This window comes from Mycobacterium sp., assembly GCF_035274705.1.
In the GTDB taxonomy this organism is placed as follows: Bacteria; Actinomycetota; Actinomycetes; order Mycobacteriales; family Mycobacteriaceae; genus Mycobacterium.
In genome coordinates this window covers 1-57,671 of the sequence record NZ_DATENY010000029.1, presented here as the reverse complement: position 1 = coordinate 57,671, position 57,671 = coordinate 1, and the positions used below count along the sequence as shown (strand labels likewise).

Sequence of the window (57,671 nt, the reverse complement as noted above, 5' to 3'; positions counted from 1 at the left end):
GACGGCCGCCCGACCGCCACCATCACCAGTGAAATCGACGTGCTGGGCTGGCCGCTGTGGACGGCATACGTCATCGTGTTCGCCCTGACCGTGGTCATCGGCGCACGACTGACCTACGCCATCGTTCAGGTGGCCATCGCCACGCGCCGCCGCCGCGCCCATCACCGAATGGTCGTCGACCTGGTCGGCAAGTCGCAGGGCAGCCACCTGCGAATCCTCGACGTGGCCCAACCACTGGCCTACTGCCTGCCCGGCGTCCGCAGCCGCGTGGTCGTCAGCGAGGGTGCGCTGAACACGTTGGCCGACAACGAGATGGCCGCGATCCTCACCCATGAGCGCGCACACCTGCGGGCGCGCCACGACCTGGTGCTCGAGATGTTCACCGCGGTGCACGCCGCCTTCCCCCGATTCGTCCGCAGCGCCAACGCACTCGACGCTGTGCGCCTGTTGATCGAACTGCTTGCCGACGATGCCGCGGTCCGCGCGGCCGGGCCCACTCCCCTTGCCCGGGCACTGGTCGCATGCGCGTCGGGGCACACCCCGTCCGGCGCCTTGGCCGCGGGCGGGCCGACGACCGTGCTGCGGGTGCGCCGCCTCGGTGGGCGGCCAAACAGCCTGACGCTCGCTGTGACCGCCTATCTGGCCGCGGCCGCCGTGCTCGTCGTGCCGACCGTCGCACTCGCGGTGCCGTGGCTGACGGAATTACATCGGCTCTTCATGGCGTAGTCACTCATAGCCGATAAACACAACAGCGACAACAAAAAATGAAAGGCGTCCCGAATGAGCTCGTCTGAAAACTCCGACACCACCGGCACCGCTCAGATCGGGGTCACCGGCCTGGCCGTGATGGGGTCGAACATCGCGCGCAACTTCGCCAGGCACGGCTACACCGTCGCCCTGCACAACCGCTCGATCGCCAAAACGGACGCGCTCCTCGACGAACACGGCTCCGAGGGCAAGTTCGTCCGCAGCGAGACCATCCCGGAATTCCTTGCCGCCCTTGAGAAGCCGCGCCGGGTACTGATCATGGTCAAGGCCGGCGATCCGACCGATGCTGTGATCAACGAGCTCGCCGACGCGATGGAGGAGGGCGACATCATCATCGACGGCGGCAACGCGCTCTACACCGATACCATCCGCCGCGAGAAGGCGATGCGCGAGCGTGGTCTGCACTTCGTCGGCGCGGGTATCTCGGGCGGCGAGGAGGGCGCGCTCAACGGCCCGTCGATCATGCCCGGCGGCCCGGCCGAGTCGTACAAGTCGCTCGGCCCGCTGCTGGAAGAGATCTCCGCACACGTCGACGGAGTTCCGTGCTGCACCCACATCGGTCCCGACGGCGCAGGACATTTCGTCAAGATGGTGCACAACGGCATCGAGTATTCCGACATGCAGCTGATCGGAGAGGCCTATCAGCTTCTGCGCGACGGCCTAGGCAAGACGGCACCCGAGATCGCCGACGTATTCGACGAGTGGAACAAGGGCGACCTGGACAGCTTCCTGGTGGAGATCACCGCGCAGGTGCTGCGCGAGACCGACGCCAAGACCGGCAAGCCGTTGGTCGACGTGATCCTCGACGAGGCCGAGCAGAAGGGCACCGGCCGGTGGACGGTCAAGTCGGCGCTGGATCTCGGCGTGCCCGTCACCGGCATCGCCGAGGCGGTGTTCGCCCGCGCCCTGTCGGGTTCGGTCGCCCAGCGCAAGGCCACCACCGGCCTAGCCTCCGGAGACCTCGGCGAAAAGCCCAGTGACGCAGAGAAATTCATCGAAGACGTGCGGCAGGCGCTGTACGCGTCGAAGATCATCGCCTACGCGCAGGGCTTCAATCAGATACAGGCAGGCAGCGCCGAGTACGACTGGGGCATCACTCCCGGCGATCTGGCCACCATCTGGCGTGGCGGCTGCATCATCCGCGCGAAGTTCCTCAACCGGATCAAGGAGGCGTTCGACGAGGATCCGGAGCTGCCGACGCTGATCACCGCTCCGTACTTCCGCAGCGCGATCGAGTCGGCCATCGACAGCTGGCGGCGCGTCGTCACCACGGCCACCACACTCGGCATCCCGATTCCCGGCTTCGCCTCGGCGCTGTCCTACTACGACGCGCTGCGCACCGAGCGGCTCCCGGCGGCGCTGATCCAAGGCCTTCGCGACTTCTTCGGCGCGCACACCTACGCCCGCATCGATGACGACCGTGACAAGAAGTTCCACACGCTCTGGAGCGGCGACCACAGCGAGGTCGAAGCCTAGGTCCCGTCGGCTGGGGGTACCCCCGCTTGCGGGGGAGAGCGAAGCGACTCGGGGATCTACTCTGGTTTCATGCGGTTCCTGGAAGGCCACCCGCCGCCCTACGACCTGACGTATACCGACGTCTTCATCGTTCCGGGACGATCGGATGTGCAGTCGCGGTTCGACGTCGACCTGTCGACGTCGGACGGGTCGGGGACCACCATCCCCGTGGTGGTGGCCAACATGACGGCGGTGGCCGGACGACGGATGGCCGAGACCGTGGCCCGCCGCGGCGGCATTGTCGTTCTGCCGCAGGACCTCCCGATCTCGGTGGTCACCCAGACCGTCGACTTCGTCAAGAGCCGCGACCTGGTCGTCGACACCCCGGTCGTACTGTCCCCCGACGACTCGGTGTCGGACGCCATGGCGCTGATCCACAAGCGTGCGCATGGCGCGGCCGTCGTGGTGTTCGAGGGCCGCCCGATCGGCCTGGTCACCGAATCCAGCTGCGTCGGCGTGGACCGGTTCACGCGAGTCCGCGACGTCGCGGTGTCCGACTTCGTCACCGCACCCGTCGGCACTGACCCGCGCAAAGTATTCGACCTGCTCGAACACGCGCCGATCGACGTCGCGGTGCTCACTGAGCCGGACGGCACGCTGTCCGGCGTGCTCACCCGCACCGGCGCCATCCGGGCCGGCATCTACACCGCGAACGTCGACGACAAGGGCCGCCTGCGGATCGCGGCCGCGGTCGGCATCAACGGCGACGTCGGCGCCAAGGCCCGCAGCCTCGCCGAGGCCGGTGTCGACCTTCTCGTGATCGACACCGCGCATGGCCATCAGCTCAAGATGCTCGACGCGATCAAGTCGGTGTCCTCACTCGACCTCGGTGTGCCCATCGCCGCGGGCAACGTGGTCTCCGCTGAGGGCACTCGCGACCTGATCAGCGCGGGCGCGTCGATCGTCAAGGTCGGCGTGGGACCGGGCGCGATGTGCACCACCCGCATGATGACCGGCGTCGGCAGGCCGCAATTCTCAGCAGTCGTCGAATGTGCCACGGCGGCAAGGCAACTCGGCGGACATGTGTGGGCCGACGGGGGCGTCCGCCATCCCCGCGACGTGGCGCTGGCGCTGGCGGCCGGGGCGTCGAACGTGATGATCGGCTCGTGGTTCGCAGGCACGTACGAATCGCCGGGCGACCTGATGCGCGATCGCGAGGACCAGCCGTACAAGGAGAGCTACGGCATGGCCTCCAAACGCGCGGTGGCCGCGCGTACAGCGGCCGACAGCCAGTTCGACCGGGAGCGCAAGGCGTTGTTCGAGGAGGGCATCTCCACCTCGCGGATGGGCCTTGACCCGTCCCGTGGCGGCGTGGAGGACCTGCTCGACCACATCACCTCGGGCGTGCGCAGCACATGCACCTACGTCGGCGCCGCCAACATCGCCGAACTACACGAGAAGGTTGTCCTCGGCGTTCAGTCGGCGGCCGGCTTCGCCGAAGGCCACCCGCTGCCCACCGGTTGGTGAGGTCGGCGACGAGCTCCGACCGCTAACATGGGGCTTTCATTGCCGACCAAGCGAAAGGGATCCCGTGCCGCAGGCACCCGTCGATGCCGCGGGTTCTGGACAGGCCGCCAAGGCCGATCAGCCGTCCCACGAGCCATCCGACGCAGAGCCTTCCTCTAGTCGGCCGGGCATACGGCCCGGCGCAGTTTCGATGAGGCCGCGATGAACGTCGTCATGAGCGTGCTCGCGGTGCTGGGCTTTCTGGTGCTCACCGCCGGCACTGCGGTGTTCGTATCGGCCGAGTTCTCGTTGACGGCGTTGGAGCGCAGCACGGTCGATGCCAATGCCCGCACCGGTGGCCGCCGCGACAAGATGGTGCAGAAGGCGCATCGCACGCTGTCGTTTCAACTGTCCGGCGCCCAGGTGGGCATTTCGATCACCACGTTGATCACCGGCTACCTCGCCGAGCCGCTGATCGCTCGGCTCCTACGGCCGGCGTTTCTTGCGATGTCGCTGTCCGAGCCGGTGGCCGACGGCGTCGCGCTGGCGTTGTCGCTGTTGATCGCCACGTCGGTGTCGATGGTCTTCGGTGAATTGGTCGCGCAGTACCTCGCCGTCGCCAAACCACTGGCCACCGCACGGGTGGTCGCCGGGCCTCAGGTGCTCTTCTCGGCGCTGTTCACGCCCCTCATCCATCTGACGAACGGCACGGCGAACTGGATACTGCGCCGACTCGGCATCGAACCCGCGGAGGAACTGCGCTCGGCCCGCTCGCCGCAGGAGCTGGGCTCGCTCGTCCGCAATTCAGCGCGCCGCGGATCGCTGGATCCGCTGACGGCGACGCTGGTCGACCGCTCGCTTCAGTTCGGGGCGCGCACGGCCGAGGAGCTGATGACGCCGCGATCCAAGATCGAGGTACTGCAGGCCGACGACACGGTCGCGGACCTGGTCGTCAAAGCGATGGAGACTGGTTACTCCCGCTTCCCCATCGTCGAGGGCGATCTCGACGAGACGATCGGCATGGTCCACGTCAAACAAGTCTTCGAGATCGCGCATGGCGACCGAGCCCGCACTCGGCTGGCGGGTTTGGCCCGGCTTGTTCCTGTGGTGCCGTCGACGCTCGACGGCGACGCGGTGATGGCACAGATCCGCGGCGACGATATGCAGACCGCGCTGGTGGCCGACGAGTACGGCGGCACCGCGGGCATGGTCACCGTCGAGGACCTGATAGAGGAGATCGTGGGCGACGTCCGCGACGAGCACGACGAGAAAACCCCCGATGTGGTGCCCGCCGGCCGCGGCTGGCACGTGTCCGGGTTGCTGCGGATCGACGAAGTGGCGGCCGAAACCGGATTCCGTGCGCCAGAGGGCGAATACGAAACCATCGGCGGTCTGGTGCTGCAGCAGCTCGGCCACATCCCCGAGCCGGGTGAGACGGTCGAGCTGACGGCGTTCGATCCCGACGGTCCTATCGAAGACCCGGTTCGCTGGCTGGCCACCGTCGTCCAGATGGACGGCCGCCGCATCGATCTTCTCGAGCTCACCGAGCTGGGCCGCCGCGGCGATTCCAGCGAGGAGCGCTGATGGGCGACTTCCTCGGCGTGGTGCTCACCGTGCTGCTACTCGCGGCCAACGCGTTTTTCGTCGGCGCGGAGTTCGCCTTGATCTCGGCGCGCCGAGATCGGCTCGAAGCCCTTGCCGAACAGGGCAAGCGCAGTGCGGTCACTGTGATCCGGGCCGGCGAGAACCTGTCGGTGATGCTGGCCGGCGCGCAACTCGGGATCACGGTCTGCTCGATCCTGCTGGGCCGCATCGGCGAACCGGCGATTGCTCACCTGCTGGAAAAGCCGTTCGACCTGGTCGGTGTGCCCGATGCGGTGCTGCACACCGTCTCGTTCGTCGTCGCGATCACGATCGTCGTGGTGCTGCACGTGCTGCTCGGCGAGATGGTGCCGAAGAACATTGCGATCGCCGGACCGGAGGCGGCGGCCATGCTGCTGGTGCCGCCCTATCTGTTGTGGGTACGAGCGGCCCGCCCGGTCATCGCGTTCTACGACTGGTGTGCGATCAAGTCGCTGCGTGTGGTGGGCGTGCAGGCCAAGACCGAACTCGAGAACACCGTCTCCCTCGTCGAGCTGTCGGAGATGATCGCCGAGTCACGGTCGGAGGGTTTGCTCGATCCCGAAGAGCACAACCGGCTGTCGCGGGCCCTGCAGATCCGCAACCGCGTCGTTTCCGACGTGGCGGTGCCGCTGCGCGATATTCACGCGGTGTCCGTGGCCGCCGACGGTGCAGGCCCGAGCGTGCGGGCCATCGAGCGGGCGCTGGCCGAGACCGGGTACTCCCGCTTCCCCGTGGTCGACAGTGCGGAGCGATTCGTCGGATATGTCCACATCAAGGATGTGCTCCCGCTGGTCGAGGATCCCGACGCCGTCGTCGACTTGGCGATGGTGCGCCGGTTGCCCGAGGTGGCCGAATCTCTGCCGCTGCCGGACGCGTTGAGTCGGCTGCGCCGCAATAACAGTCATCTCGCGCTCGTCACGGCGGCAGATGGCAGCGTCGCTGCCATGGTGGCGCTGGAGGACCTGGTGGAAGACCTCGTCGGGACCATGCGCGACGGGACCCGTCGTGACTGAGCTGGTGCTCGACGAGGCCGACTGGACCGAGCGTGAGCGCGGCTACCGGCAACGGGCCGACGAGTTCCTCGAGCCGCACCTGCGGCGCATCCGCGCCGGCGAGAAGCATCCGGTGTGGGACTTCCTGTTCACGTACTACAGCCTGCGGCCGCGCCAGTTGCGGGTCTGGCATCCGGGGTTCGGTGTGGTGCTCGGCGGTGACTCGGCGCGCCGATACCTTGGCCGTAGCGGGTACCAAGCGCGCGACGCCGGCGTCACCGTCAGCCCGTCGCATTTGGCGGCCCGCGCCGACACCGTGCGGTTCATCGCCGAGCTGCTGCGTGCGACAGCTTCGCGCCCTGCGCGGCTGAACTGCTTCGGGCTGCACGAGTGGGCGATGGTTTATCGGGCGCCGACGGTGCGGCATTCGCGCGTTCCGCTGCGGCTCGGTGCCGCGGGTACCGACACCGTCGTCGAATCAATGCCGTTGCGCTGCAGCCACTTTGACGCTTACCGCTTCTTCACCGAGCCTGCGACAAGGCGCAACGCCGAGGCGCTCACCAGGGACAGCCAGGTCGCAACCGAACAACCGGGCTGCGTCCACGCCGCGATGGATTGCTACAAGTGGGCGTTCAAGCTCGGGCCACTCGTGGAATCGGAACTTGTCCTAGGTTGTCTACAGCTGGCCGCGGATGCCCGCGAACTGGACATGCGGGCGAGCCCCTATGATCTCGGCGACTACGGATTCGAACCGATCGCCATCGAAACGCCTGGCGGTCGCGCCGAATATGTTCGGACCCAGCAGAACATCGCTGAGCGGGCCGCGCCGTTGCGGGCCACGCTGGCCCACAGGTGTGACCTGCTGCTCAGCGCGGTGCACGGCGAATAGCCGCCATTGCCCGTGGGTAAGCTGGGTCGACGGCTCGAGGGAGGAAAGAATGACGGATCGTGTGACGGTCGGGAACTTGCGCGTCGCCCAGGTGTTGTACGACTTCATCAACAACGAGGCGCTGCCCGGTACCGACGTCGACCCCGACAGCTTCTGGGCGGGCGTGGACAAGGTCGTCACCGATCTCGGCCCGCAGAACCAGGACCTGCTCGCACGCCGCGATGAGCTGCAGGCCCAGATCGACAAGTACCACCGCCAGCACGTCATCGAGCCGATCGATCCCGACGGCTACCGGCAGTTCCTCAGCGAGATCGGCTACCTGCAGCCAGAACCCGCCGACTTCACCATCACCACCGCCAACGTCGACCCGGAGATCACCACGACCGCGGGGCCGCAGCTGGTGGTGCCGGTCACCAACGCCCGGTTCGCGCTGAACGCCGCCAACGCACGCTGGGGGTCGCTGTACGACGCGCTCTACGGCACCGACGTCATCCCCGAAACCGACGGCGCCGAGCAGGGCACCAGCTACAACAAGGTGCGCGGCGACAAGGTCATCGCGTATGCCCGCAATTTCCTCGACGGGGCCGCCCCGCTCGCGTCGGGGTCGTGGAGCGAGGCGACCGGGCTCAAGATCAGCCAGGAGGAGGGGGGCGGCCAGCTGCTGATCACCTTGGGTGACGGCCTGTCGACGGGCCTGGCAGAGCCCGATCAGTTCTCCGGCTACACCGGCGAGCTCGGTTCGCCCCAGTGGTCCGTGCTGCTGCGCAACCACGGCCTGCACATCGAGATCCTGATCGACCCCGACTCGCCCGTCGGCTCCACCGACGCGGCCGGCATCAAAGATGTCGTTCTCGAGTCGGCCGTCACGACGATCATCGACTTCGAGGACGCGGTGGCCGCCGTCGACGCCGACGACAAGACGGCCGCCTACCGCAACTGGCTGGGCCTGATGAAGGGCGATCTGTCGGCGGATGTCGACAAGGACGGTAAGACGTTCACCCGCGTGCTCAACGAGGACCGGACCTACACCACTCCGGACGGCGGTGAGCTGACCCTGCCAGGTCGCAGCCTGCTGTTCGTTCGCAACGTCGGCCACTTGATGACCAACGACGCGATCGTCAGGGCCGAGGCCGACGGCGAAGAAACAGAGGTGTTCGAGGGCATCCAGGACGCCCTGTTCACCAGCCTCGCCGCAATACACGGCCTGCGCTCGGGCGACGGCAACGGCCCATTGGTCAACAGCCGCACCGGCTCGATCTACATCGTCAAGCCCAAGATGCACGGGCCCGACGAGGTCGCCTACACCGTCGAGTTGTTCAGCCGCGTCGAGGACGTGCTCGGCCTGCCGCAGAACACGCTCAAGGTCGGCATCATGGACGAGGAGCGGCGCACCACCGTCAACCTCAAGGCGTGCATCAAGGCCGCGGCCGAGCGTGTGGCGTTCATCAACACGGGGTTCCTGGACCGCACCGGCGACGAGATCCACACGTCGATGGAGGCCGGCCCGATGATCCGTAAGGGCCAGATGAAGACCCAGCCGTGGATCCTGGCGTACGAGGACAACAACGTCGATACCGGACTGGCCACCGGTTTCGTGGGACATGCCCAGATCGGCAAGGGCATGTGGGCGATGACCGACCTGATGGCCGACATGGTTGAGCAGAAGATCGGCCAGCCCAAGGCCGGCGCGACCACTGCGTGGGTGCCGTCGCCGACGGCGGCCACTCTGCATGCGATGCACTACCACCAGGTCGACGTATCCGAGGTGCAGAAGGAACTCGCCGGCAAGCGGCGCGCGACGATCGAGGACCTGCTGACCATCCCGCTGGCCAAGGAGCTGGCGTGGGCGCCGGAGGAGATCCGCGAGGAGGTCGACAACAACTGCCAGTCGATCCTCGGATACGTGGTGCGCTGGATCGACCAGGGCGTTGGCTCGTCGAAGGTCCCCGACATCCATAACGTTGCCCTGATGGAAGACCGCGCCACCCTGCGCATCTCCAGCCAGTTGCTGGCGAACTGGTTGCGCCACGGCGTGATCACCGAAGAGGACGTCAAGGCCAGCCTTCGGCGGATGGCTGCGGTGGTCGATGAGCAGAACAAGAACGACTCCAAGTACCGCCCGATGGCACCCGACCCTGACGCCAGCATTGCCTTCCTGGCCGCGCAGGAGCTGATCCTGTCCGGCACCAAGCAGCCCAACGGCTACACCGAGCCGATCCTGCACCGGCGTCGACGAGAATTGAAGGAGAAGGTTGCCGGCAACGGTGGCTGAATCCACCCGATACGACGAGCACAAGGTCCGCAATGGGTAGGCACAGCATTCCCGATCCCGAGGATTCGGCCGACGAGGGGCAGCCCGAGGAGCCTCAGACCGAGCGGTTCGGCTCCGTCGGCGAAGAGCCGGACTACGGACCAGGTTTCGACGACACCGACTATGGCCAACCCGATTACGGCAGGCCTGGTTACCGAGAGCCCGAGTACGGCCCGCCCGCGTACGACCAGCCCGAGTACCGCCAGCCCGGCTACGGCGAGTCCAGGTTCCACGAGCCGGGGTTCGACGAGTCACGTTACGACGACACCGATTACGACGAACCGGCGTACGCGGAACCTGAGCCGCGACGGCGTGCCTCGACTCCCCCTTCCGCGCCGCCGCGGTCGGGGTCGCAGCACAGCGGCGAGTGGGAAGGCGGCGAATGGACGGGCAGCCACCGGGCGGTGACGACCGGCCGGCGCGGGGTCAGCTTCGGTGTCATCGCGGCGTTGGTGACTGTTGTTGTGGTGGTCGGCGGAATCATCTTGTGGCGCTTCTTCGGTGATGCGCTGTCGCACCGCACCGATGCCGCCGCCGCCCGTTGCGTGGACGGCGACCTCGCCGTCGCCGTCGTCGTGGATGCGTCCATTGCCGACCGGATCCAGACCCTGGCCAACACCTACAACCAGTCGGCCGCTCCTGTCGGCGACAAATGCGTGAAGGTGGGCGTCAAACCCGCCGACTCCGACCAGGTCGTCAACGGGTTCATCGGCAAGTGGCCGGCGGAACTCGGTGAGCGGCCGGCGCTGTGGATTCCGGCGAGTTCGGTGTCGGAGGCGCGACTGGAGGCGGCAGCCGGAGTACAGACCGTCAGCGACAGCCGCTCGCTGGTCACGTCACCGGTGCTGCTGGCAATTCGCCCGCAGCTCACAGCTGCTCTGTCCCAACAAAACTGGGGCACTCTGCCTTCATTGCAGACCAACCCGGCGGCGCTGGACGGGCTGAACCTGCCCGGTTGGGGATCGCTACGGCTGGCGCTGCCGATCAGCGGTGATGCCGACGCGTCCTATCTTGCCGCCGAAGCCGTCGCAGCGGCGTCGGCACCGGCCGGCTCTCCGCCCAGCGCGGGAACGGGCGCCGTCAACACCTTGGTCGGTGGCCAGCCCAAGCTCGCCGACAACAAGGCATCCACGGCCATGGATGCGCTGCTGAATGCCACCGATCCGGCGACGTCGCAGGTCCACGCCGTGGTGACGACCGAACAGCAGCTGTTCCAGCGTGGCACGTCGCTGCCGGATGCCAAGAATGTCGTCGCATCGTGGCTCCCGCCCGGCCCGACGGCCATGGCCGACTATCCGACCGTGCTGCTGTCCGGCAATTGGCTGTCTCAAGAACAGGTCAGTGCGGCAAGCGAATTTGCTCGATTCATGCGTAAACCCGAGCAGCTCGCCGAGCTGGCCAAGGCCGGCTTCCGCACCGAAGGCGGCACGCCGCCCAAGAGTGATGTCACCAGCTTCGCCCCGGTGTCGGCGCCGTTGTCCGTGGGCGACAACGCGATGCGGGCGACACTGGCCAACGCGCTGACCGCGCCGGCCGAAAGCCCTGCGGTGACAATCATGCTCGACCAGTCGATGCCGACCAACGAGGGCGGTAAATCGCGATTGGCCAACGTGGTGGCCGCGCTCAATGCCCGGCTGCAGGCGTTGCCGGCGACGTCGACCGTGGGGCTGTGGACGTTTGACGGCACCGAGGGCCGGTCGGAGGTCAGCACCGGCCCGCTGTCGGATCCAGTGAGCGGCCAGGCGCGTTCGGCGGCGCTCACGTCGGCGCTGAATTCGCAGACCGCGTCGGCGGGCGGGGCGGTGTCGTTCACGACCCTGCGCATGATCTTCACCGACATGATGGCCAATTACCGTCAGGGCCAAAACAATTCGATCTTGGTGATCACCGCCGGCCCGCATACTGACCAATCATTGGACGGTCCAGGTCTGCAGCAGTACATCCGCGGCGCCTTCGACCCGGCCCGGCCGCTCGCCGTCAACGTGATCGACTTCGGCAACGACTCTGACCGCGCGACATGGGAGGCGGTTGCGCAGGCCAGCGGCGGCAACTACCAGAACCTGACCAGCTCGGCAGGCCCCGAGCTGACGTCGGCGATCGCAACGATGTTGGGCTAGCGATGGGGCGAAGTCGCAGTTATCGTGGCTGTCACTCGGACTTTTTCTCAATAACTGCGGTCTCGGTGCGCGGTGCCTAGGACGCCATTGACAGCAGGCTAAGCGCAGCGCGGGTGAACACGTCGGGCACCTCCACCTGCGGGTAGTGACCAACTCCGGGAAGCTCGACAACGTCTGCCGCGGGCCGCAATTCACGCAAACCGTCGAGCACATTGGTGGTCGCAACCGGATCGTCGAGCGCCCACAGGAAGCTCAGCGGTTTCGGCCAGTCGCGCACCGCGCCGTGCCATCGGTCCGCATAGCGCACCCGTTCGTCGAGATATGAGATCAGCAGGTGTGCGATGCGGGTGCCATCGTCTTGCGACATCAGCGCCCACTGCGCCTCGGCCTCCTCATCCGACAACGGATGGTTGGGACTGAACAGCCGGCCGAACTCCCTGACGAACGTGGCGCGGTTCGAGAAGCGGGCGACGATCGGGCCGAGTCGACTACGGAGCACCTTCTGCACTGGCCGAAGGCTGGCGCGGTGCAGAATCACGCTGCCATTGGTGAGCACCACGCGTTGCAGCTCAAACGGCAACCGGCCCTGTAAATCCCGGGCCAGCAGCTCCGTTGTCACCGACGTGCCCATGTCATGGGCGATGATCACGACCGGCCCCGACGTCTGTGACGTGACAGCGGTCTGCACGATGTCGGCCTGCTCCAGAAGGCTATAGCGGTGCGGCCGAGGTTTGTCCGACAGTCCGAAGCCGAGGAAGTCCAGCGTCAGCCAAGCCCGGTCGGCCAGAAGCGGCACCACCCCGCGGTAGTCGAACGAACTGGACGGGTAGCCGTGCAGCAGAAGCACTGTCGGCCCGGCGCCCGGCGCTGAGCGGACGAATACCGAGCCCGGCCCGGTCGAGATCCTCCGACCGCCGTCGCGCCACTCCGAAACACTTGCAGGCAACACCCGAGCGACCCTAGTCGCCCAACGTGTGCAAGTTAGGCGAATGCCTCCACCGGCGGGCACGAGCACACAAGGTTGCGGTCACCATAGGCACCGTCGATCCGGCGCACCGGCGGCCACACCTTGGGCCGAAAACTCTTGCCCAGCGGATACGCCGCCTGCTCGCGGGTGTACGGGTGATCCCAGTCGGCCACCAGCAGACACTCCGCCGTATGCGGCGCACCCCGCAGCGGATTGTCGTCGACGCTCCACGTCCCGGCGCCGACCTGGTCGATCTCGCCGCGGATCGCAATCATCGCCTCGCAGAACGCGTCCAGCTCGGCCAGGCTCTCGCTCTCAGTCGGCTCCACCATCAGCGTGCCCGCGACCGGGAAGCTCATCGTCGGTGCGTGAAAACCATAGTCCGCCAACCGCTTTGCCACATCGTCCACCGTGATGCCGGTGGCCTTGGTGATCCCGCGCAAATCCAGGATGCACTCGTGCGCCACCATGCCGTTCTCACCCGTGTACAGCACCGGGTAATACTCGTCCAACCGGCTGGCGATGTAGTTCGCCGACGCGATCGCCGTCAGCGAGGCCGCCCGCAGCCCGCCCGCACCCATCATCCGGATGTAGGCCCACGTGATCGGCAGGATCGACGCCGACCCGTACGGCGCCGAGGACACCGTGTACCTTCTCGGCTGGGTGCACCTCCCGCTTGCGGGGGACTCGTCGGCCAGCGGATGCCCCGGCAGGTACTTGGCCAGGTGCTCGCGCACCGCGACCGGACCCACGCCGGGGCCTCCTCCGCCGTGCGGAATACAGAACGTCTTGTGCAGATTGAGGTGGCTGACGTCGCCGCCGAACCGCCCTGGCCGAGCCAGACCGACAAGAGCGTTGAGGTTCGCTCCGTCGACGTACACCTGCCCGCCGACGTCGTGCACCGCCGCACAGATGTCGGCGATGTCGTGCTCGTACACGCCATGAGTCGATGGATACGTAATCATCAACGCGGACAAGCGATCGGCGTGTTCGGCCACCTTCGCCCGCAGATCGTCCAAGTCGACGTCACCATTGGCGCGACAGGCCACCACCACGACCCGCATGCCAGCCAGCGCCGCCGATGCCGCATTGGTACCGTGCGCGCTCGAGGGGATCAGGCATACGTCGCGGTCGGGCTGGCCGCGCTCGACGTGATACGCCTGAATTGCCAGCAGCCCGGCGTACTCCCCCTGCGACCCGGCGTTGGGCTGCAGCGACACCGCGTCATACCCGGTGATCCCGGTCAGCCACTTCTGGAGATCCGCGATCAGCGTGCGCAACCCCGGCGTGTCCGACGCCGGCGCGAACGGGTGCTGGCGGGCGAACTCCGGCCACGTTATCGGCTCCATCTCCGCGGCCGCATTGAGCTTCATCGTGCACGAGCCCAGCGGAATCATGCTGCGGTCCAACGCAATATCTTTGTCGGCCAGCGACCGCAGGTACCGCATCATCTCGGTCTCGGTGCGGTATTGCGTGAACGCCGGATGCCTCAGGAAATCCGAAGTCCGGGTCGCGATGTCGGCACGCACCGGCTCGGCGGCAACGACCCCGAACGCTTCCAGAACCGCCGCCACATGCTCGTCGGTGGTGGCCTCGTCGCACGACACCGATACGTGGTCGCCGTCGACGCGCCACAGGTTGACGCCCTTGGCCTTGGCCGCCGCAATCACCTCGTCGGCACGGCCCGGGACGCTAGCCAGCACAGTGTCGAAGAACATGTCGTGCACCAATGCATCGCCAAGCCCGCCGGCTATCACCGCGGCATGGCCATGCACCCGCCGCGCGATCCCGGCCAGGCCGTCGGCCCCGTGATAGCTCGCGTACATCGCTGCGATCACCGCCAGCAGCACCTGCGCCGTGCAGATATTGCTTGTCGCCTTATCGCGCCGGATGTGCTGCTCACGCGTCTGCAGCGCCAACCGGTAGGCCGGAGCGCCGTCGGCATCCAGCGACACCCCCACCAGACGGCCCGGCAGCTGACGGGCGTGCTTGGCGCGCACCGCCAGGTAACCGGCGTGCGGACCGCCGAATCCCATTGGCACACCGAATCTTTGAGTGCTGCCGAATGCGACGTCGGCACCGATCTCACCGGGTGGCGTGATCAGCGTCAGCGCCAGTAGGTCAGCCCCGACCGCGACCAGTGCACCTCGTTCGTGCGCAGCGGCCACTAACTCGGTCCAGTCGACCACCGCGCCGCTTGCGCCGGGCAGTTGTGTGATCACGCCGAAGAAGTCGCCGTCGGGCAGACCGTTACGCAGGTCGGCGGTGACGATCTCGATGCCCAGCGGCTCGGCCCGCGTGGCCAGCACCGCGGCCGTCTGGAGGTAGACGTCGGAGTCCACTGCCAGCAGGTTCGACGAGCCGCGCACCGCGCGGCGCATCAGCGTCATCGCCTCGGCGGCGGCCGTACCCTCGTCGAGCATCGACGCATTGGCGACCTCGAGGCCGGTCAAGTCGGACACCATCGTCTGGAAGTTCAGCAGCGCCTCCAGGCGTCCCTGGCTGATCTCCGGCTGGTACGGGGTGTAAGCGGTGTACCACGCGGGGTTCTCAAGTATGTTGCGGCGCAACACCGGTGGGGTCAGCGTGTCGAAGTAGCCCTGCCCGATCATCGAAACCGCGACGGTGTTGGTGTCGGCCAGCGCGCGCAGCTCGGCAAGCGCCTCGGCCTCGGTGGCCGCGGCAGGCAATACATCAAGGCCTGGCGCGATGCCGTCGACGGAAAGCGCGTCGAGGATGCCTGCCGGCAGCGCCTTGTCCGCGAGTTCGTCGAGCGACCCCACGCCGATGGCCTTGAGCATGGTCGCGACGGCATCCCCGTCCGGGCCAATGTGCCGGTCGGCGAAGCCGGGTTGGTTGTGATCGAACACTGGTGAGGACTCCCGACGCGTCAGGGTGCGAACCGCTTGGTTCCTCCCCCTCTGTCGTCAACCCGTCGCGGGCGCCTGAGAGATTCGGCGCTATCGCGCCTTTCCCCATGGGCGGGTAAGCAGGGCGCTTACCGCTTTCCAGAGGCATCGGGGCCTTGGGCGGTCCTGGGTGCCTGAGAGGTTGACGGAGAGGTGTTGCTCCTTCGGCGTCCGTGGCTGGCGGTCACGGAACTCTCCCGCACAAGGGCGATGCGCGGACGATTCTACCGTCCGCGCATCAAAACAGCCTTATTAGCCGATTTTGCGGACGCGATGCTTGCGCCGCGAGGCCAGCTCGTCCTCGGGCGCTGCGATGGACTCGCCGCCGTCGGCACGCTCACCGGGAAAGTCGGCGATCGCACCGGTCAGCTCACGCATCGCGCCAGACACGGCGATCCCGAACACACCCTGGCCACCCTGAAGCAGGTCGACCACTTCCTCGGCCGAGGTGCACTCGTAAACCGTAGTGCCGTCGGAGAACAGCGTGATGTTGGCGAGGTCGCGCACACCACGTTGACGCAGATGGTCCACGGCGACACGGATGTTGTGCAGCGAGATCCCGGTGTCCAACAGCCGTTTGACGATCTTGAGGACCAGGATGTCCTTGAACGAGTAGAGCCGCTGGCTGCCCGAACCGGCCGCGCTGCGGATCGACGGGACGACGAGTGAAGTGCGCGCCCAGTAGTCCAACTGGCGGTAGGTGATGCCGGCGATTTGGCAGGCGCTGGGCCCGCGGTAGCCGACTAGTTCGTCGGGTACCGAGTTATCGGGGAAAAGACCAGCCTGGATCGGTTCGCTGGACACTTCGGCTGGCGACTCTGAGGGCCGGCTGTCGGTGGACAGCTCCAGCTGCTCTTGACGTGGTGTGTCTCCCACTCTCGAATCCTCTCGCCGATCGAACCGGCATCTCTCGACCTGCACTGCAGCACGTTTGCCAAGCTCGAATGTGTCGAGCATACGCTTCCCGCCGAGCCGTGACTGCTCGTCGCCCTCAAAGTATGGCTGCCCAATTCACCGTTGACGGAAACGCGAGCCGCGTGTCGAGGCCGACGAGACGTATCCGTGACAAAAGGCCCTAGCGAAAAGCTCGCTAGGTCGCCTTGAAATCGTCGGGGGACACACTGTCGAGAAACTCTTTGAACTTCTCCACTTCGTCCTCGCGGACAGCGCCCGCGGGCTCGTCGTCGTTCTCATCCGGGATCAGCAGACCGGCCTCTGCGAGCACGGCTTCCTCGACGTAGATCGGCACACCGACCCGCAACGCGATAGCTACCGAGTCCGACGGACGTGCCGACACCTTGATGTCGCGGTCGAAGATCAGGTCGGCGTAGAAGGTGCCCTCCTGAAGGTCGACAATGCGAACTTCCTTGAGCGAATGGCCAAGCGCCGCAATCAGATCTCGGATCAGATCGTGGGTCAGCGGCCGGGGCGTCTCGACGCCCTGCTGCTCGAGCGCGATCGCGGCCGCCTCGGACTGGCCGATCCAGATCGGCAGGTAGCGGTCACCATTGGCCTCTCGCAGCAACAAAACCGGCTGGTTCTGGGGCTGTTCCACGCGAATGCCGACCACACGAACTTCACCCATCTGTGTCTGCCCTCCGCACCAAGAAGCCGTCAACCGCGAGTCTAATCCTCAGCGATCAAGAACGTCGCGCACGGCCGACTTGATCAGCGACGTGTGCAACGTGATCGCCAGCGCCGCCACCTCGCGGGCCAGATCGTCGGCACGGTCACGCGCTCCGGCCTTTCCCGCCTTGACCACCGGACCCGCGATCTGGGCGATCAGGTCCGATTGGCGGTCGGCGGCGGAGCGGAACGCACGCAGGTGCCGCGGTTCCACGCCGTATTCGGACAGCGCTCGCGCGCACTGCGCGATCACCACCGAGTGCTCATCGAAGAATCCGCCCGGACCGGTAGTGATCACCCCGGCCTTGATCAGCTCTGTGAGTAGCGCGTCGTCGACGCCTGACCTCGACAGCAAATCCTCGCGTCGCAACCGCGCCTGAGTGGGCGCCACCGCCGCAGTGCCGTCCTCGGACTCGTCCGACACGGGAACCAAACGCGGTACGCCGTAAGCGGATCCGGTCTGCGGCAGCTGCCCGTCGGGCTGAGCGTCCAGCTGGGCCTTGATGACCTTCAACGGCAGATACTGGTCGCGCTGCGCGGTCAGTACGAACCGCAGGCGCGCACAGTCGTAGGCGGTGAATCGCCGATATCCCGACGGCGTGCGCTCAGGCGTGACCAGCCCCTCGGCCTCCAAGAAACGAATCTTGGAGATGGTCACGTCCGGGAAGTCACCTCGCAGCAGATCGAGGACCGCTCCGATCGACATCCCGGTGAGCGGAGGTTGGACGCCGGGCTCTGTCATCAGCTCTTCGCGCGAGCGCTCATCGCCGTCATCTGCTGTTCCCGCGACCGCTCATCGCCGTCATCTGCTGTTCCCGCGAGCGCTCATCGCTAGCTACCCGGGCCGCTGTCGTCGTCGCCCTTGGGCCCGGTGAGAAACACCAGGCGGAACTTGCCGATTTGTACCTCGTCGCCGTTAGCAAGCACTGCCGAGTCGACGGGCTCGCGGTTGACGTAAGTGCCGTTGAGGCTGCCCACGTCGACAACCTGGAACTCGCCGCTCTCGAGCCGGAACTCCGCGTGGCGGCGGCTGACCGTGACGTCGTCGAGGAAGATGTCGCTGTCGGGATGTCGGCCCGCCGAGGTGGTGGGCTGATCGAGCAGAAACCGCGAGCCGGCGTTGGGCCCGCGCTTGACGACGAGCAGTGCCGACCCGACGGGCAGCCCCTCGACCCCGGAGACCGCGCCCTCGGTTCCCGCGACGGCCGGGGCATCCAGCTCGTTGAGGAAGTCGGCGCGGAAAACCGATGTCGTCTCCACGGTGACTTCATCAGACGTCTGGTCAGCCCCAGAGTTCTGGTCCTTGTCCGTCACCCGCTGCTCCTTACTGGCTGCTTGTGGCGATATCAGGCCGGGCCCCCCAGCCGAATTTCGTCTGGTGTCGACCGTACCGCGCAGTGGACGTCATTGTGTCCACCACCGCCGGATCCGCCTCACGTTGATATCCGGTCGGTGAAACCCTAACAATTCGTCATTCAGTCACCGTGGTGCGGTAGCCGTCCGCGTCAAGCAATCCGCGCAGGCCCTCGTCCAGGGCAGCGGCGTCGATTTGCAGGTCGACGAGCCAGCCTTCGCCGTAGGGATCGGAATTGACCAACTGCGGATTGGTTTCCAGATCACCGTTGACCGCAACGACTTTCGCACTGACGGGCGCGTAAAGGTCGGACACCGACTTGGTCGATTCCACTTCGCCGAACGATTCGCCGGCGGTCAAATCGGCTCCGATATCGGGCAGCTGGACGAACACCACGTCGCCAAGCGCCGACTGGGCGTAATCGGTGATGCCGACCCGGACGGTGTCGTCACCGGTGCGCTGCACCCACTCGTGTTCTTCGGTGTAGTGCAGGTCGGCTGGGATTTCGCTCACAACGCTCCTAAGTTCTGTGCTCGATGTGGCAGCGGCTCACTTAACTGGCTGAGCGTATTGGCGGGGTTTCGGTTGCCGCAAGGTGGTGATGTCCACACGGTCGGACTGTTGTACCACCATCGTGCCCCCCACGCGCTTGATGCTGTCCGTCGCGCCGCCGGGGATGTTCATCGCCGCTGCCAGCGTGGGCGGATCACCAATGGCGGCAACGGCATACGGCGGGTTGAGCGTCGTGTTGTCGACTACCAGAGCACCGGGGTTGCCGACCACCCAGGTGTCGACGCCGACGCGCACGGCGGTTTTTTGCCCGCTCTGCTGCCCCTGAATCTCCATGGCTTCGGCACCGGCGGCGCGTAACTCGTTGATCACGTCGAGCATGGTCTCCGGCGGCACACCCGGCGCCGTGTCCTCAATCGTCAGAATCACGCCAGGACCGGTTGCGGCAACGGTGCCGATCAGAATCGACAGCGCCGCAAGCCGGGCCTGTGCGTTCTCGATGGCGGCCTGGTCGCTGTTGCCCGAAGCCTGCAGTTGGGCCAGCGTGCGCTGCAGGTCGGTCACTTCGGAGTTGAGCGCGGCTTCGCGCTGTTGCAGTGAATCCAGCAGCACGAGCAGATCGGCCGGCCGCGCGGTCTCCAGCGCATCGCCGGATTCGTTCTGCCGCACCTGGGTGACGATGGCGATCCCCAGCACCACACACAGCAGCACCGCCAGAGCGCCGAACACGATCTGCGAGCGGCCCCGTCGCACCACACCTTTCACTCCGCCCGGTTGCAGGTCGCCGATTTGAGGTGGCGGCTCGTCGGGCGGCAACTCGTGGCGGCCGTGGTGTTCCGGTTCCGCCGCGTGTTGGGGTGGGTGGTCCTCGGTCATCGGCTAAGCGCCGAACAATCTGCGCCGCAGGGCGGCAGCGTTGCCGAAGATGCGGATGCCGAGCACGACGATGATTGCCGTTGACAGCTGTGTCCCGACGCCGAGTTGGTCGCCGACATAGACGATCAGCGCCGCGACGAGAACGTTGAACACGAAGGAGATCACGAACACCTTCGAGTCGAAGATGCGTTCCAGGTACGCGCGCAACCCGCCGAACACTGCATCCAGCGCGGCAACGACTGCGATCGGCAAATACGGCTCGATGACCTCGGGAACGTTGGGGTGAAACACCAGACCAAGGACGATCCCGACGACAAGTGCAGCAATTCCGATCATCTGCGTCCGCTCACTAGGGCCCAATCTGCTTGGCGAAGTTGACATCTCGTATCGAACCGGCCGGCAGCATGAGGCCGTCGCCGGCACTCACATTCACCCCGACGCCGTATGAGGTCTCCAGCAGCCTAAGCCGATGCAGTCCGGAACTGCGGTCGAACACGTCGGCCATCGCATGTGGCGGTCCGACCGCGAGGATGACGTAAGGGCTGCTGATCGGTTGATTGTCGACCAGGATGCCGCCGCCCGCCTGACGGATCGTCACGTTTGGGCCGATGCGCACACCGCCGACTGAGATCGCCTCGGCGCCGCTGACCCACAGCGAGTTGACCACCAGCTGAAGATCTCGGTCCAGGATCACCTGCCTGCTGCCCTCGACGCGTTGCTTGGACACGTCGGACAGGTCCTTGGATACGCCTGGATCGGTGACGGTGATCGTCAGGCCGGGCCCGATCACACGCGTCGCAGCCGCCGCGAAGTTCGCCTGGTCGAGCTGGCCGAGCAGTTGCTGACCGCGTTCGTCGCCTTCGAGCCGGCTGCGCCGCTCGGTGTCGACCGTGGCGGCCAGCGCGTCCCGGCGCGCAGTGAGGTCGGAGGTCCTGGCTTCCAACGAGCGCACACTGCCGGCCAGCACGTGCTGCGTCTCCTGCACACCGGGCGCCGTCGAGCGCGCCTGCGCCACAGCGGCGGCTATCACGACGGCGATCACGAAGGCGCCGGCGATCTGCCATGCCCAGGCCTGCCACCACGTCCGGCGCTTTCCGGCGGCTTTCGCCTCGGCCGCGGCCGCATAACCGGGATCCAGGTGGTCCGACAACAGCGAGCGCAGCAGCGACGGCACCGGGATCAGCGTCGGCTTGGCCGCGTCATGACTGTTGCGCCCGGCCTTTGGGTCGTAGCCGCCAAGCGTGCTCGGCGCCCTCTGCTCTTCGCGCGAGCCGCTCATCGCGACGACCCGACTTTCGGCATGCGGCGCACCACCAGCGTCACCTGCGCGAGATAGAGCACCCCGGACCACAGATACAGCGCCATCCCCCAGACCAGAAACGCCCATCCGCAGGCCAGGATCACGCGACTCCACAACGCGTCCCACTGACCGAGCAGGATCAACGGGAACGCCGACATCAAGGCGAACGTCGCAGCCTTACCGATGTAGGTGACCGGCAGCGCGGTCAGCCCGCGGATGCGCAGCACCGGCAGCGTGGCGGCCAGCACGGCGTCGCGCCCGATCAGCGTCAGCACGATCCACCATGGCACCGCGCCGTGGATGGCAAGGGCCAGCGGCACGGTCACCATGTAGATGCGGTCGACGGCCGGATCGAGCAGTTCGCCCAGGCGCGACGACTGATTGACGACCAGCCGAGCGATCTTTCCGTCGGCCCAGTCGGAGAACCCGCTGAACATCAGGATCGCGACGGCCCAGCCGTAAGCGTGCACAGCCAGCAGTAGGTAAAGGAAGACCGGGATCAGCGCCAGGCGCAGCACGGATAGCGCGTTGGGCACCGTCAGCACCCGGGATTCTGACGCCGGCGCGGCCGCAGTCTGATGTCGCCGCCCCGGCTCCTCCATGGGCTAAACCTATCGGAACACGCCTGGCAGGCTCAGCGCTGACAACGTGTCGTCGTTGAGCGGGTTGTCGTGGACCATGTACGTCCACGTCGACGTCGGCCGCGCCAGCTTGGACAGATCGACGCCGGGCTCGTCCTCGATGGACGCCGCGGTGTCGAAGGTCTGCTGGGCTGCCTCGATCGCGTCAGCGGCCAGTGATGCGAACGCGTCGACGGCCATGCGGTGGAACTCGTCGAGCGGGTTCTGCCGGCCGAGCGCGCGAAGGTGGATGCTCTCGCGGATGTCGGCCAGATACGCCAGATGGTCTGCCCAGCCGCGGTCCAGGTGATACAGCATGATCAGCCGGCAGATCTTCTCCAGCTTCTCTTCGCCCTCCTCCAAGCCGAAATCGTCGACCAGCTCTTCGTAGCGCTTCGGCGACAGCTCCGCGAGCTCTTCGCGCGCGGTTGGCGTGCGCAGCAGCGTCTCGCGGCGCTCCACCAGGATCGCGCGCTGCTGGGCGATCAGCTGGTTGTAGCGCCAGGTGTTGGCGTGCACGTCGAGCAGCCTGCCTTCGGCCACCCGTTGGGCGTGGTCGAGCAGGGTGGCCGCCTTGGGACCGACGATGCGGCCGTCCCCCTTTTCCGAGTCGGTCTGGGTCGGGAGCTTGTTCGGTTCGAGGTGGGCGACGACGACGTCGTCTTCCCAGCTGGAGAAGAACACCGACGATCCGGGGTCACCCTGACGTCCGGCGCGACCGCGCAGCTGATTGTCGAGGCGCTCAGTGTTGTGGCGGCCGGTGCCGATGACGTGCAGGCCGCCGAGTTCGGCGACCTCGTCGTGGTCGGCTTCGTCAGAGCCGCCGAGCCGGATGTCGGTGCCACGACCGGCCATCTGCGTGGACACCGTGACCGAACCCAGCTTGCCCGCCTCGGCGATGACGGCGGCTTCCTCGGCGTCGTTCTTCGCGTTGAGCACCACCGCGGGGATGCCGTGCTTGAGCAGCCGCTCGTGCAGCTCCTCGGACTCCGCGACGTCGCGGGTGCCCACCAGCACCGGCTGACGGGTCTCGTGGATTTCTCTGATGTGCTCGACGATCGCGTCGTTCTTGGCGGCCGCGGTGATGTACACCCGGTCGGCCTCGTCTTCGCGAATGTTTGGAGCATTCGGCGGAATTGGCGAGACGCCGAGTTTGTAGAACTGACGCAGCTGCTCGCCTGCGGCCAGCGCGGTGCCGGTCATGCCGCACACCGTCGGGTATCTGTTGATCAGCGCCTGCACCGTGATGCTGTCGAGCACCTCGCCGGTCTCGGTGGTCTCAATACCTTCCTTGGCCTCGACGGCGGCCTGCAGGCCGTCGGGCCAGCGCTGCAATTGGGCGATGCGGCCGCGGGAGGCGTTGATCAGATGCACGGCGTCGTCGCGGACGATGTAGTGCACGTCGCGTTGCAGCAGCACGTGGGCGTGCAGTGCGACGTTGACCTCGGTGAGCGTGGTGCCGACGTGCTCCTCGGAGTACAGGTCGATGCCGCCGAGTTTGGCCTCGAGTTTCTGCGCGCCGGACTCCGTGAGGTGAACGTTGCGGCCGTCGGCGTCGGTGTCGTAGTCCTTGCCCGCGATGAGTTCGCCGACGAGCCGGATGATCTCCACCTTCGGTGTCTCGCGATGCGACGTTCCGGCCAGCACCAGCGGCACTAGGGCCTCATCGACGAGAACCGAGTCGGCCTCGTCGATCAGCGCCACGTCGGGGTTCGGCGACACCAGGTCCTCGACATCGGTGACCAGCTGGTCGCGCAGCACGTCGAAGCCGACCTCGTTGACCGACGCGTAGGTGATGTTGCTCTGATACGCCTTGCGCCGCTGCTCAGCGGTGGAGTCGGCGGTGATCCACCCGACCGTGAGGCCGAGAGCCTCGATCAGGGGACCCATCCACTCGGCGTCGCGGCGGGCCAGGTAGTCGTTGATGGTGATGACGTGCACGCTGCGCCCGCCGAGCGCATAGCCGGCCGCTGCGATCGCGCCCGACAGCGTCTTGCCTTCACCGGTGGCCATTTCGATCACGTCGCCGGCCAGCATCCGCAGCGCGCCCTGCAGCTGAACGTCGAACGGGCGCAGGGTGGTCGTCCGCTCGGAGGCCTCCCGTGCGATCGCTAAGAACTGTGGGATGTCCGACGATTCGGCCAGGTCGTCCAGATTGAGTAGTCCGGCGGCCTTGTGCAGCTGCTCGTCATCGAGGTCGGCGGCCTTCTCGTCGAACTCGGCCGACGCGCGAACCTGCGCCATCGAATGCTCTTGATCCCTGTCGGCGCTGGCGCCGAGCAGCTTCCAGAACCGATTGCTGACACGGCCTGAGGTGCGGGTCTTCGTCTTCGCCACACCGTCACGGTACGCGGCCTCCCTCTCCCCGCGAGTGACCGTGTCTGCACACAGACACGCCGTGGGAGGTGTGCATTGTGCGGTCGTCCCCTACTCACGTGTGGGCCCACGCGTCAGGCGAGAGTCCCAAAGTCGATTCGTATGCTGTCAACGACGGGTTCGAAGCCGATGCGTTGATAAATGGCGTTGGACGTTGGGTTCGCCAGGTCGGCGAAGAGCACGACGTCTACGGTGCCGCTGCGGTGGGCGAGCTCGGCGGCCGCAGCGGTGACAGCGGAGCCGTATCCGTGGCCCCGGAGGTCCTGTGGCGTGAAGACCGGGCCGATGCGAGAGACGCCCGCTGCGGGTGCACGCAGCATGGCCATGCTGACTGCGGACCCGTCGACGTCGCACAACACAAACCGGTCGCCGACCTGGTTCGCGTTGGCGATGAATCGCTCACCCGCCGCGTCGTCGCGAACGTGGCTAAACGTTTCTTCGAAGAAGAGTTCCACCCAGTCCACCAACAGGGCCCGGTCACCGCCGGTCGCGAGTCGCGCTGTGCCGGCCACACCGTTCGGCTTGCACAACGTCCCCAAGCGATAAAGCCGCTCTTCGGTGGTGATCGTTCCGGCTCGCCCTGTGACACCGCGCCACGAGTCGGCAAACGCGACCGCAGTGTTTCGGACACCGCGCACGCCGTCGAGATTCGGGCACAGCGCAGCCAGGTCCGCAACGACCGAAGCCATCGCAGCGAGAGGGATTCCATTGCACGCCAACGGATATGGTGGCGTTTGCAATGCCGCGCCGACGGCGGTGCCGCCGTCCCATACCGTCATCAGAAGCGAATCTTCGGGAAACTTGTTCGCACCAAGCAGCGTCAACTCGATGGTATGCGCGATCGGGTCACGTCGGTAGACGGGCTCCGCGATGGCACGGAACTCGTCGACTGACGGATGTAGTCGCACCTCCACACCACCAGCATGGGCACCAATGCCGAACGCGTCCAGTGAATTTCGTAGCGCTCGTGGGCCGCGAGCGCCCCCATTTGTACGGACTTCCTCGGCGTGTCGTGTGCAAACACGGTCGTCCCCTACTCACGTGTGGGCCCACGCGGGGGGAAGGGCTAGGCCAGGTTGGACCGGCGCGGGTAGGCAACGGTCGGGTCGGTCAGCGCGTTCACCACGGCGGGCAGACCCGACGAGAAAGCCCGCTCCAGCGCGGGCCGCAGCTCGGCCGGCGTCGACACCAATTCCCCGTGCCCGCCGAGTGCCTTCACCACTTCGTCGTAGCGGGTGCCCGGCCGCAAGTCGGCAACCACTGAGTAGCCGTACAGCATCTCCATCGGATGCTTCTCCAAAGCCCAGATGCCATTGTTGCCGATCACCGACACCACCTGAACCCCGTGGCGCACCAGCGTGTCCCATTCCATCCCGGAGAACCCGAATGCGCCGTCGCCCTGCAACAGCACGACCTGTCGATCCGGCCGTGCCAGCTTGGCGGCCAACGCATATCCCGGCCCGGAACCCAGACAGCCGAACGGTCCGCTGTCCAACCACGCACCCGGCACATAGCTGTCGATAACGCGTCCGGCGTACGAGCCGAAGTCGCCTGCGTCGATCACGACGATCGCGTCGCGGTCCAGCAGCGGGGACAGCTCGGCGTAGAGCCGCATCGGGTGCAGTGGCGTGCGGTCGTCGATCAGCTCCGCTTGTTCGGCGGCCCGCGCCGCGGTCTCCACGGCCCGCAGCTCTCCGATCCATGCTTCGTGGTCGGCGGACTTCCCGGTCGCCAACGCCGACAGGATCGTCGTCAGGTCGCCATAGAGTCCCGCGGCAACCTCACGCGGATGCGGCCTCTCGGGCGCGACGCGGTCGGCGACGATCAGCTTGGTCTGGGCGCCGAACACCCCGCCGAAGCCGAGCCGGAAGTCCATCGGCACACCAATTACGAGCGCAACGTCGGCCTCCCCCAACGCTTTTGAGCGTGCGCGTGAGAACGCGAGTTCGTGGTCGGCCGGAACGGTGCCGCGCGCCATGCCGTTCATCAACACCGGGATACGCAGCGCCTCAGCCAGATTCAGCAGCGCCGACTCCGCGTGACCCCACCACACGTTGGTGCCCGCCATGATCACGGGACGCTGCGCTTCGGACAACAGCCGCGCAGCGGTGTCCAACGCGTTGCCATCCGCCGTGACCGCCATCGGCGCATCACAGAGTGCGCCCGGCCCTCCGGCGTCGTGGGCCTCACCGAACACGTGGTCCATCGGGAAGTCCACGAACGCCACCCCCGTAGACCCTCCAGTCGCACCTACGGCTGCCCTCAACGCGTCGTCGATCAGTGACCCCACCGCATCGGCCGACTGCGCGGTCGCGGCGAACCGCGTCAGTGGCGCCACGAACGGCACGTGGTCAATCTCCTGCAGCGACCCCTGCCCCCAGCGCAGCGCCGGCGCGCGGCCGCCGAGCACCACCAGTGGCGACTGGTTCTGCTGGGCGGCGGCCATCGCACTCATGCCGTTGGTGATGCCCGGACCGGCGGTCAGCGCCGCCACCCCGGGCACCCGGGTGACCTTCGACCAGCCTTCGGCGGCGAATGCGGCGGTCTGCTCATGGCGGGTATCGATCAGCCGGATGTTTTCGGCGCGGCAGCCGTCGTATATCGAAAACAGGTGCCCGCCGGACAAAGTGAAGATCGTGTCGATGCCGCTGGCCTTGAGCCTGCGGGCGATCAGATGTCCGGCGTTGACCGTAACGGGAGCGTCGATGCTCATTGCCGAAGCATAATCACGCAGTGGCTGCCACCCCAGAAACTCAAGTCCTCATTGCCGGCGCGGGGCCCATCGGCCTGACCGCAGCCATCGAACTCGCCCGACGCGGTATCGACTGCCGCATTGTCGACCCGCTGCGCGAGCCTCCGCTGTACGCGAAAGCCGTTGGTGTGCAACCCCGCACGCTCGAAGTGTTCGAAGGCATGGGCGTCCTGCGCCGCATACTCGACGCGGCCATCCAAATGCGCGGTCAGATCGTGTACGTCAACGGCGAAAAGACCGCGCAGCTCGACCTGGCCTTGCCCGCCGACGTTCCATTCGGCTTCATCGCGATCCCGCAATACGCCACCGAAAAGATCCTGCGCGACGAACTCGCCATGCACGGTGTACACGTCGAGCGCGGAGTACCGCTGACCGGGTTCAGCCAGGACGACGACGGCGTGACCGCCACGCTTGATGTCGACGAGGGCCCGCGGACCGTGCGCGCCGCCTATCTGGTCGGCGCCGACGGGGCACACAGCACCGTGCGCAAGGCGCTTGGCCTGACGTTCGAAGGCGCGGCGTTCGAAGAGCAGTACATGCTCGGCGATGTCGAGGTGGACTGGTCCATCCCGCCCGGCTACGGCGTCCGGGCGATGCACCAGACCGACGGCAAGACCGACGACCTGCTGGTATGCATCCCGCTGCCCCAGACTGATGCTCTTCGCGCAAGCGCTCATCCTGATGCTCTTCGCGCAAGCGCTCATCGCCGCCGCAGCCGGTACCGCATGTCGATGCTCGTCCCCGACGAGCTGAGCGCCGCATCGACAACCGGCGTCGCGCATGGTTTCGAGGGCGGACGCAAACCCGAACTGCACCACATCCAGGCCGTGCTGGACCGGCTCTCCCCCGAACCGACGACCGTCCGCAACCTGCGCTGGTCCTCGGTGTTCCGCATCAGCCATCGCATCGTCGACACCTATGGCCGCGGCCGCGTCTTCGTCGCCGGCGACGCCGCGCACATCCACCCGCCGACCGGCGCGCAGGGCATGAACACCGGCATCCAGGACGCTCACAACCTGGCGTGGAAGTTGGCGCTCGCGGTCGAAGGGCATGCCGCCGACGGCCTGCTCGACAGCTACGACGCCGAACGCAGGCCTGTCGGCGAGGAGGTCGTCGGCCGCACGGTGCGCAGTGCGCGCGAGGGCATCGGCGCCGACTCGACCGATCCCACCTTCGTCATCCGCCGCGAAGGACAGCTACTCATCGACTACGCGGGTAGTCCGATCGTGGCCGGAGCCGCTGGGTCGGCTACATCGGGCCCTGTCGGCGCGGGTGCCAGAGCACCGGACGCGACGGGCCTGACCCGGGACGCGGTCACCGGTCCGCTGCGGCTGTTCGACCTGCTGGGCCGCCGCGAGCACACGTTGTTGCTCTACGCGCCAGACGGCCCCGTCGACGTCGAGGTGCTAGAGCGGACCGCGGCCGCCGCAATCAAGGCAAGTCACGGCCTGATGGACGTGTACCTGATCGCGGCACCGGATGCAGACGTCACCGCCACCGACGTGCCGTTGATCAGGGATTCAGCTGGCGAGTTCGCCAAGGCCTACGAGGCTTCCGGTCCGTCGTCATACGTCGTACGCCCGGACGGCTACCTGGGTCTTTCCCGAGCTGACGTCGACGCCCATCCTCTCGTCGCTCACCTGCGGGCTACGTTCGCCTAGAGGGAGGGGGCGCCGATGACCACGTTCAGGCCGTCGATCGACTGGAGCCACGAGGTCTTCAACTCAGGTGTATGGGTGCTAGAGGTGTTCGTGCTCACCGCGGTGTGCATGATCGTGGTGCTCGCCGTGATCGGACGGTTCACCGAGTGGGGACGCCAGTTCTGGCGCGTCAGCGGTGAGTACTTCAAGGGCAGGCAGAGCCTGCCCGTATGGGCGCTGCTGGCCGTGCTGCTGGTGTCGTCGATCCTATCGGTTCGGATCAGTGTGCTGCTCAGCTATCAGGTCAACGATTTGTTCACCGCCCTTCAGGTCGCGTTCCAGGGTGAGTCGTCGAGAATGACTGGCATACACGGGTTTTGGACGACGATGGGTGTGTTCGCCGTCCTGGCCACCTGTTATGTCATAAGGCTGCTCGCCGACCTATACGTAACGCAGCGGTTCATCATGCGGTGGCGAATCTGGTTGAGCCGCCGCTTCATCGACGGTTGGCTCGGCGATTTCGCATACTTCCGCAGTCAGTTTTCGCGTCAGCCGATCGACAATCCCGACCAACGCATCCAGCAGGACATCGACATCTTCACCGCGGGTGTGGGCGGTCAGGCCAACAACCCTGCGAACCATTCGGGCAATACATTGCTGTTCGGCGCCGTCGAGGCTGTGCTGTCGGTGTTTTCGTTCGGCGTGATCCTGTGGCGGCTCTCCGGCCCGCTTACGTTGGCCGGCTTCACGATCCCCAAAGCGCTGTTCTGGATCGTCATCGCGTACGTGTTCGCGGTCACCATCGTCGCGTTCGTCATCGGCCGGCCCTTGATCCGGCTGAGCTTCTTGAACGAACTTCGCAATGCCGGCTTCCGGTATGCGCTGGTGCGGGTGAGGGATGCGAGCGCTGCCATCGGCCTGTACCGCGGTGAGAACGTCGAACGCAGCCTTCTCACCGGCCGACTGTTGTCGGTGATGGACAACTACCGCAACTGGCTGAACCGCGTGGTGCTGTTCACGGGCTGGAACCTGTCGGTGGGTCAAGCGATCAACCCGCTGCCGTGGCTGGTTCAGGCGCAACGGCTCTTCGCCCACCAGATCTCGTTCGGTGACGTATGGCAGTCCTCAACCGCGTTCGGCGCGATCCACGATTCGCTGTCCTTCTTCCGCAATGCATACGACCAGTTCGCGAGTTATCGGGCGGCGATCATCCGTCTGGACGGGCTGGTCGACGAGAACTCGCGCGCCGGGGCGTTCACTGCCGTCACGACCGTCGTCTCGGCCGACGGCGGCCTTCGGGTCGACGGCGTCGAAGTCCGCACACCCGACGGCGAGCCACTCGTGCGCAGCCTGGATCTCAGCCTCGATCCCGGCGACGCGTTGTTGATCAGCGGTCGGTCGGGTATCGGCAAGACCGTCCTCCTGCAGAGCCTCGCTGGACTGTGGCCGTTCGTATCCGGCCGTGTGCACCTTCCATCGAGGAGGGAAGACGCGATGTTCGTGCCGCAGCTGCCCTACATTCCCCTCGGCGACCTGCGCGCCGCCGTGTCATACCCGCACGCCGACGGCGAGCTCACCGATCGGCAGATCCAGCAGGCCATGGTCCAGGTCGCCCTGTCGCATCTGGTCATCCGGCTCAACGAGGCCCGCGACTGGGCCAAAGCGCTCTCGGTCGGCGAGCAGCAGCGAATCGCGTTCGCGCGAATTCTCTTGAGCCGGCCGCGTGCGGTGTTCCTCGACGAATCGACCTCGGCGATGGACGAGGGCCTCGAGCTGATGCTCTACGAACTGATCCGTGCCGAGCTACCGGACACCATTCTGGTCAGCGTGAGTCACCGCACCACGCTGGAGCAATTCCACGGCCATCAGCTCGAGCTTGTCGGCGACGGAGACTGGCGGCTCGACCGACTCACCACCGCTGGTTGACGCCTCCAGGCACGCTGCTAATAGCGAGTCGAGGTACCTTGCCGGAATGGATATGTTCACCCCAACGCTTGACTGGGGCAACGAGCTGACGGCATCGCTGTGGTGGATCGCCCAGGCGTGGGCGATCGCGGCCGTGGCGACCCTGATAATCCTGGTGCTGATCGCCAGGTTCACCGTGTGGGGCAGGCAGTTCTGGCGCATCACGGGCGAGTACTTCAAGGGCCCGGAGAGCGTCAGAATTTGGATCTGGCTGGGAGTCCTGTTGCTCTCCGTCATCGCCGGCGTTCGCATCGACGTGCTCCTCAGCTACCAGGGCAACGACTTGATGACCAGCTTGCAGGTGGTTGCCCAGGGCATAACGGGTAACGACCAAGCCGTTAAAGACTCCGGCAAGGACGGCTTCTGGATATCCACCCTGATCTTCTGCATCTTGGTCACCATCCACGTCGCACGGGTGATGCTGGATCTGTTCCTCACGCAGCGGTTCATGCTGAGGTGGCGTGCCTGGTTGACCGATCGGCTCACCGGCGACTGGCTTGATGGAAAGGCGTACTACCGCGCCCGGTTCATCGACGACACGATCGACAACCCGGATCAGCGCATTCAGCAAGACGTCGACATCTTCACCGCGGGTGTAGGGCCGCTGCCCAACACTCCCAACAACACGTCGGGCGCCACGCTGCTGTTCGGCGCGGTCGAGGCGATCGCATCGATGATTTCCTTCGCCGCGATCCTGTGGAATCTGTCCGGCACACTCACGCTGCCCATCGTCGGGGTCGCCATTCCGAGGGCGTTGTTCTGGTTCCTGATCGCCTATGTGCTCGTCGCCACAGTTATCGCGTTCTGGATCGGCAGGCCGATCATCTGGCTTTCCTTCAGGAACGAGAAGTTCAACGCCGCGTTCCGCTACGCGTTGGTGCGATTGCGCGATGCGTCCGAGGCGGTCGCCTTCTACCGTGGCGAGGTGGCCGAGCGTACAGGGCTGCGGCGGCTCTTCGCGCCCGTCGTCGACAACTACAAGCGCTACCTGAACCGGATGGTTGGCTTCTACGGCTGGAACCTGACGATGAGCCAGATCATCGTGCTGCCGCCAAGTGTCTTGCAGTTCAAGCGGTTTTACGACGGGCAGATTCAGCTCGGTGACATCACGCAAACCTCGTCGGCGTTCAGCAATATTCAGACCGGGTTGTCGTTCTTCCGTAACGCCTACGACCAGTTCGCCGGGTACCGGGCCGCGATCATCCGCCTTCACGGCCTTGTGGTCGCCAACGAAGAAGGTCGGGCGCTGCCGGAAGTGACGACCTCGGCCTGTGTCGACGGCACGGTCCAGCTCGACGACATCGAGGTTCGCACACCCGACGGGCGCCAGCTCGTCAAGCCGCTCGACATGCGACTCGAGATCGGCGATTCATTGGTCATCACGGGCCCGTCGGGCAGCGGCAAGACCACGCTCTTGCGAAGCTTGGCGGAGTTGTGGCCGTTCTGCTCGGGCACGCTGACCAGACCGTGCGGCCCCAACGAGACCATGTTCCTGTCGCAGCTGCCTTACGTCCCGCTCGGCGACCTGCGCGCAGTCGTGTCCTATCCGAACGAGGAGGGGGCGATAAGCGACACCGTTCTGCGGGACGTCTTGGTCAAAGTCGCGCTCCCAAATCTCGTCAACAGGCTCGACGAGGTTCAGGACTGGGCCAAGGTGCTCTCACCGGGTGAGCAGCAGCGCATCGCGTTCGCCCGCGTGCTGTTGACCAAGCCCAAGGCCGTCTTCCTCGACGAGTCGACTTCGGCGTTGGACGAAGGCCTCGAACTGACGCTGTACGAGCTCGTCCGCAGCGAGCTTCCGGACACGATCCTGGTCAGCGTCAGTCACCGCAGTTCGGTCGAACAGCATCACGACAAGCAACTGCGCCTTCTCGGCGAAGGCGAATGGCGTTTGGACCCTGTCGAATCCGTGCCGGTTTAGCGCAACGAGGCCGCGTGCGCCCCGGCGCGGCGGCCGAAGAACGAACCCTCGCCCAGCTGCGTTCCGCTGGCGTAGCCCTTGCCGTCCTGGGCGATGTTCGACGCGCACGCGCCGGACGCATACAGGCCGGGAACTACGCTGCCGTCCTCGCGGAGCACCTGACCGTCGACGCTGGTGGCCAATCCGCCGACGGTGAAGCCCGAGTACATCGCATGCCCTAGCGACAGGTCGAATGCGCCCCATGGTCCTTTGTCTTGCGGCGCAAGGAATTCCGGCTGCTTGTGAAAGTCCGGATCTTCACCGCGCGCGGCAAACTCGTTGTACCGGTTCAGCGTGGCCACCAGCTTCCCCTGCGGAATGCCAAGCGCCGCTTCCATTTCCTCGACGGTCTCCCATCCGTCGATGAACTTGATCAGCGGTATCTCCGGGCGCTCCATATGCGCCTCGTCAACGATCAGATACGCCGCACTGTCGGGCTGGTCCATCACGAAACCCGAAGTCCGCGAATGGTAAGAGTCTTCGGTGACGAACCGCTCGCCCAGCTTGTTGACGATAATCCCGGTCAGCAGGATCGACGGCGGATAGACCGGAGCGGTGATGAACGCCTGATCCATGTGCTTGGTGGCGCCGCCGGCCGAAACGCCAAGCCGGATGCCGAGCCCGTCGTCGTAGGTATTGCCGAGCACGAACGGCTTTTCGGCCAGCTTCGGCGTGTATTGGGCGACCATGTCGGGATTCATCACGAAGCCGCCGGCCGCGATCACCACGGCCTTGGCCCGGATCGCACCACTGTCTTGGAAATGCTTCCACGTCACGCCGACGACCGCGCCATCGTCGAGAACCAGTGCGCTGGCCCCAGTCTCATAGCGGATCTGCACGCCCAGGTTGTCGGCGCGCTTGAGCAGCAGGTCGATCACCATGCTGGCGCCTCCGGTATCGCCGGGCACCGGCACCTTGTGCCCGCGCGGCGCGGGAACCGCCTGATCCTTGTACGGCCAGACCTTCTCGTTGCCGGTGAACATCAGGCCTTCGGTGTTGGGCTGGATCACCGCCTTCTGTGGGTAATAGCTGCGCTCGAACTGAAAACCCAAGTCCTCCAACCAGTTGAAGTGTTCGACGCTGCCCTCGCTATAGGCCCTGATCTTGTCGTGCTCGGGTTCGCGCGACACGGCGACGAGGTACTTGTGCATCTCCTCGGCGCTGTCGGCGTGGCCGGTGGCCTGCTGCACCGCGGTTCCTCCGCCGAGATAGAAGTGCCCGCCGGCCATCGCCGTCGTGCCGCCGGCGGCCGCAGCACGTTCGAGCACCAGCACCCGCGCACCCGCCGCGGCGGCGCTGACCGCCGCGCAGCCACCAGCGATGCCGAACCCGATGACCACGACGTCGAACTCGTCAGACCACGACGTCACGTCGGCCGCACTGACGGTTTCCGGAATCTGGCTGGTCACGCTTGCTCCTGTTTCACGTAGTCGAAGAACGCCCGGATCTCGGGCGAGATATGGGCGATTTCGATGTACGGCACGCCTGCCTGCGCGGCGGAGACGTAGGCGAACTCGATTCCGCCGGGCATCACGCCACGCTGCACCACCTCGGCGTCGCGCTCGTCGAGCGCGGCTTGAACGTCGTCGGCCTCGATGCAGATGTGGTGTAAACCAGGTCCGCAGCGGTCGAGGAACTCGGTGTAGATGCTCTCACCGCACACCGGTGCGATCAGTTCGAGTTGGGTGTCACCGGCATAGCTCAGCGAGATGTCGGCGATGAAGTCCGCGGGCTCGCCGCGGTACGTGCATGACTCCGGGCCGAAGTGGACGCCCGCCATCCTGATCCACTTCTTGGCACCCAACAACGCGGTCAGCGTCGTTTCTGTGGCGTCGAGGTCCTGCGTCACCCAGGCAATCTGGACAGGTGTCTGGTCGGGCATCGCCTTGAGAATATCGCCGACGTCGCGCTCTGGCTAGAACGTGTTCTAGTTTAGTTCCTCGCCCAGGTAGGCCTTGAGGCATCGATCGGCCAACGCCCTCGCCCCCGCGGGATCCTCTCCAGCGGCGACGTTCGCGGCGTACCACTCTTCGCCGGACATCGTCAGGAAGTGGCGACCGTCCTCGGTGCCCGTCCACTGCTGCCCGAACGACGGGTCGATGGATTCGCCGGTGCTCAGGTGGATGGCCAGCCCGAGCACCATGGAATCCCAGCCGATCCCCATGGCGCCAGGGCCGAACTCGCACCAGATCTCGTCGTCCGCCTTGACGATGTGTTCGATTACCAAACGCGCCCGGTCGGGACCCTCGCCCTTGATGCTGACGTCGATCCAGCTGACATTGCCGCCGTACTCCCAGGTGGCGGCAAAGTTTTCCGGCGGATCGCACGACAGGATGGTCCCGCTGGCGTGGCCCTCCAGCTGGTAGGAGCCGCCAACCTTCAGGTCGCCGGAAATCGGCAGGAACCACCGCGGAATGCGGTCGATATTGGTGACCGCATCCCAGAGGTCTGCCGGGTCGGTGCCGTAGGACTGACTGACGGTGATGACGTGCGCCTCGCCGGTGTCGATCGTGCGGGTCCCGACGTCGCGCTGAACAGCCTTGACCTGGTGGTCCACGTCGATCTCAATCATGTTGCGCCCCTTTGTTGTTGCCGTTTACCGCGTGCGACTTCCGTGGCCAACGCGTCCAGGCGTGGTGTCCAGAACCGGCGAAATGCGCTGAGCCATTCGTCGACATCGCGCATTGCGTTGCCGTTTACCGCATACAGCCGCCGCTGTCCATCAGGGCGGACCGACGCAAATCCATTGTCCCGCAATACTTTCAGATGTTGCGAGACGGCGGGCTGGCTGATCGTGAACTCGTCCTGGATGACGGTGCCGATGACGCCCGCCGGCATCTCACCGTCGGCGAGCAGTTCGAGGATTCGGCGCCGCACCGGGTCACCGAGAACGTCGAACGCGTGCACACTCGATAAGATAGAGCTACGCCTTATATAAGTCAAGACTTTATCTTGTGTGACGAACGTTCCGTACCGCACGAAATTTCGCTCAAATTTCGTGCGGTACGGAACGTTCGCGGGCGGAGCGCCGCCAGCCGCTACGCGGTTAGCATGTCGATCAGCAACCGCACCTGAACGTCGAACACGGCCCCCGGTTCTGTGAGGGTGTCCGCGCCGTACTGGCCGAATATCTCAAGGCTGATCGCTCCGACCAAACCCGCCCACAAGACGAAGCCCTTCGCTACCGCCGAGTCGTCACCGGGAAAGTCGAATTCGGCGCGCAGCCGATCGAAATCGGATGACAAGGATTGGGGCACAGCCATTTTCATCTTCGGTATGTCGCCGCCGGCAATACCAGCCGCGATCGCGTCGAACAACGCACCGACCACCCGAGTGCCCGGGCCAACCGTGCGCTCCCTCGGAGCGTGATACCCGGGCACCGGGCTGCCATACAGCAGTGCCCAGCGGGCCGGCTGCTCAGTCGCCCATTGCCGCACCGCGTATCCGATGGCCGTCACCTCGTCACGCCATGACCCATCGACCCCGTCACGCGCACGGTCGACGGCGTCGGCCAGTTCTGAATAGGCGTCGACCAGAAGCAATGTCAGCAGGTCGTCGCGATTGGCGACGTAGCGGTACACCGCCGAAGACACCATGCCGAGGTCGCGCGCGATCGCCCGCAGCGAGAGCCCGGCGGCGCCCTCGGTGACCAGATGGCGCCGGCCGAGCTCGATGATCTGCTTTTCGATGCGCTCGCGGGTCTCCTGTCGCTTGCCCATTGCCCCAGTGTGACACAAACCGAGATCACTGCTCTTGAATTTCAGGCTGCGTCGTGCCACTCTAATAGAGAGCACTGCTCTCTATTAACCGAAGACTGAAGGGAACGACCATGACCACGCGCTATGACGCACCGAACCTCGCCGCTCGTGCAGGCAACGGGCTCATCCGCTGGCTCGCCGAGGCCGGCGTCAGCCTTGCCGGAACCCGGGCGCTGCGTGTCCGCGGACGCAAGACCGGCAAGCTCCGCGGCGTGGTGATCAACCTGCTGACCGTCGACGGGCGCGACTATGTCGTGTCGCCGCGGGGAAACACCCAGTGGGCGCGCAACGCGCGGGCGGCCGGCGTTGTCGAGATGGGGCCGCGCCGGCGCAGCCGGGAAGTCCGCATTTCCGAGGTCGCCGACGACGCGAAGCCGCAGCTGCTCAGGCGCTACCTCGACCGCTGGTACTGGGAAGTCAAGGGCCATGTGGGCGGACTGACGCCAGAGTCGACCGACGCGGAACTGCGGGCCACCGCCCCGTCGATCCCGGTTTTCGAGCTTGTCCGTTAACGCAAAGGCGGTGGGGCGCCCACGGTTCCGGACGCGGCGGTGATGACGTCTTCGCGGGCCTGTTGACTGGCCGACTGCCAGGAGACGGCCGCCGGGTACTGACCCCAGGTGCTGTTGAACATCCCGATGATCGCGGCGTGGCCGTCCGGCGTGACCGTATAGACCGGTCCGCCGGAGTCACCCTTCTGGCTCACCACGCCGTTGGCCATCGTGAACCAGCCGTTGTAGACGGCCTGAATCGTCCCGCAAGTTTCCGCCGTGATCACACCGAAGTGGCACACCGGCAGTCCGGCGACCGGCACGAAGCCCGGGTCGGCGATCAATACCCGACCACCCGGCAGAACGTTGTTGACCTGGACGTCGGGGGCCAGTGTGACGGCTTCCCAATCGGCGATCTGGTGATTGGTGTCAATTGTGGCGCCGTCAGGGGTGTTGTCGCGGAAGAACGCTTGCGTGCCGACGAAGTTGCCGTCCTTGTCGCCGACCTGACCGCCGCCCCGGCAGTGGCCTGCCGTGAACGCGACACGCGCCTGCGGGTCGACGAAACCCAGCGTGCAGACGTTGGTGCCCTGGCGGATTTCCATGCCCGGGTAGACCACGGTTCCAGGATTGGCTTGCGACGCCGCCGACGGCAGCAGCAGCAGCGTGACAATCGGGGCAACCGTTGCCGCTAGAAAGCGCAACCACCGTCGGTGCATGTCGCCCCCGATCTTCAAGTGAGTTTGTCAAGCGTACCGGCGTGTTGCGGACCGCTATACCCAAGCGACCGAATTCACAATCATCCTCGGCCCCCCGGATAACCGGTTCACATGATTGCTCATCGTGGCCGACTTCGAGGGTGTTACAGCACTGCCGCATTGCTACCGGATGAGGCATCGAAGGACGGTTAGGAATCGAAGCCCAGTCCGAGGGCGTCGAGTGTGCGAAGCAGCACGTTGCGACGTCCAGCCGCATGGTCGGCACGATTCAGCGACCACCGCGTCGCCTCGATTCCAATGCTGGCGAGCGGCTCGGGTGGGAACGGCATCGGCCGCCTGCGCACCATCTCCAACTCCGTGCGGGAGGTGGGTTCGCCGTCCAGCAGATCCAGGCAGACATCCGCGGCGAACCTGGCGGCGGCCACGCCGAGCCCGGTGAACCCGTTGACGTAGGCGACCCGGCCATCGCGGGCGAGCCCCCAATGCGCACAGAAGCGGGTGTTCGTATCGATTGCACCTGCCCAGCGGTGCGTGAACGAAATGTCGTCGAGCGCAGGGAAGGTGATGAAGAAGTGCGCGGCCAGCCGCCGATAGGTGGCGGCCCTGTCCTCGTATTCGGTGTCGACCTTGCGGCCGAAGTGGTAGACGGCGTCGTAACCGCCCCATACGATCCGGTTGTCCATGGTAAGCCGGTAGTAGTGAAATTGATTGCCGCAGTCGCCGATTCCCTGTCTGCCGCGCCAGCCGATGCGGTCGAGTTGCGCGTCGGTGAGGGGCGCGGTGGCCAGCACGTAGTCGTACACCGGCACGGTGTGGAGCCGGTTGCGCCGCAACAGACTGCGGAAGACGTTCGTCGCGAGCACGATCTGTCGGCACGTGATGGTCCCCGCGGCGGTATGCACACGCAGGGCCGCCACGCCGGAGTCCAGCCGTGTCGCGTTGGTGTGCTCGTAGATCCGCACGCCGGCATCGGCTGCGGCGCGGGCGAGTTCGAGCGCCAGCTTGGCGGGGTGGACGATCGCGCACGTATCGGGGCTGTACAGGCCGGCGAGGTACGTCGGCGAAAAAACCTCGTCGCGCACCTGCTCGCGGCCGAGCAGCAGCCCCTCCCCCTGCGCCGCCGCGTCGGCGAGCCAGTCGACCTGGTGTGGCTCGGTGGCAACCGAGAGCATGCCGCTACGTTGCCATTCCACGTCGAGGCCGAGTCGTTGGATCTCGTCCTGCATGCCGTCGAGATTCTGTCGACCCATCGCATCGAGTTTGTCGATTTCGTTGGGCCAGCGGTTTTTTCCATTCTCGCGGCCGTGAGTCAGGCTGGCGTCGACGAAACCGCCGTTGCGGCCGGACGCGGCCCACCCGATGCGCTCGGCGTCGATGAGCACGATCCGCCGGTCCGGATTGCGCTGTGCGGCATGCAATGCGGTCCACAGCCCGGTGTAGCCGCCGCCGACGATCAGCATGTCGCAACTGGTCAGCCCGGTCAGCGCCGGGTATTGCGGCCGTGGCATGTCGAGCCACATCGAGCCGAAGGTGCTTGCTGCAAGCGAGCGTTCGACCATCCCGCGATCGACGTGGGCATCGAACACCGTTTCCACACCGCGGACACTACGCGATGCGATCAGCGGACGGCCGCGGGTTTTCCGCCGGTGAACCGGGCCAGCACCGGACCCACCATGGCAAGGATGAAAACGTAGGGCATGGCCACCGCTTCGACGGCTTCGAACGACGCGCCGACGAGCCCGATGATGACCAACGAGAATTCGCCGCGAGCGATCAGCGCGGTCCCCGCGCGTAGCTGACCGGGGCGGGCCACTCCCTCACTGCGGGCGGCAAATTGACCGGTCAGCACTTTTGTCATGGCTGTCACCACCGCCAGTGCAAACGCTGCGGGCAGCATCGGCACCAGATCCATCGGATCGACCGACACACCGATGGCCAGGAAGAAGATCGCGGCGAACAAGTCGCGCAGCGGACTCAGCACCATTCGCGCGCGGTGCGCTGACTCACCGGTCAGCGTGAGGCCGACCAGGAACGCGCCGACGGCCGCGGACGCATGCACGAGTTCGGCCAGCGCGGCGACGATCAACGTCAGGGCGAGGATGCGCAGCAGCGTCTGCTCGTTGTCCGGGTGTGCAACGATCCGGCCGACATGATGTCCCCATCGGTAGGACGCGACGAACGCCACGGACAGTGCCGCGACCGCGATCGCCATGCCGAACAGCGCCTGCAGCCAGGTGCCGCCCGCGGCCAGGACCGCGAGTAGCGGTAGATAGGCCGCCATCGCGAAGTCCTCCAGTACGAGGATCGACAGCACCGCCGGGGTCTCCCTGTTGCCGAGCCGACGCAGGTCGGACAACAGGCGCGCGATCACGCCCGACGACGAGATGTAGGTGACGCCTGCCAGTGCGAGGATGCCTACGCCACCCATGCCGAGCAGCCAGCCCGCGATCGCACCCGGCACTGCGTTGAGCAATAGATCCACCCACGCCGACGGCAGGTGGCGGCGCAGGCTGCTGGCGAACTCACCGATGGAGAACTCAAGCCCCAGGGTGAGCAGCAGCAGCACCACGCCGATGGAGGCGCCGGTGCTGACGAATTGCGCAGCGGCCGGAATCGGCGCGATGCCACCTTCGCCGAGGGCGAGCCCGGCGATCAGGTAGAGCGGGATCGGCGACAGCGCGAATCGGCGTGCGGCGGTGCCCAGCACGGTGAGCACGGCCAGTATGACGCCGAGCTCCAGCAGCAGCGTCGCCGATACCTGCATCGCTCAACCTCGGCTAACAATGTTCTCGACACCGCCGATGCCGTCATCCGTGCCAATGACCACGAGCACGTCGTTGGCCCGCAGAATTTCGGCCGGCCCGGGCGAGGCGAGGACTTCGTCGTCACGCACGATCGCGACGATGGATGCCCCCGTTCGGGTCCGGGCGCGGGTATCGCCGAGCGGCCGGTCGACGAACGGGCTGCCGGGTCGGATCGACACCTGTCCGGCGCGCAGCCCGGGTACTTCGCGAGTCAGATCGGCGAAGCGCTCAGCGATGCGCGGGGCGCCGAGAATCTGGGCCAGCGCCTCGCCCTCCTCGTCGGTGAGCCGGAACACCTGCTGGGCCTGGTCGGGATCCTCCTTGGGGTACACGACGACCTCGAACTCGCCTGTGCGTTTGGCCACGACGCCGATGCGGTCGCCGTCGCGGTTCTCGAACTCGAAACGCAGACCCACACCGGGCAGCAGGACCTCTTTGACATCCATAAGTCCAATACTGCTGCGTCGAGCGGGGAATTATGCGCGAACTCGGGCCGATTCGTCCGCGGCTGGGCCGCCATCGACATCGAGCCGACGGGCAGGCTCCCAGCCGGGCGGACCGAAGATGTAGCCGAGCTTGTCGCGCCAGCGTGTCGCGCCTCGCACGTCACGGGCGATCGCCACGTATTCGTACGTCTGCAGTTTCCAGACGTTGAACGTGTCCACCTGTTTGGTGAGACCGTAGTGAGGGCGTGTGGTCTCTGCTTGAAAGCTGCCGAACAGCCGGTCCCACAGGATGAAGATGCCGCCGTAATTGCGGTCCAGATACTGTTGGTCCATGCCGTGGTGCACCCGATGGTGTGACGGCGTATTGAAGACGAATTCGATTGGCCGCCAAAGCCTGTCGATGCGCTCGGTGTGGATCCAGAACTGGTAGATCAGATTGATCGAGAAAGACAGGAACACCAGCCACGGCGGAACACCGAAGAGCGGCAGCAGCGCCCGCAGGAACACGTCGCCGCTGATGTTCCACTTCTGCCGCAGCGCGGTGGCGAAGTTGAAGTACTGGCTGGAGTGATGAGCTTGGTGGGTCGCCCAGATCAGGCGAATCCGGTGGGCCATCCGGTGATAGACGTAGTAGAGAAGGTCCACGCCGACTATCGCGATCACCCACGTGTACCACTGCGTCGCAGGCAAGTGCCACGGCGCGACGTAGACGTACAGAGCCGCGTATCCGAACAGGGCGAGGCCGTTGAGCAGCCCGCTGGTCCCGACCGACACCAGGCCCATCCAGATGCTCGCCCACGCATCTTGCTTCAGGTATGCACCCGCGGGCGCGCGCTCCGCCTCGGTGTGCGCGAGCTTGCGGGCGGCGCTCCACTCGATGATCAAGAAGAGCAGAAAGAACGGGACCGCGAACATCACGGGGTCGTGCATCAGCGGTGGCAGCACGTCCGAGAATGCCTTTGAAAGGTCCACCTCGACACCTCCGGTGGCAAGTTTAACGGCGCGGGGGTCAACTACCGAAAGTTGAGTACCGCGTTGCCCCAGGTGGCCCGGATGTGCAGATCGATATCGTTCACGACCGCGTCCCGCTTGTCGATGATCAGACAGGCGCGATCCGATTCGTGATACGGCGGCCAAACCGGCTCGCCGGGTAGACCGTTGGGCTTCGCCTCGACCGCGAAGTTGACCCAGCGGGCCCGCATCCGCTCCGACACGGCGGCACCGGTCTTCAGCCCACCCAGTTTGAATGTGAAGTCCTTGGGTCCGGCGATCAAATTGCCCCAGACGTAGGGCAATTCGGTGGCGTGGGTGGCGCCGATTCCCATCGCCTTCAGCATCGGCGTGGACCAGTCGAAGCGGTACAGGTAGACCGGCGCGACAGCGCTGTGCCCCTCGGCCAGCCACACCGACGGCATCCGGAAGCCCACATCACGCGCGACTCCCATCCCCCGGGTCTTGGTGCGCCGACTGCGGTAAACCGCCCCGATGGCCTCTTCGGTCGGCAGCTGCACATCGGGTTGTTCGGCAGCCATCTCGGCGAACATTCGCCGGATCTCATGCGGCGTGATCGGCATCAGGGGCGACTTCATCCACTTGAACAGGGCCGCCTCGTGCTTGTTCGTGCCGATGATCAACGGCACCGGATGCGAGCGGCCCTCGCGCGCCAGCTTGACCGGATAATCGGGCACGAGGTCGCCGTCGACGATCGGCGCGAAGGCCAGCAGTCCCGGGCTACGCAATGGCACGTCGTTGAACAGCGCCCGCGAGGCCGTCACGATCGCTTCGACCGGTACATCACCCAACCGATCGACTTGGTCGGGCCCTAAGCCCAGCGTCTCGAGGAACTCTTCGGCGACCCGCCGGCCACGGACGGTGTCGTACACGGAGGTGGCAGGCGAGCTCTGCGCGATCGCGGCGCTGAACAGCCCGGCGGCGGCCGGGGTGGTCAGCAGCGTGGTGATGATGCCTGCGCCCGCCGATTCGCCGAACAGTGTCACCCGACCGGGGTCGCCGCCGAATGCGGCGATGTTGTCGCGCACCCACTGCAGGGCCAGGATCACGTCCCGCAGGCCGGGATTGGAGTCAAAGCGCCGCGTCGGCGTGGAAAACGTCGACAGATCGAGGAATCCGAAGGCACCGAAGCGATAGTTGACGGTGACGACCACAACCTCGCCATCAGCGCTCAAGACCGTGCCGTCATAGAGCGGTTGGGTCGCCGAGCCGAAAATGTAGGCGCCGCCGTGAATCCACACCATCACCGGCTTCCGGTCGCCCGCAGCGGTATCCGAGGATGCCCAAACGTTGAGGGTCAGGCAGTCGTCACCTTGCGGCGCGCCAAGGTCGATGGGTATCCGCGGCTCGACCGGTTGCGGGCAGACTGGTCCGAACCGGGTCGCATCGGCGACCTCGCGCCACGGCTCGGGCGGCTCGGGCGCCCGCCACCGCCGGTCGCCGGTCGGGGCAGCGGCGTACCGCACGCCCTTCCACACCTTGACCAGGCCGTCGTCGCTTCCACGAATCGGCCCGTCAACGGTGTCGACCACCGTGTCTGCGTTTGCCATCCGCACGATCGTACGGGCTATCAGCCCTAATCAGCGCCACAAGCGGCCGAGGTGCTGTGCACGCCGTTGGTGGAATACGACGTCGGATAGTTTGAACGGCGTGCGGAAGTGGGTGCTGCTGGCCGCGGCCATTGTGATCGAGGTCGCGGCGACGTTGTCTTTGCGGGCATCCCAAGACCATTCGGCGTGGCTCGTCGTGGTCGTCGTGGGCTACGTCGGTGCGTTCGTGTTGCTGACGATGGTGTTGCGTACTGGAATGGCCGTCGGCGTCGCCTACGGGATCTGGGGCGCGCTGGGCACTGTTGGTACAGCGGTGCTGGCCGCGCTGATTTTCGGTGACCGCTTCACGTGGCCGATCGCGGCGGGCATCGGGCTGATCATCGCTGGTGTGCTGCTCGTCGAGTTCGGTTCCCCGCACGCGGCTGCGGACGAATCGTGATGTGGTGGGCGCTGACCGGCGCAATTCTGATCGAGGTCGTCGCGACGCTGGCGCTGCGCGCCTCTGACGGCTTCCGCAAGAAGGCCTGGCTGGTGCCCGTGATCGCCGGCTACGTCGCGTCGTTTTATCTGCTGTCGGTGTCGCTGTCGAGGGGCATGCCGGTGGGCATCGCCTACGGCGTGTGGACAGCATGTGGCGTCGCGCTGGTCGCTATCCTCGCCCGGTTCCTGTTCTCCGAACCACTGACCTGGACGATGGCGGCGGGTATCGCGCTCATCGTCGCGGGTGTGCTCACGATCGAGCTGGCAGCCGTGAGCTGAGCGCACCGGACAGCGCGATCACCAACAGGCCTGCGACCGGAACGGACAGCAGTCCGATACGCAGGCTGGTCGCGTCGGCGACGACTCCGACGATCAGCGGTGCGCCGAAGAAGCCGACGCGCATCAGCCACGTCACCGCGGTCAGCCCTGTGCCCGGCCTCAAGCCTGGCAGTTGATCCGCGCCGTGCATCGCGGCCGGTATCAGCGTCGCGACACCGAAGCCGGCGGCCGCGAAGCCAGCGATGGTCCCCGGCGCGGTCGGAAATGCCAGTGCGGCACCCATTCCCACCGCGGCGATGAACCCGCCGGCTCGTGCCACCGAGCGCTCCCCGAACCGGTCGACGAGTCGGTCACCGATCATCCTGCCGATGAACATGAACCCGACGAGCGCGACATACCCAAACGCTGCGACCGGCCCCGGGGCACCCAGACTGTCGCGCAAATACAATGTGGCCCAGGAACTTCCGGCGTCTTCGACCGTGGCTCCCGCGATCGCGATGATCACCAGCGCGACGAGGGTCGCATACACCGCGACGCCGGCGCCGTCCCCGCCCGCCGACTGCGCCGCTGGGTGGTCATCGTGGTCAGGGCCGCGCCGCAGGTACGGGTATGCGATCACGACCACCGCGCTGAACACGACGGCCGCAACGGTCAAATGCGTTGCGCGGGATATGTGCAACGCGATCGCGGCCGCTCCCATCAAGCCGCCGAGGATCGCGCCGACCGCCCACACGGCGTGAAACGAGTTGATGATCGACCGGCCGTAGTTGCGCTGCACCCGCAACCCGTGCGCGTTCTGCGCGACGTCGGTGATCGCGTCGGACGCGCCCGCGACGAACAACGCCGCGGCGAGCACGACCGGCGACGTGGCCTGACCCGCGACGACGACGAACACCGCGATGCCGATGGTGCCGGCCACCGCGACCCGCGACGAGTAGTACCGCCGGATCAACGCCGCCGCTGTCAGACCGGCAACGAGCGCACCGCCGGAGAACGCAGCGATCGCCGCGCCGTAGACCGCGTTCGACAGCTGCAGGTCCGCCTTGATCTCCGGATACCGCGGGAGCAGGTTGGCGAAGAGCGCTCCGTTGGTGAGGAACAGTGCTGCGGTCGCGATCCGGGCCTGCCGCAGCGCCATTCACCCAACATTACTTGGTCACATGCGCCAGCAATCGCTCGCTGGTCTCCCACAGGTCGATCGCCTTGTCGCGATCATAGGAGTCGGTCGAAGACCGAATCGGCTTGCGGCCGGAGAAGTATTGGCCCGTCACGCCGTCGAATCGGGCATCGGCTGCCAGCGCGGCAAGGATGCGACCCGACGCGCGGGTGCTGCGCACACCCGGTAGCACGCGAAGAGCCGGGAGCAGATAGCGCCAGGCCAGCCGCTGCAGCGGCGGATAGTCACGGGCTAGCCCGGATCCGGGCATCAGGCCTGGGTCGAACGCGTTGACGGCGACGCCCCGTTCCCCTTGGCCGAGGCGGCGGTCGAGCTCATAGGTGAACAGGACGTTGCACAGCTTGGACGTGGTGTACCGACGGCGACCGTCGTCTGCCGATCCTTCGGCCGCCGGTCGCGCAAGGTCGGCGGCCGATGTGTAGCGGGGGTCGGGCATGCCGGTGTACTTGGCCGGATCGTGCGTACCGCTGCTGACGACGACGATGCGCGCAGGCCGGGCGAGGTCGTCGAGAATGCCTTGTACCAGCGCGAAATGGCCGAGGTGGTTCACGCCGAACGTCATCTCGACGCCGTCCTCGGTGGCCTCGGTGCCCGACACCACCTGCAAACCCGCGTTACACACCAGCGCATGAATAGGTGGCAACCCGGCCTCCTTCAGGTTCCGGACAAACTCGCGCACCGACCGCAGCGACGCCAGGTCCATCGCCAGGACCGTGCATCGATTCGGCTCGCCGAGCCGGGCGACCGCGTCTGCGCCGCGGTTCACGTCGCGGACTGCGAGGACCACGTGCCAGGACGCATCCTTCGCCAGCAGCTCGCGGGCGCATTCCAGCCCGAGGCCCCCGCTGGCACCGGTGACGATCGCGGTTCTTGTGTTCACTTGTCCTCCAAGGCAATCGGTATGAGCGCGGCAAGCGCCTGCCAGAGCCGCCGATACATCCACTCGACATCGGTCGAATCCGGTTCGAGATGCTCTGCGAAGAACACGCCGTCCGACAGCGCAACCGCGAACGCAGTGAGTTCGGTGACCGCTCGCTTTGCCTTCGCTGCCGGTGTGCCAGCGGGCAGCATCGCAGTGATGCCGTCGCGGAATCGCGAAATCGCGGTGTCGCGCACCCGGCGCACCACCTCGGCGACGGCCGGGTCGTCGCTGCGTTCCAGCGACAGCATGTAGAACAGCCGCAGGAAGTCGGGATGCTGCGACTGCAGGTGCGCCAGCACGTCCAGCCGCCGCTCCGTGCTGCCTTCGGTGGGGATCTCCGCGAAGAATCGCTTGGCGCCGCGCTCCATGACCGCGGCCAGCACGCCTTCCTTCGACCCGAAGTGCCAGTAGATCGAGCTGGGTGGCAGCCCGCACGCCTTGCGGATGTCGCTGATCGACGTGGCGGCGTAGCCGCGGGTGGCCATCAGCCGCTCGGTGGCGTCGAGGATCAGCTCGCGGGACTGCTCGCCCTGCTGCTGCTTCTTGGTCGGTTTAGTATCTGTAGGGATCATTACAGACAGATTAGCAACCGGCGGAACGCACGGCCAGTGCGAGATTTCTCGAACGTTTTCGCAGTGAGTTCACGCTCGACGAGTGGCACGCTGGGGCGGTGCCCCTCCTACCGACGACGCAGACCGAGGAGTTGATCGGTCTATTCCCGCCAGGGACGAGGCTCGACAGCGACGGCACGCTGGTGGTCGGCGGCTGCCGGCTGGACGATGTCGCCGAGCAGTTCGGCACTCCGGCGATCGTGGTGGCTGAAGACGCGCTGCGGCAGCGGGCGCGCGATTATCTGGCGGCGTTCCGCAGTCGATGGCCGCGCTGCGACGTGGCGTTCGCGTCAAAGTCGTTCCCTTGTACGGCTGTTCAGCGCGTCATGGTCCAAGAGGGCCTGCACATCGACGTCGCAGGCGGCGGCGAGATACTGACGGCGCTCAAGGCCGGCGCCGATCCGGAGCGGCTGGTGCTGCACGGCAACGCCAAATCCGATGAAGAGCTGGTGATGGCTATCGCGAACGGCGTCGGCCTGATCGTGGTCGACAACTTCGACGACATCGATCGCCTCGAGCGCCTTGTCCCCCGCGGTCACGTGCAGCCGTGCCTCGTGCGGGTCATACCGGGCGTCGAAGCCGCCACGCATGCGTCGCAGGCGACCGGCCATGCCGGTTCGAAGTTCGGCCTGCTGCCTGACGACGCTCGCGAGGCGATCGCGCGGATCGAGCACAGCGCCAAGATGCGACTCGATGGCGTTCACACACACGTCGGCTCACAGCTGCTCAACGTCGACCAACTGGCCGCCGCCGTCGAACCCATCGCCAAGCTCGGCACCTTCGAGGTCTACGACCTCGGTGGCGGGCTCGGCGTGCGCTATACCTACGACGAGCATCCGCCGACCCTTGACGACTACGCCGACGCGATGGTCACCCAGGCCAAAGCCCTGCTGCCCGAAGGCGCCCGAATCATCGTCGAGCCCGGCCGCAGCATGGTGGCCAATAGCGCGTGCACCGTCTATCGCGTAACAACGATCAAGCGCGGTGTCGTCGTCCACGTCGCGGTCGACGGCGGCATGGGCGACAACCTCGAGGTTTCGCTGACCGGACAACGCTTCGAGGCGACGATCGTCAACCGGGTCGGCGGCGGCGAGATGGTCAGCGTGGTGGGCCGCCATTGCGAATCCGGCGATCAGCTCGTCGACGGTGTCCCGCTGCGTGACCCTGCGGTCGGCGATCTATTGGCGGTGCCCGTCACCGGCGCGTACTGCTACACGATGTCCAACCAATACAACGGCGCCCGGCGCGTGCCGGTTATCTTCGCCCGCAACGGGTATCCGCGACTGGTGGTGCGACGCGATACGTGGGATGACTTGTTGATCCGCGATGTGGACTGAACCTCTGGGGCAGCGCGAAGCGCTCGGGGGACGGCACAGTCTGCGAAGATTGCTCCCATGACTGACCTGCCCGCGTCGCTGGTCGAGCTGGCCCGCCGCTACGGCGTGGCAACCGAATTCGAAGACTGGACAGGCCGACGCACGGCGGTCGCTGACTCCACGCTGATCGCGGTGCTCGATGCACTCGGCGTGCCGGCCGCGACCGAGGACGAGCGCGCAGCCGCCCTCGTCCGACACGATCGCGAATACTGGGCGCGGTCACTGTCACCGACCGTCGTGGCACGCCATGGCGTAGCGTCGTCGTTCTGGGTGCACGTCACCCACGGCGATGCCGTAGGCCTGTGGATCCGGCTGGAGGACGGCAGCGTCAGGACCGGCCTTCGCCAGCTCGAAAACAACAGGGCTCCTTACGATCTCGACGGCAGGATGATTGGCGAGGCCACCTTCGAGCTGCCGGGCGACCTTCCGGTCGGATACCACCAACTGCACGTCCAGGCCGGCTCCTTCGACAACAGCACACTGGTCGTCGTCTCCCCCGCATCGCTGGAGTTGCCCGCCAGGCTCGGCTCCAACCGCTCATGGGGCGTGGCCACCCAGTTGTACAGCGTTCGTTCGCAAAAATCTTGGGGTACAGGCGATTTGACCGATCTGGCCGACCTTGCCGTGTGGTCGGCCTCACAGCACGGCGCCGGCTTCGTGCTTGTCAACCCGTTGCACGCCGCCGCGCCGACTCCGCCGATGGAGCCGTCACCGTACCTGCCGACGTCGCGACGGTTCGTCAACCCGCTGTATCTGCGCGTGGAGGCGATCCCGGAATTCGCTTATGTCCGCCACCGCGGCCGCATCCGCGAGGCGCGGGCCAAGGTGCAGGCCCGGTCTGGCCGGCGGGATCTGATCGACCGTGACGCCGCGTGGAAGGCCAAGCGGGCCGCACTGGAAAGCGTCTACCTCGTCCCGCGATCGGCAGGCCGGGAGCTGGCGTACGCCGCGTACCGCGGCCGCGAAGGCGCCAGCCTCGACGACTTCGCCACCTGGTGTGCCCTGGCCGAGGAGTACGGCAACGATTGGCACCAGTGGCCGGAGGATCTGCAGCATCCGGCCGGCGCGGCGGTCGCGGATTTCGCCGCCGCGCACGCCGACACCGTCGACTTTCACCGATGGCTGCAGTGGCAGCTCGACGACCAGCTCACCGCGGTGCAGGCCACCGCGGTGCAGGCCGGCATGGACCTGGGCGTGGTGCACGACCTCGCCGTCGGTGTGGATCCCAACGGCGCCGACGCCTGGGCTCTGCAAGATGTGCTGGCGCTCGGGGTCACCGCAGGTGCGCCACCCGACGAGTTCAACCAGCTCGGCCAGGACTGGTCGCAGCCGCCGTGGCGGCCCGATCAGCTCGTCGAACAGGCCTACGGGCCGTTCCGGGCGCTGGTCAACGCGGTCTTGCGGCATGCGGGCGGCGTCCGGATCGACCACATCATCGGCCTGTTCCGGCTGTGGTGGATCCCCAAGGGGTCACCCCCGACCGAGGGCACCTATGTGCGCTTCGACCACGAGGCGATGATCGGCATCGTCGCGCTGGAGGCGCACCGCGCCGGGGCCGTTGTCGTCGGCGAGGATCTCGGCACCGTAGAGCCGTGGGTACGGGACTACCTGCGCGAACGTGGGCTGTTCGGCACGTCGATCCTGTGGTTCGAGGCCGACCGCGACGGGGACGGCGGACCGCTGTCTGCCGAGCGGTGGCGGGAGTACTGCCTGTCGGCGGTGACCACCCACGACCTTCCGCCGACGGCCGGCTACCTGGCCGGCGAGCACGTGCGCCTGCGGGAAGAACTCGGGTTGCTGACCCGGCCCGCCGCCGAGGAACTGGCCTCTGACCAGGAACAACAGGCCGCGTGGCTGGCCGAGCTGCGCCGAGTCGGACTGCTGGGCGAGGACTTGAACAGCACTGCCGTCGACTCCATAGTTCTCGCGCTGCACCGATATCTGGGCCGCACACCGTCCAAGCTGCTCGCGCTGTCGCTGGCCGACGCCGTCGGGGACCTACGGACCCAGAACCAGCCGGGCACGACAGACGAATACCCGAATTGGCGGGTTCCACTGACCGGGCCCGATGGCGAGAAACTGCTGCTAGAGGACGTTTTTATGGACGCTCGGGCCGCCGCGCTGGCCGAGGCGATGAACCGGATCGTCAACCCGCCGGTGTAACGCTTGAGGCCTTGTCTCCGGTTTCACATTTGTCACCGCTGCGATATGTTCGCACCGCACCGACTTAGGAGAGATCACGTGAAGAAGCTCGTTGTGCTCAGCGGTGGCCTCGTGGTCGCCGGCTCGGCCGCCGTGATCGGCGCAGGTGTTGCGCTCTCGCAACCGGCACCGGACATGAGCTCCTACAACGTCGTCGGCGAGCAGTACCAGAAGGCACTGCAGGTCCTGAAGAGCCAGGGCGTGAAGGCGTATTTCGGCGGTTCGTTCGGCAGTGTGCTGCCACAGTCGCAATGCCTCGTCGACCAGCAGAAGATGACGTCGCAGGGCCGGATGCTGCTGATGCTGGACTGCAGCCAGAAGGCAGCGGACATGATCGCCAGCCAGACGCCTGCCGGCGGCCCGACCGTCGGCTCCAATGGCATCACGACGGTGACGCCCACTCCGGTGGTGCCGATTCAGGGCGCCCCTGGCGCGGGGGCCCCGCCGCCTCAGTAGCCGGCTGAGTCTCGACCATTCCGTCGCATGGACGGGCCGCCGAAATCTGAAACCTCCGTTCCCACCTATTTCGCTAGACTCCACAGGCATGTTGAGGCCGCACCGTTTCGACAACGAAGTCGATCCCGGGCCCGTACAGATCCAGGCCCGCAAGGTCCATTTCGACGTCGCCGACATCGGGTTGCACTGGATTCCCGGGCACCCCGTGGCATCGAATGTCGTGAGCCTGCTCAACGTCGTCCTGCCCGCCGCCGAGCGCTGGTTCGTCGACACCTTCAACGAGGCACTGCCGTTGGTGAAAGACCCGAAGCTGGCCGAGGACATGCGCGGCTTCATCGGTCAGGAGGCGACACACGCCGACGTCCACGAGCAGGTGTTGCACGAGTACATGGTGGTCAACGGCATCGACCCCGCGCCGATCCTCGACCAGATCGAGTACGTCTTCGAAAAGATGTTGGCGCCAACGACTTCCACCGATCCCAAGCGGCGGCTCAACCACCTCTGTGACCGGCTGTGGCTGATCGCGGCCATCGAGCACTACACCGCGGTGATGGGTGACTTCGCGCTGAACTGCGGATGGGACCACCACGGCGCCGACCCGACGATGGCCGACCTGTTCCGATGGCACGGCAGCGAAGAAGTCGAACACCGCAACGTGGCCCACGACGTAGCGGTGTATTTCCACGACAGCTACGTCGACCGGATTCGCGCGATGATGATGGCGGTGGTGATGATCTTCGTGTTCTTCCAGCGCGCCGCCTGGTATCTGGTCAAGACCGATCCCAACACCGACTTGAACTGGTGGAAGTTCACCCGGCTGCGGATGGCCGACTCGAAGCTCGGCTTATTGCCCAAGTACCGCAAACTGTTTGGTTCCAACACGCTGATGTACTTCCGGCCCGGGTTCTCACCGGAGGAGATGGGTTCGACGGCGCAGGCCGTCGCGTACCTCGCCAGTTCGCCCGCAGCCCGCGCCGCGCATATTTGATGGGGTTGCTCGACTGGTACCGTCAGGCGCCTCCCAGTGCCTCGGGCCGCAGCCGCCACGACCTGACCCTGGGCCTGGCCGATGCCGCGCTGACGGGGTTGTGGGCGATCACGGGTGCGATCCGGAAGATGTCGCCGCCGCCCGAACCCGACTGCACGATCGCGTTGACGGTGGCCGACCGGAAGGTCGTCGCGCACGATCAGGACGTCATCGCGCTGTCTCTGAGGCGGCCGGACGGCGGGCGACTGCCTCGATGGCATCCCGGCGCCCACATCGACGTCCATCTGCCCAGCGGTCTGGTCCGGCAGTACTCGCTGTGCGGCGACGTTGACAGCCAGAATGCGTACCGCATCGCGGTGCGGCGCATCCCCGACGGCGGCGGCGGATCGCTCGAGATGCACGACTTGAGGGTCGGCGCGACGGTGACGACGCACGGGCCGCGTAACGCGTTCCCACTGACCGTGCCGGGTTACGGCTCACCGGCGCAGCGCTTCCGGTTCATCGCGGGCGGAATCGGGATCACGCCGATCCTGCCGATGCTGAGTCTGGCTTCGCGTCTCGGTGTCGACTGGACGATGGTCTACGCCGGCCGCAGCGTTACGAGTTTGCCGTTCGTCGACGAACTCACGGGTTTCACCGCCGGCCGAGCCGGCGATTCAGCAGTCGACCGGGTGCAGATCCGCACCGACGACGTCGACGGTTTGCCGACCGCGTCTGAACTGCTCGGCGACTGCCCGGACGGCACCGCGGTGTATGCGTGTGGGCCTGCGCCGATGCTGACCGGCATCCGGTCCGCACTGGCCGGGCGGGACGACGTCGAATTGCATTTCGAGCGGTTTGCCGCACCGCCGGTCATCGACGGCAAGGAGTTCACCGTGTCGGTGGCCTCGACAGGCGAGAGCGTTGCGGTCAGCGCAGATGAGACATTGTTGTCGGCACTGGGCCGAGCCGGCGTGCATGCGCCGTACTCCTGCCAACAGGGCTTCTGCGGTACTTGCCGCACGCGGGTGCTCAGCGGAACCGTCGATCACCGCGACACACTGCTCACCACGCCCGAACGCGAGAACGGCACGATGCTGATCTGCATCTCGCGGGCCGCCGAGGGCTCGCAACTGACGCTCGACTTGTAGCGCCGTCTCGTACTATTCGCCCATGCCGTTGGCCGATGGTTCGACGTTCGCCGGATATACCGTTCTGCGGCTGCTTGGCTCGGGCGGCATGGGCGAGGTCTATTTGGCACAGCATCCGCGACTGCCGCGTCGTGATGCCCTCAAGGTGCTGCCCGCATCGGTGTCGGCGGATAACGAATACCGCGAACGGTTCAACCGAGAAGCCGACATCGCGGCCACGCTGTGGCATCCACACATCGTCGGCGTGCACGACCGCGGCGAGTTCGAGGGCCAGCTGTGGATCTCGATGGACTACGTGGAGGGCACCGACGCCGCGCGCCTGCTGCGGGAGCGGTATCCGAACGGGATGCCCAAACAAGACGTCGCAGACATCATCGGCGCGGTCGCCGATGCTCTGGACTACGCGCACCAGCGCGACCTGCTGCACCGCGACGTCAAGCCGGCCAACATCCTGGTTGCCAACCCTGAATCGGCGGATCAGCGAATCCTGTTGGCCGACTTCGGGATCGCCCGCTGGGTCAACGATATCAGCGGCCTGACGGCGACGAACATGACCGTAGGTACCGTGTCCTACGCGGCGCCCGAGCAGCTCATGGGTCAACAGCTAGACGGCCGGGCCGATCAATATGCGCTGGCGGCCACCACCTTTCACCTGTTGACCGGCTCGCCGCCCTTTCACAATTCGAATCCCGCCGTCGTGATCAGCCAACACCTGTCCGCATCACCGCCGGCCATCGGCGACCGTCGGCCGGAGCTTTCCGCGCTCGATCCGGTGCTGGCCAAGGCGCTGTCGAAAGACCCGAACGATCGGTTCGAGCGGTGCGCCGACTTCGCGCGGTCGCTCAGCCACCGGCTTGGAGCAGCGGCGTCCGAAGACGAGGGCGGCACGACGCTGGCTCCTGCCGCAGCGGCGCCGAAGCGATCACTGCTGCGGGCCGGTGTCATCGTGCCAGCGGTCTTGGCGGTACTTCTGGTTGCGGCGGTTGCGGTGGCGCTCATAGAGTTTCGTCGCGCGGACCGTCCAGAATCGCCGGCCTCGACTCCGACCGTGAAGTCGACGACGGCTCCGACGGTGACGTCGTCGCCCTTCACGCCATTACCTCCGCCACCGGAGCCAGTGCAGCCGCCGGTCGCCGTCGTCGGTGCCAGGTGCTCGCCGGTGGGCAGCACGGCGACCACCGCCGCAGGAGCCACCGCGTATTGCTCGACGCTGCAGACCACGGGCGCCTCTATCTGGTCACTGAGCCAGGGTGATGTTCCGAGCCCGACGGTCACGACCGAGCCGACCGAAGCGCCGGCCCCCGTAGAAGAGGAGTCGCCGGTGCGGGTCTGTATGCAACAGACAGGCCAGACGTGGCTGCGCTGCCGTGAACAGATCCGGCGCAGTAACCTTGGGCTGCCGTGAAATACGCGGTCATCGCTCCGGTCGCGGCCGGAGTAACCGCCGACCCAGGGTGGATGGCCACGTTCGCTCGACATGTCGAAGCGTGCGGATTCGAGTCGCTGGTGGTCGTCGAGCACACGGTGTTGATGACGCAGTACACGAGTGTGTACCCGTACGACGCCTCGGGCCGCGTCGAGTTGCCCGCGGACTGTCCAGTGCCGGATCCCCTTGACCTGCTGGCCTTTCTGGCCGGAGTCACTTCGCGGCTCGGACTGGCAACCGGCGTGCTGGTGCTGCCCAACCACCACCCTGTCGTGCTGGCCAAACGGGTAGCGACGGTGGATGCGTTGTCGGGCGGGCGGCTTCGGCTGTGCGTGGGGATGGGCTGGCTGAAGGAGGAGATCGAGGCGTGCGGCACATTCTTTGCAAGTCGTGGACGACGCGCGGACGAACAGCTCGAGGTGATGCGGCTGCTGTGGGACGAGCATCCGGAGGGGGCGACCTTTCACGGCGAGTTTTTCGACTTCTCCAACGCTGCGTGCTATCCCAAGCCGGCCAGGCGCGTGCCGATTCACATCGGCGGGCACAGCCGAGCGGCGGCCCGCCGGGCAGGTCGAATTGGTGATGGCTTTCAGCCGCTCGGGGTCGGCGGATCCGAGCTGACGGATCTGATCGCGGTAATGCGCGACGAGGCAATGAAATCCGGCCGCAATCCGGATGTGCTGGAGCTGTCGCTAGGACATCTGGTCACGAAGATCGACTCCGACCGCGCCGAAAAGCTCGCCTCGCTGGGCGCCGACCGGGTGGTCTTGGCGATGCCGCCGGTTGCTGACATCGGCGAGGCTTGCGACCACGTGTCGGCGTGTGCGCAGAGGCTGGGACTGATGTCGTGAGCCTGAACGCGTTCGACCGGTTGGCGTTAAGCGACCTTGTCCACCTGTATGCGTCGGCAGTGGACGATCGCCGATTCGACGACGTGGTCGAATTATTCACTAAGACAGCGGAATTGCGATTACCGGATCCGCCTCGGGTGTTGGAGCCGGTGCGTCACCAGCACGGGCGTGACGGGGTGCGTGCCGCAATGGGGGCGTTGGCCGCGGTGGCGCGGACAGAACACGCGATTGTCGGTGAGGTGTACGCGCCGGGTGACAATGCGGATTACGCGCTGGGCCGGATCACGTGTATCGCACATCATTGGACCGTCGCTAACGGGCAAGTCAGTGATCTGGTGTGGCATCTGCGCTATGACGACGAGTACCAGCGCACGCGGGCGGGCTGGCGCATCCACGGCAGGGCGCTGACCATCAACGCTATCGAGACGCGACCGGTTCGTCGCCTTCGAGAGCATCCATGAGACGGTCGAGCAGCGGGCGCTGACCCTTAGTGAGCTTCTCGTGAGCCTGCGCCACGGGAAACCAAGCGACGCGGTCGATTTCGGGATACTCCCGGATGCTGCCGGATCCCTTCGGCCATTCGAGCGTGAAGGTGTTGCTGACGGTGCCGTCGAGGTCGAGGTCGCCGCGGACGGCGAAGGCCGTGATGATCTTCCCGCTCGGCTGTTTCAGTGGCTCGAAGTCGATGCGCGGCCCGTCGGGCGGAGTCTTACCGAGTTCCTCTTCGAACTCCCGCTGCGCGACAGTCCACGGGTCTTCCCCTTCGAGGTACTCGCCCTTCGGGATCGACCACGCGCCGTCGTCTTTGCGCGCCCAGAACGGGCCGCCGGGATGACCGATCAGCACCTCGACGACGCCGTCGACGGCTCGGTAGAGGAGCAGGCCTGCGCTAAGCTTGGGCACGCCGTCAGCGTACCGGTCCGGTGAATTCGATTGCGTCACTTTAGTTTCAGGGAAGGATGACGGCAAACCCATTTTCGGCGTTGATCTTGTCGGGTCGGCGGTCTTTCATCTCGACAGAGTATGGGTTGCATTGGCGTTGATCACGTTCTCCCTGCGCCCCCGCCAGCCAATACCGCCAAGGCCGCTCATCAGGGTGGCTAACGAGCCAACCAGCGCCGTCTTACGCTGCCGCGCGATGCTGGTGACCGGCGGCGGTGAGCTACCTAGTTGGTTGTTGGTGGTGGTTGGGGCTGGAAGGGTTCGTACCACCACCAGTCGGCGCGCTCTCCGGTGGGCCCGGGGCACGGCGCTACCGCCGGCGGGGGTGTGGTCGGTGGCCGGGCCAGCGACCCTGGGTTCAATTGTCGCCCGGCGCTGTCGGTGACGACGAGGTCGTCGGCGGGTCCGGTGACGGTGATGACACCCCGGTGGTGCAACCGATGGTGATACGGGCATAACAGCACCAGGTTGACCAACTCGGTCACACCGCCGTCCTCCCAGTGCCGGATGTGATGTGCATGCAGACCACGGGTGGCCCCACAACCCGGAACCGCACACGTCGGATGGCGGTGCTCCAGCGCGCGGCGCAGCCGCCGATTGATCAGCCGCGTCGCCCGCCCGGCGCCGATCACCTCACCGTCGCGTTCGAACCACACTTCACAGGTGGCATCACACGTCAGGAACCGGCGCTCAGCATCGGACAGCAGCGGACCCAGATGCAGCGCCGCCACCCGCTGCTCAACATCGACATGGGCCACCACCATGGTGTGCTGCCCATGCGGGCGGCGCGCCGCCTCAGCATCCCACCCGGCCTCCACCAGACGCATAAACGCCGCACCGGTGCCCGGAAACGGCGGCGCCTGATCCGATGCGCTGCCGCCATCGCCGTGGTCGCGCTTGTACTCGGTGATCAGCGCATCACGATGCGACGCCAACGCCGCGTCGAACTTCGCCGCCTCCAGGTGCGGAAGCGTGATCCGCCAACACGTGCCCTGCTCATCGGATTTTTTGCTGATCGAGACCTGCGGTTCAGGCCGAGACTCAGGTTCAGGCCGGGACTCGGGTTCGGGTCGCGGTTCGAGCTTGAGAGCGGTGCGCAGCTGGTTAACCGTGGCGACCGCAGCCAACTGGGCGTAGTGCTCATCCGATCCCTCGCCCGCGCGCGCCGCGATGACGCCGACCTGATCCAGCGACAGCCGGCCCTCCCGCATACCCGCCGCGCAGCGCGGAAACTCCTCAACCCGGTGCGCCACCGTGGCGATCGTGTGCGCGGTCCCCGATGACAAACCCAGCTTCCAGGCCACCAACGCCGCCACCGACCGTGCCCCGGTAGCGCCACACAGCTCGTCGCGATCCAGCTCGGCGACGATCTGCACAATGCGCCCATCAATCGCATTGCGCTGACCGGCCAACTCCCCCAACTCCTCGAACAACACCTCAACACGCTCAGCAGGACTCACCACCACAGAAGGCGACGCGGTCAAGGACATAAACCTCATCATCACAGACAGGTACGACAAATCTCGGCCGCCCAAA

General features: G+C 66.2%; 52 protein-coding genes and 1 riboswitch (1 of these 53 running past the window's edge). Of the genes, 22 read left to right on the top strand and 30 right to left on the bottom strand.

The genetic code is table 11. From position 1 onward, the window contains the following. The 8 genes from VJV41_RS07730 to VJV41_RS07695 form a co-directional block, all read left to right on the top strand. A protein-coding gene (locus tag VJV41_RS07730) for a M56 family metallopeptidase (protein WP_325332709.1) crosses the window boundary here: on the top strand, positions 1-726 show its 3' portion. It extends 195 nt beyond the left edge of the window; the window shows 726 of its 921 coding nt (coding positions 196-921); its start codon lies off the left edge, out of view; it ends in the stop codon at positions 724-726. Between the two features lie 54 nt (positions 727-780). Beyond that, positions 781-2,244 carry an NADP-dependent phosphogluconate dehydrogenase gene (gene gndA / locus VJV41_RS07725; protein WP_325332708.1) on the top strand — a complete coding sequence of 488 codons (1,464 nt, stop codon included), beginning with the start codon at positions 781-783 and terminating at the stop codon, positions 2,242-2,244. 69 nt (positions 2,245-2,313) lie between these two features. Next, complete coding sequence (locus VJV41_RS07720; protein ID WP_325332707.1) at positions 2,314-3,750, top strand: GuaB1 family IMP dehydrogenase-related protein; 1,437 nt, start codon at positions 2,314-2,316, stop codon at positions 3,748-3,750. Positions 3,751-3,951: 201 nt separating this feature from the next. Further along, positions 3,952-5,313, top strand: a complete 1,362-nt coding sequence (locus VJV41_RS07715; RefSeq protein ID WP_325332706.1) for a hemolysin family protein — start codon at positions 3,952-3,954, stop codon at positions 5,311-5,313. Beyond that, complete coding sequence (locus tag VJV41_RS07710) at positions 5,313-6,365, top strand: hemolysin family protein (protein WP_325332705.1); 1,053 nt, start codon at positions 5,313-5,315, stop codon at positions 6,363-6,365. The genes VJV41_RS07715 and VJV41_RS07710 overlap by 1 nt, the downstream gene beginning before the upstream one ends. Further along, entirely contained in the window at positions 6,358-7,233 is an 876-nt protein-coding gene (locus VJV41_RS07705) for a 3-methyladenine DNA glycosylase (RefSeq protein WP_325332704.1), read from the top strand. Before VJV41_RS07710 ends, VJV41_RS07705 begins: the two co-directional genes overlap by 8 nt. A 49-nt stretch (positions 7,234-7,282) precedes the next feature. Next, complete coding sequence (locus tag VJV41_RS07700; protein ID WP_325332703.1) at positions 7,283-9,505, top strand: malate synthase G; 2,223 nt, start codon at positions 7,283-7,285, stop codon at positions 9,503-9,505. 32 nt (positions 9,506-9,537) lie between these two features. After that, entirely contained in the window at positions 9,538-11,661 is a 2,124-nt protein-coding gene (locus VJV41_RS07695; protein WP_325332702.1) for a substrate-binding domain-containing protein, read from the top strand. Positions 11,662-11,737: 76 nt separating this feature from the next. Here VJV41_RS07695 and VJV41_RS07690 read toward each other — a convergent pair whose 3' ends face one another. From VJV41_RS07690 to VJV41_RS07625, 14 genes are all read right to left on the bottom strand, one after another. Continuing rightward, complete coding sequence (locus tag VJV41_RS07690; protein WP_325332701.1) at positions 11,738-12,610, bottom strand: alpha/beta hydrolase; 873 nt, start codon at positions 12,608-12,610, stop codon at positions 11,738-11,740. A gap of 32 nt (positions 12,611-12,642) precedes the next feature. After that, positions 12,643-15,498 carry an aminomethyl-transferring glycine dehydrogenase gene (gene gcvP / locus VJV41_RS07685; protein WP_325332700.1) on the bottom strand — a complete coding sequence of 952 codons (2,856 nt, stop codon included), beginning with the start codon at positions 15,496-15,498 and terminating at the stop codon, positions 12,643-12,645. Between the two features lie 150 nt (positions 15,499-15,648). After that, positions 15,649-15,747: riboswitch (glycine riboswitch) on the bottom strand. Positions 15,748-15,789: 42 nt separating this feature from the next. Continuing rightward, entirely contained in the window at positions 15,790-16,413 is a 624-nt protein-coding gene (locus VJV41_RS07680) for a MerR family transcriptional regulator (RefSeq protein ID WP_325332699.1), read from the bottom strand. A 214-nt stretch (positions 16,414-16,627) separates the two neighbouring features. Further along, positions 16,628-17,122 carry a bifunctional nuclease family protein gene (locus tag VJV41_RS07675; protein ID WP_325332698.1) on the bottom strand — a complete coding sequence of 165 codons (495 nt, stop codon included), beginning with the start codon at positions 17,120-17,122 and terminating at the stop codon, positions 16,628-16,630. A gap of 48 nt (positions 17,123-17,170) precedes the next feature. Then, the gene (locus VJV41_RS07670) at positions 17,171-17,905 is read right to left on the bottom strand and encodes a MerR family transcriptional regulator (protein WP_325332697.1); all 735 of its coding nucleotides are present in this window, start codon (positions 17,903-17,905) and stop codon (positions 17,171-17,173) included. A gap of 89 nt (positions 17,906-17,994) precedes the next feature. Next, complete coding sequence (gene garA, locus VJV41_RS07665; RefSeq protein ID WP_325332696.1) at positions 17,995-18,477, bottom strand: glycogen accumulation regulator GarA; 483 nt, start codon at positions 18,475-18,477, stop codon at positions 17,995-17,997. Positions 18,478-18,634: 157 nt separating this feature from the next. After that, positions 18,635-19,030, bottom strand: a complete 396-nt coding sequence (gene gcvH / locus VJV41_RS07660) for a glycine cleavage system protein GcvH (protein WP_325332695.1) — start codon at positions 19,028-19,030, stop codon at positions 18,635-18,637. A 36-nt stretch (positions 19,031-19,066) separates the two neighbouring features. After that, complete coding sequence (locus VJV41_RS07655; RefSeq protein WP_325332694.1) at positions 19,067-19,903, bottom strand: DUF881 domain-containing protein; 837 nt, start codon at positions 19,901-19,903, stop codon at positions 19,067-19,069. Between the two features lie 3 nt (positions 19,904-19,906). After that, positions 19,907-20,239 (bottom strand): small basic family protein, encoded by a 333-nt coding sequence (locus VJV41_RS07650; protein ID WP_325332693.1) that lies wholly within the window; start codon positions 20,237-20,239, stop codon positions 19,907-19,909. A gap of 13 nt (positions 20,240-20,252) precedes the next feature. After that, complete coding sequence (locus VJV41_RS07645) at positions 20,253-21,182, bottom strand: DUF881 domain-containing protein (protein WP_325332692.1); 930 nt, start codon at positions 21,180-21,182, stop codon at positions 20,253-20,255. Next, on the bottom strand, positions 21,179-21,805 hold the full coding sequence (locus tag VJV41_RS07640) for a CDP-alcohol phosphatidyltransferase family protein (RefSeq protein WP_325332691.1): 627 nt from the start codon (positions 21,803-21,805) through the stop codon (positions 21,179-21,181). Before VJV41_RS07640 ends, VJV41_RS07645 begins: the two co-directional genes overlap by 4 nt. Positions 21,806-21,814: 9 nt before the next feature. After that, positions 21,815-24,160 carry an accessory Sec system translocase SecA2 gene (gene secA2, locus VJV41_RS07635; protein WP_325332690.1) on the bottom strand — a complete coding sequence of 782 codons (2,346 nt, stop codon included), beginning with the start codon at positions 24,158-24,160 and terminating at the stop codon, positions 21,815-21,817. A gap of 113 nt (positions 24,161-24,273) precedes the next feature. Next, complete coding sequence (locus VJV41_RS07630) at positions 24,274-25,113, bottom strand: GNAT family N-acetyltransferase (protein WP_325332689.1); 840 nt, start codon at positions 25,111-25,113, stop codon at positions 24,274-24,276. 152 nt (positions 25,114-25,265) lie between these two features. Further along, positions 25,266-26,912 (bottom strand): acetolactate synthase, encoded by a 1,647-nt coding sequence (locus VJV41_RS07625; RefSeq protein ID WP_325332688.1) that lies wholly within the window; start codon positions 26,910-26,912, stop codon positions 25,266-25,268. A 20-nt stretch (positions 26,913-26,932) separates the two neighbouring features. On the opposite strand from VJV41_RS07625, the gene VJV41_RS07620 reads away from it, so the two are divergent. From VJV41_RS07620 to VJV41_RS07610, 3 genes are read left to right on the top strand one after another with little or no spacing between them, the layout of a single operon-like run. Then, positions 26,933-28,612, top strand: coding sequence for an FAD-dependent monooxygenase (locus VJV41_RS07620; protein ID WP_325332687.1), 1,680 nt, complete (start codon positions 26,933-26,935; stop codon positions 28,610-28,612). A gap of 15 nt (positions 28,613-28,627) precedes the next feature. Continuing rightward, positions 28,628-30,517 (top strand): ABC transporter ATP-binding protein/permease, encoded by a 1,890-nt coding sequence (locus tag VJV41_RS07615; RefSeq protein WP_325332686.1) that lies wholly within the window; start codon positions 28,628-28,630, stop codon positions 30,515-30,517. 46 nt (positions 30,518-30,563) lie between these two features. Beyond that, entirely contained in the window at positions 30,564-32,477 is a 1,914-nt protein-coding gene (locus VJV41_RS07610; protein WP_325332685.1) for an ABC transporter ATP-binding protein/permease, read from the top strand. Here the strand turns inward: VJV41_RS07610 and VJV41_RS07605 are convergent. The 5 genes from VJV41_RS07605 to VJV41_RS07585 form a co-directional block, all read right to left on the bottom strand. After that, positions 32,474-33,925: an FAD-binding protein gene (locus VJV41_RS07605; protein WP_325332684.1), complete on the bottom strand. Its 1,452-nt coding sequence runs from the start codon at positions 33,923-33,925 to the stop codon at positions 32,474-32,476. The genes VJV41_RS07610 and VJV41_RS07605 overlap by 4 nt on opposite strands. Then, complete coding sequence (locus tag VJV41_RS07600) at positions 33,922-34,398, bottom strand: VOC family protein (protein ID WP_325332683.1); 477 nt, start codon at positions 34,396-34,398, stop codon at positions 33,922-33,924. Before VJV41_RS07600 ends, VJV41_RS07605 begins: the two co-directional genes overlap by 4 nt. A 45-nt stretch (positions 34,399-34,443) precedes the next feature. Beyond that, positions 34,444-35,088 (bottom strand): SRPBCC domain-containing protein, encoded by a 645-nt coding sequence (locus VJV41_RS07595; RefSeq protein ID WP_325332682.1) that lies wholly within the window; start codon positions 35,086-35,088, stop codon positions 34,444-34,446. Continuing rightward, complete coding sequence (locus VJV41_RS07590; RefSeq protein ID WP_325332681.1) at positions 35,085-35,423, bottom strand: metalloregulator ArsR/SmtB family transcription factor; 339 nt, start codon at positions 35,421-35,423, stop codon at positions 35,085-35,087. Before VJV41_RS07590 ends, VJV41_RS07595 begins: the two co-directional genes overlap by 4 nt. Positions 35,424-35,554: 131 nt before the next feature. Beyond that, entirely contained in the window at positions 35,555-36,235 is a 681-nt protein-coding gene (locus VJV41_RS07585; protein ID WP_325332680.1) for a TetR/AcrR family transcriptional regulator, read from the bottom strand. A gap of 110 nt (positions 36,236-36,345) precedes the next feature. On the opposite strand from VJV41_RS07585, the gene VJV41_RS07580 reads away from it, so the two are divergent. Beyond that, positions 36,346-36,786 (top strand): nitroreductase/quinone reductase family protein, encoded by a 441-nt coding sequence (locus tag VJV41_RS07580; RefSeq protein ID WP_325332679.1) that lies wholly within the window; start codon positions 36,346-36,348, stop codon positions 36,784-36,786. Here VJV41_RS07580 and VJV41_RS07575 read toward each other — a convergent pair. The 6 genes from VJV41_RS07575 to VJV41_RS07550 all read right to left on the bottom strand — a co-directional run bounded on the left by VJV41_RS07575 (position 36,783) and on the right by VJV41_RS07550 (position 43,295). Beyond that, the gene (locus VJV41_RS07575) at positions 36,783-37,484 is read right to left on the bottom strand and encodes a hypothetical protein (protein WP_325332725.1); all 702 of its coding nucleotides are present in this window, start codon (positions 37,482-37,484) and stop codon (positions 36,783-36,785) included. The two genes, VJV41_RS07580 and VJV41_RS07575, sit on opposite strands and share 4 nt — an antisense overlap. 188 nt (positions 37,485-37,672) lie before the next feature. Further along, positions 37,673-39,079 (bottom strand): FAD-dependent oxidoreductase, encoded by a 1,407-nt coding sequence (locus VJV41_RS07570; protein WP_325332678.1) that lies wholly within the window; start codon positions 39,077-39,079, stop codon positions 37,673-37,675. A gap of 23 nt (positions 39,080-39,102) precedes the next feature. Further along, positions 39,103-40,248 carry a cation:proton antiporter gene (locus tag VJV41_RS07565; RefSeq protein ID WP_325332677.1) on the bottom strand — a complete coding sequence of 382 codons (1,146 nt, stop codon included), beginning with the start codon at positions 40,246-40,248 and terminating at the stop codon, positions 39,103-39,105. Between the two features lie 3 nt (positions 40,249-40,251). Next, the gene (locus VJV41_RS07560) at positions 40,252-40,734 is read right to left on the bottom strand and encodes a cation:proton antiporter regulatory subunit (protein WP_325332676.1); all 483 of its coding nucleotides are present in this window, start codon (positions 40,732-40,734) and stop codon (positions 40,252-40,254) included. Between the two features lie 30 nt (positions 40,735-40,764). Continuing rightward, the gene (locus VJV41_RS07555) at positions 40,765-41,706 is read right to left on the bottom strand and encodes a sterol desaturase family protein (protein ID WP_325332675.1); all 942 of its coding nucleotides are present in this window, start codon (positions 41,704-41,706) and stop codon (positions 40,765-40,767) included. A gap of 41 nt (positions 41,707-41,747) precedes the next feature. After that, a complete protein-coding gene (locus VJV41_RS07550) occupies positions 41,748-43,295 on the bottom strand; it encodes a carboxylesterase/lipase family protein (RefSeq protein ID WP_325332674.1) in 1,548 nt (515 codons plus the stop codon). A 100-nt stretch (positions 43,296-43,395) separates the two neighbouring features. On the opposite strand from VJV41_RS07550, the gene VJV41_RS07545 reads away from it, so the two are divergent. Beyond that, complete coding sequence (locus VJV41_RS07545; protein WP_325332673.1) at positions 43,396-43,734, top strand: DMT family transporter; 339 nt, start codon at positions 43,396-43,398, stop codon at positions 43,732-43,734. Next, positions 43,734-44,054 (top strand): multidrug efflux SMR transporter, encoded by a 321-nt coding sequence (locus VJV41_RS07540; protein ID WP_325332672.1) that lies wholly within the window; start codon positions 43,734-43,736, stop codon positions 44,052-44,054. The genes VJV41_RS07545 and VJV41_RS07540 overlap by 1 nt, the downstream gene beginning before the upstream one ends. On the opposite strand, the gene VJV41_RS07535 is transcribed toward VJV41_RS07540, so the two are convergent. From VJV41_RS07535 to VJV41_RS07525, 3 genes are read right to left on the bottom strand one after another with little or no spacing between them, the layout of a single operon-like run. Then, positions 44,026-45,192 (bottom strand): MFS transporter, encoded by a 1,167-nt coding sequence (locus VJV41_RS07535; protein WP_325332671.1) that lies wholly within the window; start codon positions 45,190-45,192, stop codon positions 44,026-44,028. The two genes, VJV41_RS07540 and VJV41_RS07535, sit on opposite strands and share 29 nt — an antisense overlap. Before the next feature lie 10 nt (positions 45,193-45,202). Beyond that, a complete protein-coding gene (locus tag VJV41_RS07530) occupies positions 45,203-46,111 on the bottom strand; it encodes an SDR family NAD(P)-dependent oxidoreductase (RefSeq protein ID WP_325332670.1) in 909 nt (302 codons plus the stop codon). Then, the gene (locus VJV41_RS07525) at positions 46,108-46,725 is read right to left on the bottom strand and encodes a TetR/AcrR family transcriptional regulator (protein WP_325332669.1); all 618 of its coding nucleotides are present in this window, start codon (positions 46,723-46,725) and stop codon (positions 46,108-46,110) included. The genes VJV41_RS07530 and VJV41_RS07525 overlap by 4 nt, the downstream gene beginning before the upstream one ends. A gap of 98 nt (positions 46,726-46,823) precedes the next feature. On the opposite strand from VJV41_RS07525, the gene lysA reads away from it, so the two are divergent. From lysA to VJV41_RS07485, 8 genes are all read left to right on the top strand, one after another. Next, positions 46,824-48,101, top strand: coding sequence for a diaminopimelate decarboxylase (lysA, locus tag VJV41_RS07520; protein ID WP_325332668.1), 1,278 nt, complete (start codon positions 46,824-46,826; stop codon positions 48,099-48,101). Positions 48,102-48,158: 57 nt separating this feature from the next. Next, on the top strand, positions 48,159-50,303 hold the full coding sequence (gene malQ, locus VJV41_RS07515; RefSeq protein WP_325332667.1) for a 4-alpha-glucanotransferase: 2,145 nt from the start codon (positions 48,159-48,161) through the stop codon (positions 50,301-50,303). A 78-nt stretch (positions 50,304-50,381) separates the two neighbouring features. Continuing rightward, complete coding sequence (locus VJV41_RS07510) at positions 50,382-50,798, top strand: hypothetical protein (RefSeq protein WP_325332666.1); 417 nt, start codon at positions 50,382-50,384, stop codon at positions 50,796-50,798. An 88-nt stretch (positions 50,799-50,886) separates the two neighbouring features. Next, positions 50,887-51,786 carry a metal-dependent hydrolase gene (locus tag VJV41_RS07505; RefSeq protein ID WP_325332665.1) on the top strand — a complete coding sequence of 300 codons (900 nt, stop codon included), beginning with the start codon at positions 50,887-50,889 and terminating at the stop codon, positions 51,784-51,786. Further along, positions 51,786-52,916 carry a PDR/VanB family oxidoreductase gene (locus VJV41_RS07500; protein WP_325332664.1) on the top strand — a complete coding sequence of 377 codons (1,131 nt, stop codon included), beginning with the start codon at positions 51,786-51,788 and terminating at the stop codon, positions 52,914-52,916. Before VJV41_RS07505 ends, VJV41_RS07500 begins: the two co-directional genes overlap by 1 nt. A gap of 22 nt (positions 52,917-52,938) precedes the next feature. Beyond that, positions 52,939-54,321, top strand: a complete 1,383-nt coding sequence (locus tag VJV41_RS07495) for a serine/threonine-protein kinase (RefSeq protein ID WP_325332663.1) — start codon at positions 52,939-52,941, stop codon at positions 54,319-54,321. Beyond that, the gene (locus VJV41_RS07490; RefSeq protein WP_325332662.1) at positions 54,318-55,193 is read left to right on the top strand and encodes an LLM class F420-dependent oxidoreductase; all 876 of its coding nucleotides are present in this window, start codon (positions 54,318-54,320) and stop codon (positions 55,191-55,193) included. The genes VJV41_RS07495 and VJV41_RS07490 overlap by 4 nt, the downstream gene beginning before the upstream one ends. Further along, on the top strand, positions 55,190-55,654 hold the full coding sequence (locus VJV41_RS07485; RefSeq protein WP_325332661.1) for a nuclear transport factor 2 family protein: 465 nt from the start codon (positions 55,190-55,192) through the stop codon (positions 55,652-55,654). Before VJV41_RS07490 ends, VJV41_RS07485 begins: the two co-directional genes overlap by 4 nt. Here VJV41_RS07485 and VJV41_RS07480 read toward each other — a convergent pair. Both VJV41_RS07480 and VJV41_RS07475 read right to left on the bottom strand, forming a co-directional pair. Beyond that, positions 55,611-56,096, bottom strand: coding sequence for an NUDIX domain-containing protein (locus VJV41_RS07480; protein ID WP_325332660.1), 486 nt, complete (start codon positions 56,094-56,096; stop codon positions 55,611-55,613). The genes VJV41_RS07485 and VJV41_RS07480 overlap by 44 nt on opposite strands. A gap of 263 nt (positions 56,097-56,359) precedes the next feature. Continuing rightward, on the bottom strand, positions 56,360-57,625 hold the full coding sequence (locus VJV41_RS07475; protein WP_325332724.1) for an HNH endonuclease signature motif containing protein: 1,266 nt from the start codon (positions 57,623-57,625) through the stop codon (positions 56,360-56,362). Positions 57,626-57,671 lie beyond the last annotated feature (46 nt).

What these genes read in the sequence shown, in the direction of transcription:
- VJV41_RS07715 (WP_325332706.1), top strand. Translation starts at nt 3,952, where the DNA reads ATGAACGTCGTCATGAGCGTGCTCGCGGTGCTGGGCTTTCTGGTGCTC.
- VJV41_RS07525 (WP_325332669.1), bottom strand. Translation starts at nt 46,725, where the DNA reads ATGATCCCTACAGATACTAAACCGACCAAGAAGCAGCAGCAGGGCGAG.
- VJV41_RS07650 (WP_325332693.1), bottom strand. Translation starts at nt 20,239, where the DNA reads ATGATCGGAATTGCTGCACTTGTCGTCGGGATCGTCCTTGGTCTGGTG.
- VJV41_RS07565 (WP_325332677.1), bottom strand. Translation starts at nt 40,248, where the DNA reads ATGCAGGTATCGGCGACGCTGCTGCTGGAGCTCGGCGTCATACTGGCC.
- VJV41_RS07700 (WP_325332703.1), top strand. Translation starts at nt 7,283, where the DNA reads ATGACGGATCGTGTGACGGTCGGGAACTTGCGCGTCGCCCAGGTGTTG.
- VJV41_RS07560 (WP_325332676.1), bottom strand. Translation starts at nt 40,734, where the DNA reads ATGGATGTCAAAGAGGTCCTGCTGCCCGGTGTGGGTCTGCGTTTCGAG.
- gndA (WP_325332708.1), top strand. Translation starts at nt 781, where the DNA reads ATGAGCTCGTCTGAAAACTCCGACACCACCGGCACCGCTCAGATCGGG.
- VJV41_RS07615 (WP_325332686.1), top strand. Translation starts at nt 28,628, where the DNA reads ATGACCACGTTCAGGCCGTCGATCGACTGGAGCCACGAGGTCTTCAAC.
- VJV41_RS07695 (WP_325332702.1), top strand. Translation starts at nt 9,538, where the DNA reads ATGGGTAGGCACAGCATTCCCGATCCCGAGGATTCGGCCGACGAGGGG.
- VJV41_RS07505 (WP_325332665.1), top strand. Translation starts at nt 50,887, where the DNA reads ATGTTGAGGCCGCACCGTTTCGACAACGAAGTCGATCCCGGGCCCGTA.
- VJV41_RS07710 (WP_325332705.1), top strand. Translation starts at nt 5,313, where the DNA reads ATGGGCGACTTCCTCGGCGTGGTGCTCACCGTGCTGCTACTCGCGGCC.
- VJV41_RS07625 (WP_325332688.1), bottom strand. Translation starts at nt 26,912, where the DNA reads ATGAGCATCGACGCTCCCGTTACGGTCAACGCCGGACATCTGATCGCC.
- VJV41_RS07645 (WP_325332692.1), bottom strand. Translation starts at nt 21,182, where the DNA reads ATGAGCGGCTCGCGCGAAGAGCAGAGGGCGCCGAGCACGCTTGGCGGC.
- VJV41_RS07595 (WP_325332682.1), bottom strand. Translation starts at nt 35,088, where the DNA reads ATGATTGAGATCGACGTGGACCACCAGGTCAAGGCTGTTCAGCGCGAC.
- VJV41_RS07585 (WP_325332680.1), bottom strand. Translation starts at nt 36,235, where the DNA reads ATGGGCAAGCGACAGGAGACCCGCGAGCGCATCGAAAAGCAGATCATC.
- VJV41_RS07640 (WP_325332691.1), bottom strand. Translation starts at nt 21,805, where the DNA reads ATGGAGGAGCCGGGGCGGCGACATCAGACTGCGGCCGCGCCGGCGTCA.
- VJV41_RS07550 (WP_325332674.1), bottom strand. Translation starts at nt 43,295, where the DNA reads ATGGCAAACGCAGACACGGTGGTCGACACCGTTGACGGGCCGATTCGT.
- VJV41_RS07540 (WP_325332672.1), top strand. Translation starts at nt 43,734, where the DNA reads ATGTGGTGGGCGCTGACCGGCGCAATTCTGATCGAGGTCGTCGCGACG.
- VJV41_RS07670 (WP_325332697.1), bottom strand. Translation starts at nt 17,905, where the DNA reads ATGACAGAGCCCGGCGTCCAACCTCCGCTCACCGGGATGTCGATCGGA.
- VJV41_RS07600 (WP_325332683.1), bottom strand. Translation starts at nt 34,398, where the DNA reads ATGCCCGACCAGACACCTGTCCAGATTGCCTGGGTGACGCAGGACCTC.
- VJV41_RS07610 (WP_325332685.1), top strand. Translation starts at nt 30,564, where the DNA reads ATGGATATGTTCACCCCAACGCTTGACTGGGGCAACGAGCTGACGGCA.
- VJV41_RS07475 (WP_325332724.1), bottom strand. Translation starts at nt 57,625, where the DNA reads ATGTCCTTGACCGCGTCGCCTTCTGTGGTGGTGAGTCCTGCTGAGCGT.
- VJV41_RS07495 (WP_325332663.1), top strand. Translation starts at nt 52,939, where the DNA reads ATGCCGTTGGCCGATGGTTCGACGTTCGCCGGATATACCGTTCTGCGG.
- VJV41_RS07500 (WP_325332664.1), top strand. Translation starts at nt 51,786, where the DNA reads ATGGGGTTGCTCGACTGGTACCGTCAGGCGCCTCCCAGTGCCTCGGGC.
- VJV41_RS07580 (WP_325332679.1), top strand. Translation starts at nt 36,346, where the DNA reads ATGACCACGCGCTATGACGCACCGAACCTCGCCGCTCGTGCAGGCAAC.
- VJV41_RS07675 (WP_325332698.1), bottom strand. Translation starts at nt 17,122, where the DNA reads ATGGGTGAAGTTCGTGTGGTCGGCATTCGCGTGGAACAGCCCCAGAAC.
- malQ (WP_325332667.1), top strand. Translation starts at nt 48,159, where the DNA reads ATGACTGACCTGCCCGCGTCGCTGGTCGAGCTGGCCCGCCGCTACGGC.
- VJV41_RS07655 (WP_325332694.1), bottom strand. Translation starts at nt 19,903, where the DNA reads ATGACCGAGGACCACCCACCCCAACACGCGGCGGAACCGGAACACCAC.
- VJV41_RS07720 (WP_325332707.1), top strand. Translation starts at nt 2,314, where the DNA reads ATGCGGTTCCTGGAAGGCCACCCGCCGCCCTACGACCTGACGTATACC.
- VJV41_RS07535 (WP_325332671.1), bottom strand. Translation starts at nt 45,192, where the DNA reads ATGGCGCTGCGGCAGGCCCGGATCGCGACCGCAGCACTGTTCCTCACC.
- VJV41_RS07575 (WP_325332725.1), bottom strand. Translation starts at nt 37,484, where the DNA reads ATGCACCGACGGTGGTTGCGCTTTCTAGCGGCAACGGTTGCCCCGATT.